Origin of the sequence: Acidovorax sp. LjRoot117 (genome assembly GCF_964252695.1) — a bacterium.
Lineage (GTDB): Bacteria > Pseudomonadota > Gammaproteobacteria > Burkholderiales > Burkholderiaceae_C > Acidovorax.
Window position 1 is genome coordinate 1 of the sequence record NZ_CAXUPO020000014.1, and the last position, 54,744, is coordinate 54,744.

General features: G+C 69.0%; 49 protein-coding genes and 1 riboswitch (1 of these 50 only partly in view). Of the genes, 17 read left to right on the forward strand and 32 right to left on the reverse strand.

Annotated elements, in window-relative coordinates:
* Positions 1-267: integrase core domain-containing protein (locus ACSQ3D_RS24110; protein WP_436128549.1), on the forward strand; the 267-nt coding region annotated here is incomplete at its 5' end.
* A gap of 137 nt (positions 268-404) precedes the next feature.
* Here the strand turns inward: ACSQ3D_RS24110 and ACSQ3D_RS24115 are convergent.
* The gene (locus ACSQ3D_RS24115) at positions 405-1,583 is read right to left on the reverse strand and encodes a rhodanese-like domain-containing protein (RefSeq protein WP_082486049.1); all 1,179 of its coding nucleotides are present in this window, start codon (positions 1,581-1,583) and stop codon (positions 405-407) included.
* A gap of 239 nt (positions 1,584-1,822) precedes the next feature.
* On the opposite strand from ACSQ3D_RS24115, the gene ACSQ3D_RS24120 reads away from it, so the two are divergent.
* Together ACSQ3D_RS24120 and ACSQ3D_RS24125 are read left to right on the forward strand one after the other, a co-directional pair.
* Positions 1,823-3,028, forward strand: a complete 1,206-nt coding sequence (locus ACSQ3D_RS24120; protein WP_436128550.1) for a sulfite oxidase — start codon at positions 1,823-1,825, stop codon at positions 3,026-3,028.
* Positions 3,025-3,360 carry a c-type cytochrome gene (locus tag ACSQ3D_RS24125; protein ID WP_326938742.1) on the forward strand — a complete coding sequence of 112 codons (336 nt, stop codon included), beginning with the start codon at positions 3,025-3,027 and terminating at the stop codon, positions 3,358-3,360. Before ACSQ3D_RS24120 ends, ACSQ3D_RS24125 begins: the two co-directional genes overlap by 4 nt.
* Before the next feature lie 112 nt (positions 3,361-3,472).
* On the opposite strand, the gene ACSQ3D_RS24130 is transcribed toward ACSQ3D_RS24125, so the two are convergent.
* From ACSQ3D_RS24130 to ACSQ3D_RS24185, 12 genes are all read right to left on the reverse strand, one after another.
* Positions 3,473-4,789: a D-amino acid dehydrogenase gene (locus ACSQ3D_RS24130; protein WP_396504942.1), complete on the reverse strand. Its 1,317-nt coding sequence runs from the start codon at positions 4,787-4,789 to the stop codon at positions 3,473-3,475.
* Positions 4,790-4,882: 93 nt separating this feature from the next.
* A riboswitch (glycine riboswitch) is annotated at positions 4,883-5,003 on the reverse strand.
* 189 nt (positions 5,004-5,192) lie between these two features.
* A complete protein-coding gene (locus tag ACSQ3D_RS24135) occupies positions 5,193-6,395 on the reverse strand; it encodes a CMD domain-containing protein (RefSeq protein ID WP_436128551.1) in 1,203 nt (400 codons plus the stop codon).
* Positions 6,396-6,443: 48 nt separating this feature from the next.
* A complete protein-coding gene (locus tag ACSQ3D_RS24140; RefSeq protein ID WP_436128552.1) occupies positions 6,444-7,979 on the reverse strand; it encodes an NAD(P)-binding domain-containing protein in 1,536 nt (511 codons plus the stop codon).
* A gap of 52 nt (positions 7,980-8,031) precedes the next feature.
* Entirely contained in the window at positions 8,032-9,039 is a 1,008-nt protein-coding gene (locus ACSQ3D_RS24145; RefSeq protein ID WP_056420614.1) for a Bug family tripartite tricarboxylate transporter substrate binding protein, read from the reverse strand.
* Positions 9,040-9,254: 215 nt separating this feature from the next.
* Positions 9,255-9,704: a YXWGXW repeat-containing protein gene (locus ACSQ3D_RS24150; protein WP_056420258.1), complete on the reverse strand. Its 450-nt coding sequence runs from the start codon at positions 9,702-9,704 to the stop codon at positions 9,255-9,257.
* Between the two features lie 137 nt (positions 9,705-9,841).
* Positions 9,842-10,276 (reverse strand): YXWGXW repeat-containing protein, encoded by a 435-nt coding sequence (locus ACSQ3D_RS24155; RefSeq protein ID WP_056420254.1) that lies wholly within the window; start codon positions 10,274-10,276, stop codon positions 9,842-9,844.
* Positions 10,277-10,484: 208 nt separating this feature from the next.
* A complete protein-coding gene (locus ACSQ3D_RS24160) occupies positions 10,485-10,868 on the reverse strand; it encodes a hypothetical protein (RefSeq protein WP_056420251.1) in 384 nt (127 codons plus the stop codon).
* A complete protein-coding gene (locus ACSQ3D_RS24165; RefSeq protein ID WP_436128610.1) occupies positions 10,865-11,311 on the reverse strand; it encodes a DUF6463 family protein in 447 nt (148 codons plus the stop codon). The genes ACSQ3D_RS24160 and ACSQ3D_RS24165 overlap by 4 nt, the downstream gene beginning before the upstream one ends.
* A complete protein-coding gene (locus tag ACSQ3D_RS24170; RefSeq protein WP_436128553.1) occupies positions 11,292-12,656 on the reverse strand; it encodes an ABC1 kinase family protein in 1,365 nt (454 codons plus the stop codon). The genes ACSQ3D_RS24165 and ACSQ3D_RS24170 overlap by 20 nt, the downstream gene beginning before the upstream one ends.
* Before the next feature lies 1 nt (position 12,657).
* Positions 12,658-13,230, reverse strand: coding sequence for a DUF2867 domain-containing protein (locus tag ACSQ3D_RS24175; RefSeq protein ID WP_436128554.1), 573 nt, complete (start codon positions 13,228-13,230; stop codon positions 12,658-12,660).
* Positions 13,227-14,147 (reverse strand): TetR/AcrR family transcriptional regulator, encoded by a 921-nt coding sequence (locus tag ACSQ3D_RS24180; protein ID WP_436128555.1) that lies wholly within the window; start codon positions 14,145-14,147, stop codon positions 13,227-13,229. The genes ACSQ3D_RS24175 and ACSQ3D_RS24180 overlap by 4 nt, the downstream gene beginning before the upstream one ends.
* A 582-nt stretch (positions 14,148-14,729) precedes the next feature.
* Entirely contained in the window at positions 14,730-15,470 is a 741-nt protein-coding gene (locus ACSQ3D_RS24185) for a helix-turn-helix domain-containing protein (protein WP_056420242.1), read from the reverse strand.
* Between the two features lie 143 nt (positions 15,471-15,613).
* Here ACSQ3D_RS24185 and ACSQ3D_RS24190 point away from each other — a divergent pair, with 143 nt between their 5' ends.
* Positions 15,614-16,564: a hypothetical protein gene (locus ACSQ3D_RS24190; protein ID WP_436128556.1), complete on the forward strand. Its 951-nt coding sequence runs from the start codon at positions 15,614-15,616 to the stop codon at positions 16,562-16,564.
* Positions 16,561-18,546, forward strand: coding sequence for an MFS transporter (locus ACSQ3D_RS24195; protein WP_436128557.1), 1,986 nt, complete (start codon positions 16,561-16,563; stop codon positions 18,544-18,546). Before ACSQ3D_RS24190 ends, ACSQ3D_RS24195 begins: the two co-directional genes overlap by 4 nt.
* A gap of 63 nt (positions 18,547-18,609) precedes the next feature.
* Here the strand turns inward: ACSQ3D_RS24195 and ACSQ3D_RS24200 are convergent, their stop codons facing one another.
* A complete protein-coding gene (locus ACSQ3D_RS24200; RefSeq protein WP_436128558.1) occupies positions 18,610-19,611 on the reverse strand; it encodes a Bug family tripartite tricarboxylate transporter substrate binding protein in 1,002 nt (333 codons plus the stop codon).
* 291 nt (positions 19,612-19,902) lie between these two features.
* Entirely contained in the window at positions 19,903-20,919 is a 1,017-nt protein-coding gene (locus tag ACSQ3D_RS24205; RefSeq protein WP_056172646.1) for a 1-aminocyclopropane-1-carboxylate deaminase, read from the reverse strand.
* Positions 20,920-21,079: 160 nt separating this feature from the next.
* Here ACSQ3D_RS24205 and ACSQ3D_RS24210 point away from each other — a divergent pair, with 160 nt between their 5' ends.
* The gene (locus ACSQ3D_RS24210) at positions 21,080-21,598 is read left to right on the forward strand and encodes an Lrp/AsnC family transcriptional regulator (RefSeq protein WP_056420232.1); all 519 of its coding nucleotides are present in this window, start codon (positions 21,080-21,082) and stop codon (positions 21,596-21,598) included.
* A gap of 143 nt (positions 21,599-21,741) precedes the next feature.
* Here ACSQ3D_RS24210 and ACSQ3D_RS24215 read toward each other — a convergent pair whose 3' ends face one another.
* Positions 21,742-22,647 carry an EamA family transporter gene (locus ACSQ3D_RS24215; RefSeq protein ID WP_056420608.1) on the reverse strand — a complete coding sequence of 302 codons (906 nt, stop codon included), beginning with the start codon at positions 22,645-22,647 and terminating at the stop codon, positions 21,742-21,744.
* A 143-nt stretch (positions 22,648-22,790) separates the two neighbouring features.
* A complete protein-coding gene (locus ACSQ3D_RS24220; protein ID WP_436128559.1) occupies positions 22,791-23,990 on the reverse strand; it encodes a saccharopine dehydrogenase family protein in 1,200 nt (399 codons plus the stop codon).
* Between the two features lie 229 nt (positions 23,991-24,219).
* Here ACSQ3D_RS24220 and ACSQ3D_RS24225 point away from each other — a divergent pair, with 229 nt between their 5' ends.
* The 5 genes from ACSQ3D_RS24225 to ACSQ3D_RS24245 all read left to right on the forward strand — a co-directional run bounded on the left by ACSQ3D_RS24225 (position 24,220) and on the right by ACSQ3D_RS24245 (position 28,739).
* Positions 24,220-24,714 (forward strand): YiaA/YiaB family inner membrane protein, encoded by a 495-nt coding sequence (locus ACSQ3D_RS24225; RefSeq protein ID WP_056420228.1) that lies wholly within the window; start codon positions 24,220-24,222, stop codon positions 24,712-24,714.
* A gap of 104 nt (positions 24,715-24,818) precedes the next feature.
* Positions 24,819-25,274, forward strand: a complete 456-nt coding sequence (locus ACSQ3D_RS24230; RefSeq protein WP_396504955.1) for a hypothetical protein — start codon at positions 24,819-24,821, stop codon at positions 25,272-25,274.
* Between the two features lie 79 nt (positions 25,275-25,353).
* On the forward strand, positions 25,354-26,151 hold the full coding sequence (locus ACSQ3D_RS24235) for a DUF2145 domain-containing protein (protein WP_436128611.1): 798 nt from the start codon (positions 25,354-25,356) through the stop codon (positions 26,149-26,151).
* Positions 26,152-26,243: 92 nt separating this feature from the next.
* Positions 26,244-27,299: a serine endopeptidase gene (locus ACSQ3D_RS24240; protein WP_436128560.1), complete on the forward strand. Its 1,056-nt coding sequence runs from the start codon at positions 26,244-26,246 to the stop codon at positions 27,297-27,299.
* 12 nt (positions 27,300-27,311) lie between these two features.
* On the forward strand, positions 27,312-28,739 hold the full coding sequence (locus ACSQ3D_RS24245; protein WP_436128561.1) for an FAD-binding oxidoreductase: 1,428 nt from the start codon (positions 27,312-27,314) through the stop codon (positions 28,737-28,739).
* A gap of 185 nt (positions 28,740-28,924) precedes the next feature.
* Here the strand turns inward: ACSQ3D_RS24245 and ACSQ3D_RS24250 are convergent, their stop codons facing one another.
* A complete protein-coding gene (locus tag ACSQ3D_RS24250; RefSeq protein ID WP_436128562.1) occupies positions 28,925-30,331 on the reverse strand; it encodes a diguanylate cyclase domain-containing protein in 1,407 nt (468 codons plus the stop codon).
* A 255-nt stretch (positions 30,332-30,586) separates the two neighbouring features.
* The gene (locus ACSQ3D_RS24255; protein ID WP_436128563.1) at positions 30,587-31,051 is read right to left on the reverse strand and encodes a hypothetical protein; all 465 of its coding nucleotides are present in this window, start codon (positions 31,049-31,051) and stop codon (positions 30,587-30,589) included.
* 354 nt (positions 31,052-31,405) lie between these two features.
* Between ACSQ3D_RS24255 and ACSQ3D_RS24260 the strand changes: the two genes are divergently transcribed.
* The gene (locus ACSQ3D_RS24260) at positions 31,406-31,858 is read left to right on the forward strand and encodes a hypothetical protein (protein ID WP_056420213.1); all 453 of its coding nucleotides are present in this window, start codon (positions 31,406-31,408) and stop codon (positions 31,856-31,858) included.
* 12 nt (positions 31,859-31,870) lie between these two features.
* On the opposite strand, the gene ACSQ3D_RS24265 is transcribed toward ACSQ3D_RS24260, so the two are convergent.
* Positions 31,871-32,731, reverse strand: coding sequence for a YiiX/YebB-like N1pC/P60 family cysteine hydrolase (locus tag ACSQ3D_RS24265; RefSeq protein WP_082486045.1), 861 nt, complete (start codon positions 32,729-32,731; stop codon positions 31,871-31,873).
* Positions 32,732-32,756: 25 nt separating this feature from the next.
* Positions 32,757-33,929 carry a tRNA guanosine(34) transglycosylase Tgt gene (tgt, locus tag ACSQ3D_RS24270; protein WP_436128564.1) on the reverse strand — a complete coding sequence of 391 codons (1,173 nt, stop codon included), beginning with the start codon at positions 33,927-33,929 and terminating at the stop codon, positions 32,757-32,759.
* A 197-nt stretch (positions 33,930-34,126) separates the two neighbouring features.
* Here tgt and ACSQ3D_RS24275 point away from each other — a divergent pair, with 197 nt between their 5' ends.
* On the forward strand, positions 34,127-34,606 hold the full coding sequence (locus ACSQ3D_RS24275) for a universal stress protein (protein ID WP_056420208.1): 480 nt from the start codon (positions 34,127-34,129) through the stop codon (positions 34,604-34,606).
* A gap of 133 nt (positions 34,607-34,739) precedes the next feature.
* On the opposite strand, the gene ACSQ3D_RS24280 is transcribed toward ACSQ3D_RS24275, so the two are convergent.
* From ACSQ3D_RS24280 to ACSQ3D_RS24290, 3 genes are all read right to left on the reverse strand, one after another.
* On the reverse strand, positions 34,740-35,126 hold the full coding sequence (locus tag ACSQ3D_RS24280) for a hypothetical protein (RefSeq protein WP_056420206.1): 387 nt from the start codon (positions 35,124-35,126) through the stop codon (positions 34,740-34,742).
* A 397-nt stretch (positions 35,127-35,523) separates the two neighbouring features.
* Positions 35,524-36,783 (reverse strand): phospholipase A, encoded by a 1,260-nt coding sequence (locus ACSQ3D_RS24285; protein ID WP_436128565.1) that lies wholly within the window; start codon positions 36,781-36,783, stop codon positions 35,524-35,526.
* A gap of 482 nt (positions 36,784-37,265) precedes the next feature.
* A complete protein-coding gene (locus ACSQ3D_RS24290) occupies positions 37,266-39,341 on the reverse strand; it encodes an ATP-dependent helicase (RefSeq protein ID WP_056420203.1) in 2,076 nt (691 codons plus the stop codon).
* A gap of 377 nt (positions 39,342-39,718) precedes the next feature.
* Between ACSQ3D_RS24290 and ACSQ3D_RS24295 the strand changes: the two genes are divergently transcribed.
* A complete protein-coding gene (locus tag ACSQ3D_RS24295; protein ID WP_436128612.1) occupies positions 39,719-40,912 on the forward strand; it encodes an ABC transporter substrate-binding protein in 1,194 nt (397 codons plus the stop codon).
* Positions 40,913-41,097: 185 nt separating this feature from the next.
* The gene (locus tag ACSQ3D_RS24300) at positions 41,098-42,051 is read left to right on the forward strand and encodes an AEC family transporter (RefSeq protein WP_436128566.1); all 954 of its coding nucleotides are present in this window, start codon (positions 41,098-41,100) and stop codon (positions 42,049-42,051) included.
* Between the two features lie 178 nt (positions 42,052-42,229).
* On the opposite strand, the gene ACSQ3D_RS24305 is transcribed toward ACSQ3D_RS24300, so the two are convergent.
* The 7 genes from ACSQ3D_RS24305 to ACSQ3D_RS24335 all read right to left on the reverse strand — a co-directional run bounded on the left by ACSQ3D_RS24305 (position 42,230) and on the right by ACSQ3D_RS24335 (position 51,066).
* Complete coding sequence (locus ACSQ3D_RS24305) at positions 42,230-42,511, reverse strand: cupin domain-containing protein (RefSeq protein ID WP_436128567.1); 282 nt, start codon at positions 42,509-42,511, stop codon at positions 42,230-42,232.
* 91 nt (positions 42,512-42,602) lie between these two features.
* Entirely contained in the window at positions 42,603-43,493 is an 891-nt protein-coding gene (locus ACSQ3D_RS24310) for a nucleotidyl transferase AbiEii/AbiGii toxin family protein (protein ID WP_436128568.1), read from the reverse strand.
* Positions 43,474-44,514, reverse strand: a complete 1,041-nt coding sequence (locus ACSQ3D_RS24315; RefSeq protein ID WP_436128569.1) for a type IV toxin-antitoxin system AbiEi family antitoxin — start codon at positions 44,512-44,514, stop codon at positions 43,474-43,476. The genes ACSQ3D_RS24310 and ACSQ3D_RS24315 overlap by 20 nt, the downstream gene beginning before the upstream one ends.
* A 107-nt stretch (positions 44,515-44,621) precedes the next feature.
* The gene (priA, locus tag ACSQ3D_RS24320) at positions 44,622-46,775 is read right to left on the reverse strand and encodes a replication restart helicase PriA (RefSeq protein ID WP_436128570.1); all 2,154 of its coding nucleotides are present in this window, start codon (positions 46,773-46,775) and stop codon (positions 44,622-44,624) included.
* Positions 46,776-47,494: 719 nt separating this feature from the next.
* A complete protein-coding gene (gene hemE, locus ACSQ3D_RS24325) occupies positions 47,495-48,607 on the reverse strand; it encodes a uroporphyrinogen decarboxylase (protein WP_436128571.1) in 1,113 nt (370 codons plus the stop codon).
* 153 nt (positions 48,608-48,760) lie between these two features.
* Positions 48,761-50,341, reverse strand: coding sequence for an MFS transporter (locus tag ACSQ3D_RS24330; protein ID WP_436128572.1), 1,581 nt, complete (start codon positions 50,339-50,341; stop codon positions 48,761-48,763).
* Positions 50,342-50,508: 167 nt separating this feature from the next.
* A complete protein-coding gene (locus ACSQ3D_RS24335; protein ID WP_436128573.1) occupies positions 50,509-51,066 on the reverse strand; it encodes a MarR family winged helix-turn-helix transcriptional regulator in 558 nt (185 codons plus the stop codon).
* 117 nt (positions 51,067-51,183) lie between these two features.
* Here ACSQ3D_RS24335 and ACSQ3D_RS24340 point away from each other — a divergent pair, with 117 nt between their 5' ends.
* Positions 51,184-52,137 carry a tripartite tricarboxylate transporter substrate-binding protein gene (locus ACSQ3D_RS24340; protein WP_396504969.1) on the forward strand — a complete coding sequence of 318 codons (954 nt, stop codon included), beginning with the start codon at positions 51,184-51,186 and terminating at the stop codon, positions 52,135-52,137.
* Positions 52,138-52,458: 321 nt separating this feature from the next.
* On the forward strand, positions 52,459-53,787 hold the full coding sequence (locus ACSQ3D_RS24345; protein WP_436128574.1) for a sulfatase family protein: 1,329 nt from the start codon (positions 52,459-52,461) through the stop codon (positions 53,785-53,787).
* A gap of 283 nt (positions 53,788-54,070) precedes the next feature.
* Here ACSQ3D_RS24345 and ACSQ3D_RS24350 read toward each other — a convergent pair whose 3' ends face one another.
* Positions 54,071-54,744, reverse strand: the 3' portion of a protein-coding gene (locus ACSQ3D_RS24350) for a LysR family transcriptional regulator (protein WP_056172723.1). It continues 232 nt past the right edge of the window; only the last 674 of its 906 coding nucleotides appear in the window; its start codon lies off the right edge, out of view — the gene reads right to left on this strand; it ends in the stop codon at positions 54,071-54,073.

Sequence of the window (54,744 nt, forward strand, 5' to 3'; positions counted from 1 at the left end):
GCTGGCATCGAGCCTTCGGTGGGCAGCAAGGGCGACAGCTGCGACAACGCCCTGGCCGAGACCATCAACGGCCTGTACAAGGCCGAACTGATTCACCGCCGGGCTCCATGGAAAACCAAGGAAGCAGTCGAGTTCGCCACGCTCGAATGGATATCGTGGTTCAACCACCATCGCCTGCTCGAACCCATCGGGTACATCCCGCCTGCTGAGGCTGAGGCAAACTACTACCGGCAACTCGCCAGTCAGGCCACGGTGGAAGTGGGCTGACTTAAACCAAACAGCCTCCGCGAAACCCGGGGCGATTCAATTGCGGTGGTGGGGGAGGGCCGGCAGTACGCAGTGCATGCGGACCACCTGAACACCCCGCGGAGGCTGACGCAGGAGGACACAGGGTGGCCTGGGCGCTAGCCGCCCTCGGTGGGCAGCCCGTTTTCATCCCACTCGGGCAGGCCGCCGCGCAGCCAGTACACCGAGGTGAAGCCCTTGCCCGCCGCCACCTTGGCGGCCTTGTACGACTTCCAGCACTCGGCGCCGTTGCAGGCAAAGATCACCGGTTTGCCCTTGTCCAGCTGCGGGACCTTGTCCAGTGCGGCAAAGTCGTCCTGCGCGGCGTTGAAGGCCACATCCTTGAGGCTTTTTTCCACATAGGCTGCAAACACTGCGCCGCGGATGCGCTTGGCCTTGTATTCCTTTTCGGTGCGGGTGTCGACCAGCGTGGCACCGCGCGCCAGCAGGTCGCGCGCCTCCTTGGCGCTCACGCGGTTCACGCCCGGCAGGCTGCTGGGGGTGAACAGGCCCAGCTCGGCCAGGCGCTTGTACTCGGTGCCCTCGGGCCGCACCGCCACGGCCGGCAGGCCTGCGGTGGTGGACGAGGTGCCGAACCACTGCGCCAGCTTGTTGCGCGTCTCGGCGGGCAGGTCCTTCTTCACGACCACCGAGAAGCCGCCGGGCACCGGCTGCGAGGTGGCGAGCACGCGGGCCGTCTTGGGGTGGGCGGCCGACCATTCGGCCCATTCGTCCTCGCGCACCACGGTCGCGTCGGCGGAGCCCAGGGTCAGCGCGGTCAGGCCCGCCTGGGGGAATTTTTCGTACTGCACGCTGCGCAGGTCCTGGAACGACAGCCCGGCCTCGTTGAGCATGCCGCGCGCCATGTAGGTGTAGACCGAGTCCTGCTGCGGCAGGTACAGGCGGCGGCCCTTCATGGCCGCCACGGCGTCGACCTGCTGCACGCCCACCAGCAGGTACTTGTCGGATTTTTGCGTGGCACCCACCAGCTCGTAGCCGCGCTGCAGGGCCGACGCGGCCACCTGGGGCGGCCCGATGAAGATGTCGAAGCCCGCACTGCGCGTGGCGCGCATCACATCGGACAGGTCTTCGCTGGTGGTCACCGTGACGGCCTGGCCGGCGGCCTTGGCCAGCCCGGACTCGGCCGCGCTGCGCAGGATGGTGTTCGCCGCCTTCTTGGCGGTGGGCTCCACGGCCACCAGTGCCGTGAGCTGCGCCTGGGCGCCGAATGCAGCGGTGGCCAGCAGCCAGGCCGCACAGAGCTTGCTGGTCCCGATCGATCTTCGCCCGTGGTTCATGGCGCCCTCTCCTTTCCTTGGAAAGGCCAATATGCCTCAGGCCATCTCGGGATGCACGAATGTTTCCATATGCTTATTACTATTACATCTTTTGACAATGTATCGGATGGATGGGGTGGGGTTTCGGCGCACAGAATGCGGCTTCCATCCGCAAAGGCCCGCAGCAGGAGGCGTGCGCTCCCCGCCATGTGTGTTGCTGTTTGTGTTGTTCGACTTACAACTTCCCGGAGACCGAACCCATGAAAGATTCCATGACCCTTCCGCGCCGGCACCTGCTGGCCGGGAGTGCCGCCGCCCTGAGTGCACTGGGCCTTGCCGGCTGGAGCGGGCGTGCCGCAGCCCAGGCTGCGGCCCCCAAGCCCTTGCCGGCTTACGCGGGGTGGAAGTCTTCCGACGCGTTGATCGTGCACAGCAGCAGCACGCTGGAGACCAAGCGCTCCGCGTTCGGCACCAGCGTGATCACGCCGTCGAACCAGCTGTACGTGCGCAACAACCTGCCCGCGCCCGACGCGGCCATCCTGAACGACCGCGACGCCTGGACCGTGGCCTTTGAAGGGGTGAAGAACCCGCGCAGCCTCACGCTGGCCGAGCTCAAGACCCTGGGCGTGGAGACCGTGGCCACCGTGCTGCAGTGCTCGGGCAACGGGCGCGGCTTCTTCCCCAGCAAGCCCAGCGGCACGCCCTGGGCCGTGGGCGCTGCAGGCTGCGTGGTGTGGAGCGGCGTGCCGCTGCGCAACGTGGTGGCCGCCCTGGGCGGGCTGGCCGATGGCGCGGTGTACCTCACCGGCACGGGCGGCGAGAAGCTGCCCGAGGGCGTGGACCCGCTGTCGGTGGTGGTGGAGCGATCGGTGCCCGTCAAGGCGACCGACGACGCGCTGCTGGCCTGGGAGATGAACGGAGAGCCCATCTCGCTGGCCCACGGCGGCCCGCTGCGGCTGGTGGTGCCGGGCTACCAGGGCGTGAACAACATCAAGTACGTGCAGCGCGTGGCGTTCACCAGCGCCCAGTCGCAAGCGCGCATCATGTCGCACGGCTACCGCATGTCGCCCCCCGGCACCAAGGCCGCGCCCGACCAGCCCTCGGTGTGGGAGATGGGCGTGAAGTCCTGGATCAACGGCCCGCTGCCCGAGAAGGGCACGCTCAAGGCCGGGCTGGTGCAGGTGCACGGCGTGGCCTTCGGCGGCACGCAGGCCGTCAAGGGCGTGGAAGTGTCGGTGGACGGCGGCAAGACCTGGCAGGCCGCGCGCCTCATCGGCCCCGACCTGGGCAAGTTCGCCTGGCGCCAGTTCGTGCTGCCCGTGCAACTGGGCGCGGGCACCCATGTGCTGGCCAGCCGCGCCACCGACGCGGCGGGCACGGTGCAGGCCGAGCAGCGCGACGAGAACGTGGGCGGCTACAACAACGCCAGCTGGCGCGACCACGCCGTGACCATCACGGCAGCATGATGGGGCGCCTGTTTGCGACGCTGGCTGTAGCCTTGCCCTTAGGGCTGGGGGCGGGCGCCGGCTGGGCCGCCGATGCCGCCGAGCTGGCGCGCGGCAAGGAGCTCTTCACCAAGATCCAGCCCGCCTGCGCCGTGTGCCACACGCTGCAGGCCGCGGGTGCCGAAGGCCAGGTGGGCCCGGTGCTCGACGAGCTCAAGCCCGATGCGCCGCGCGTGCTTCGGGCGCTGAAGGCGGGCATCGGTGTCATGCCTTCGTATGCCGAGCGCATGAGCGAGAAGGACATGAAGGCGGTGGCGAGCTTCGTGGCGCACGCCACCGGGGCTGCCAAGTAGACGAGGCGCGACGGCATTCGGTTGCCGCCCTCGGTGCTTTTCACCGCCGTGCAAGGCAACCGCGCGACCTCACGGGGCCGCGCGGCGTGGTCATGCTGTGCCCTAGCCGTGCTCAGGCCGTGGTGCGCGTCGGCAGCAGCGCCGCAGGGCGAGGGCTGCGCTCCAGTCCCTGAAAGTCGAAGTCCACCTGCGGCACCCGCCCGCTCACGATGTCGGCCAGCGCCTGGCCCGAGCCGCAGGCGTGCGTCCAGCCCAGCGTGCCGTGGCCGGTGTTGAGGAACAGGTTGGCGAGCTTCGTCTTGCCGATCAGCGGCACGTTGCTCGGCGTGGCGGGGCGCAGGCCGGTCCAGAACTGCGCCTGGCTGGCGTCGCCCGCACCGGGAAAAAGCTGCTCCACGCGCCGCACGATGGCGTCGCAGCGAACTTGGTTCAGGTGGCGGTCGTAGCCGTTCAACTCCGCCGTGCCTGCGATGCGCAGCCGGTCGCCCTGCGCGCTGGTGTAGCGCGAGAACACGAGCTTGAACTCGTCGTCCGTCAGGCTCACCTGGTGGGCCCGGGCCGCGTCCTTCACCGGCATGGTCACCGAATAGCCCTTGGCCGGGTAGATCGGCAGGCGAATGCCCAGCGGCTGCGCGAGCAGCGGGCTGAACGAGCCCATGGCCAGCACGAAGGCATCGCCCTGCACGCGCTCGAAGCGGCCCTCGGGCGTGGTCACCTCCACATGGTCGATGCGCCCCCCGGCCTCGCGCAGCGCGGTGATGTGGTGGCCCAGCCGGAACTGCACGCCCGCCGCCTCGCAGAGGGCGGCCAGCGCGCGCGTGAACTGGTTCGCGTCGCCCGATTCATCCTCGGCGGTGAAGGTGGCGCCCGCGAGCTGTGGGCGGATGTGGGCCAAGGCCGGCTCGATGCGCACGGCCTCGTCGGCGCTGATGACCTGGCGCTCGCAGCCCAGGGCGCGCATCTGCTCCGCGGGGGCCAGGGCGCCGTCGAACTCCTTGGCGTTGGTGTAGAAGTGCAGGATGCCCTGGGTGCGCTGGTCGTACTGGATGCCGGTGGCCGCGCGCAGCTGCTGCAGCACGCTGCGGCTGTAGGTGCCCAGGCTCACGATCTGCTCGATGTTGTGGCGCGTGCGCGCCGGCGTGCAGTTGCGCAGAAAGGCCAGGCCCCAGAGCCACTGGCGCATGTCGGCGCGCAGGCGGAACAGCAGCGGCGCGTCTTCCTGGCCCAGCCACTGCAGCACCTTGAGCGGTGCGCTCGGGTTGGCCCAGGGCTCGGCGTGGCTCACCGAGATCTGCCCGCCGTTGGCAAAGCTGGTCTCGGCGCCGGGCGCGCCCTGGCGGTCGATGACGGTCACGTCGTGGCCGAGTTGCGAGAGGAAGTAAGCCGAAGTCACGCCGAGCAAGCCGGCGCCAAGAACGATCACGCGCATGGTTCAGAACCTTTTGAAGGTCTACCGCCTGCCAGGCGTGCGCTACCAGCTATGAATTCAATAGCAATGCAGCTGGCGCACGTCTGCCAGGCTGCCGCTCCCCCTGTCCTTGGTACCTGAGAGATTCACCGCCGCGCCCACATGGCGTGCGGTTTGCTCCTTCGGTGCGCCACCACGCCGATAAGGGGTGGGGCGGCTCTCCAGACGGCTTTGATGAATGGGCAGTACGGGACCTGAGCGTGTATGGGAGTTTGCGCCTTCGGTGCAGCAGCGGGTGGTGCCCGCCGTGCTCTCCTGCTGGGCGGATTCTAGGCGCGGCCTCGCACCCGTGGCCGCGCCGCAGGCGCTAATGCACCGCAACGTTTGCTGATGCAACAGGCCGCTGAAGCCGGCCCGAAGCGGTTCAGGCGCCCTGCGGGAAGACGGCCTCGCCCAGGTTGAGCATGAGGCGGTTGGCCCAGGCGAACAGGGCGCTGGCGTGAAGCGCATCCAGAATCTCCAGGTCCGACAGGCCCGCCGCGCGCAGCGGCTGCAGGTGCTGCGCACCGAAGGTGCCGGGGCTGCGGGTGAGTGCCAGCGCGGCCTGCACGATGGCGCGCTCGCGGGCGTTGGTGCCCGCCTGGTCGGGGTCGGCAAAGATCTGCGCCATCACGTCGTTGCGCCGCGCCAGTTGCTCGAAGCGCTGGGCATGCACCGAGGCGCAGTACACGCAGCCATTGGCGCGCGACACCGCCGTGCTGGCCACCTCGCGCTCAGCGCGGGAGAGGCCGCCGGGCGCGTACATGATGGCGTTGAAGGCCTGCGAGCGCTCCGACAGCACACGGGCTTGGTGCACCAGCAGCAGGTAAAAATCCGAGCTGCGCGCCTTGGGGTGGCTCAGGTCCAGCACCGCCTGCTGCTCGGGCGTGGCGATGGCGGGGTCCACCACCTCCAGCCACGAAGCCCAGCCCAGCGTCTCGCTGGTGTAGCCGTTCAAACGCAGCGGCTCGCCGGGTGCGGGCAGGTTGGCAGGGTGCACGAAGGGCGCGGCCTCGGCGGTGTCCGGTGCGGGCGGCGCATCGCCTTCGCCACCCAGCGCGTCCAGCGCCGCCAAGCCCGCCACCAAGCGCAGCTGGTACGTCACGAAACCGATGAGCTGCGCCAGCAGCACCGTGTCCGGCACCGACAGGCCGGCGGCGGGCAGTGCCAGCAGGGCGGCGCGGTCGCTGCGGTCCGGGTGGGTGGCGAGCGTGCGGGTGAACTGGGCCACGGCCTGCAGGCGCGCGTCGGCGGGGGTGCTGCCGGGGTGTTGCAGCAATTCCTGCAGTGGCTGCGAGAGCACGGTGTGGGCGGTGCTTTTCAGTACCTGGTCGCGGTAGTGCGCTGCCAGCAGGGGCATGCCGCTGGCCTCGGCGATATCGCTGGCCACCCACAGGCGCTCGGTATGGCTCAGCGTGCCGGACAGGTCGGCGCTGAACAGGGCGTCGTAGCAGCCCTGCGTGGCCACGGCCACCTTGTCGCGCGCATGGCGCGTGGCGAACGCGGGCCGCTCGGGGGAGAGGGCAAGCAGGGTGTCGATGGTGTCTTGGCTGGACGTGGTTGGATTGGTGTCAGAGGTGGTGGTCATGGGGTGTGCAATCCAGAAGAGGAGGCCGCGCGCAGGCGGCCGGGCGCGTCAGGCGCGGTCGGGTTGGGGCAGGGGCTGGGCGTTCGGCGTGACGTGGGGCTGGGCCTGCAACTGCTCGACGCGCTGCGCCGTATCAGCCACCGTCCATTCGTCGCCCACCAGTTCGGGCTCGGCATAGGCCTGCAGGTTGGCAAAGTGCTGCTCGATGTCTTCGCGGTAGAACAGGCTGGCCAGCCCCTGCGCCAGCCGCCGCGCGCCGTCGCTGATGGCCGGGATGTCGCCCGACACGGTGCCGTGCGACAGCGCCGCGGGGTAGCAAAAGCAGTGGATGCGTTCCAGGCCCGGGCAACTGCCGGGAGTCTTTGGCTGAAACTCGAACACCGGGCCCAGGTCGGGCGAATCGGCCAGCTCCTGGTCTTCATCGCCCGGTGCGGGCTGGTAGCGGGCGCTCCAGGCGCGCACGTGCGGCGCGATGTGCGCGAACTCGGGCTTTTGCAGCCAGTCGATGGCAAAGCCGGTGGAGACGATCAGGAAGTCGAGCACGAAGGTGCCGCGGGGCGTGGCCACGCGCAGGGTGTTGCCCTGCTGCTCCACCCGCTCCACCGGGCAGCCCAGGTGGAAGTGCGCATTGGGGTGGCGCGACACGCGCAGCGTGCTGCCGTGCGGCGGCGGCACCTGCTGCACGTTGATGTAGTGGCGCAGGCGCCACTTCCAGGCATCGGGCAGGTCGTGGTGGCCGTGCGTGAGGCCCGGCACGCCCGAGCCCTTGGACTTGTTGATGCGGGGCAGGTCGTTGCGGCGCACCAGCAGGTCGACGCTGGCGGCGCCGCTCTCGAGCGCCGTGGCCGCGCTGTCCATGGCGGATGAACCCGCGCCCACCACGCCCACGCGCAGGCCGCGCAGCGTGGCGTAATCGAGCACGTCCGACGAATGCGCCCAGCGGCTGCGGTCCACGCCCTGCATGAAGGCCGGGATCTGCGGGCCGCCCAGGCCGTCGCGGCCGGTGGCCAGCACCACGCGGCGCGCCAGCCAGGTGGCGGCGCCCTCGGGGCTTTGCACATTCACCTCGACCAGCGCATCGGCCCGCGGGCGCAGGGCGGTGACGGCGTGCTCGTTGCGCACGTCGGCCCCGGTCACGCGGCGGTACCAGCGCAGGTAGTCCATCCACTGCAGGCGCGGGATCTTGTCGAGTGCAGCCCACGCAGCACGCCCCCATTGCGCTTCGAACCAGGCACGAAAGGTCAGGCTGGGCAGGCCCAGCGCAGGGCCCGTCAGCTCCTTGGGCGAGCGCAGGGTTTCCATGCGCGCGGTGGTGGCCCAGGGGCCTTCATGGTCGCGCGGCGCGCGGTCGAGCAGCACGGCGCGGATGCCCAGTTGCGCCAGCGCGGCAGAGGCCGCCAGGCCCGCCTGGCCCGCGCCGATGATGAGCACATCGACCACGGCCTGGCCCGCGTGGCTGCGCGGCGGCACCCAGCTGCGCGCCGGCCAGCCCAGTGTGGACAGGTCGTCCTTCAGGCGCTGCTCCAGCGCAGCCAGGCCGGTGCTGGCTGGGGAGGGGTGGTTGGTTTCTTCGTTCAGTGGCATGGGGTCGGAGGTTTCCCCCGCGGCAATGGTGCCGCGGTGCGAAGCCAGCAGTTCAGTCGATGCTGATTTTCGCGTCCTTCACCACCTGCGCCCATTTGTTGCGGTCGGCGTGCACCGTCTGGCGGAACTGCTCGGGTGTTTCGATGCGCACCGTGTTGCCGTTGGCCTCGAAGCGGGCGCGCACGTCGGGCAGCTCCAGCACTTCGCGCACGGCGGTGTTGAGCTTCTTCACGATGGCCGCGTCCGTGCCCTTGGGCGCGAAGATGCCGAACCAGATCGAGCTGTCGAAACCCTTGGTGCCCGGCAGCCCGCTCGATGCGATGGTCGGCACCTCCTTCACGGCGTTCACCGGCTTGGCGGTGGTCACGCCCAGCAGGCGCACCTTGTCGGCCTTGTAGTGTGGCAACACCGTCTGCACCTGGTTCATGATGCAGCAGGTCTCGCCCCGCACCACCGACGCGATGGCCTCGGGCCCGCCCTTGTAGGGCACATGCACCATGTTCAGGCCCAGGCGGGCGTTGAACTCGGCAAACGCCATGTGCGTGCCTGCGCCGTTGCCGGTGGACGCGAAGTTGTACTTGCCCGGGTTGGCCTTGACCAGGTCCACAAATTCTTTGAGCGTCTTCACGTCGATGACCGTGGGATTGATGGTCAGCACGTTCGACACGTCGATCAACGGCGCCACGGGCACGAAGTCCTCTTCCACGTCGAACGGCAGCTTCTTGTACAGCGCGGCGTTGCTGCCGTGCGTGGCCGCAGTGCCAAAGGCGAAGGTGTAGCCGTCGGGCTTGGCGCGGGCCACGTATTCGCTGGCGATGTTGCCGGCCGCGCCGGACTTGTAGTCGATGATGACGGGCTGGCCCAGGCGCTGGGCCAGGGGCTCCTGCACGGAACGGGCGATCACGTCCACGCCCGAGCCGGCCGGGAAGCCGAGGATCAGCGTGATGGGTTGCTGGGGCCAGGTGGCGGGGCCGGCGGCGTGCACTGCCGTGGCGGCGAGCCACGAAGCGCAGGCGAGCGCGACGGCTGGAATCCAGCGGAGAGAGGGCAGGGCGCGCATGGAGAAATCCTTCAATGGGTGTGCAGCAGGGATGCGCTATTGTGGGAAATCCAACATGTGCGACGTCGTATATGCATATGGCCGCCCCGTGCAGGGCCGCGTTGCCGTGCCGTTGAAAACGCAACAGCGCGGCGTGCCAGGCACGCCGCGCTGCGGGGGCTGCGATCAGCCGGTCGGTGGATCAGCGGATCAGCGGATCAACGATCCGTCGTCCATCAATTGCGGCGCGGGTTGTCGGGCTGCTGGTCGCGGCGGTTGGAGACGCCGTCTCCATCACGGTCGCGATCATGGCGGTTGGAGACGCCGTCGCCGTCCCGGTCCCAGCCACCGCGCTGGAATTCCCAGCGGCCATCGCGTTCAGCCCAGTGCGGCTGGCGGTATTGGTGGCCGGCGCGGGCCTGGACCCAGTGGCCCCGCACCCATTGGTAGCGGTTGCCGCGCCACTCCCAGTGGCCTTCTTCCCAGACCTGGCCACGGCGAGGGCGTGGCACGGCTTCGCGGCGTGGGGGCGGTGGCGCAGGGATGACCTGGTAGGTCTGCGTGGGCGTGTACCCGCGGTCTGTCTGCACGATGACGGTGCCCGGCTGCGCAGCCTGTGCAAAGGCAAGGGGCATCAGCGCTGCGAAGGCCAGCGATGCGGCGGTCAAGGTGTGGCGATGGTTCATTGTCTACTCCTGGTGGCTGGCGTGCCCGCTGCTGCACAGTGGCAGCTTGAAAACGGGGCACGCAGCATTCGGCATGAAGCCGGAGGCCGGGCCGGGGTGGCGCATGGTGCCTGCCCCGGGCCGGTTCGTGGTGCAGATCAGTTGCGGTACGGGTTGTCCGGGCGGCGGTCGTGGCGGTTCGGGACGCCGTCACCGTCGCGGTCCCAGCCGCCGCGGCGCATTTCCCAACGGCCGTCGCGCTCCACCCAGCGGGGTTCACGGTAGGCGTAGCCGGGGCGGGCCTTCACCCAGTAACCCTGCATCCACACGTGGCGGTTGCCACGCCATTCCCAGTGGCCGGGCACCCATGCCATGCCGCGGCGGGGGTGCGGTACGGCTTCGTGGCGGGGTGGTGGTGGGGGGCCGTACTGAACCAGGACGGGCGCGCCTTGGACCACGACGGGCGCACCTGAGTGGTACTGGTGCTGCCCCGATTGAATGACAACGGTGGCACTGTTTTGTGCTTGCGCCACCGTTGCGGCGCCCAGCGACAGCAGGGCGATGGAAACAGCGGCGAGTGCATGACGGGCCATGACGATCTCCTCAAAATGATTCTTTGCAGAACCGAGGACTCGATGGTGATCATCCTGCGTCAAGCCGGTGTAGGGGATTTGCGAAGTCTTGTGAAGTTGTGTTTCCTGCCCGGCTGTACGCCCCCGCAAATGTGAACTCCGTCACGGTTCACCCTTGGTGCAGTGCAGCAAACGGCCCCCTGCACCTGTCTTCACCTGTCTTCACCCCTCAGCGCCACCACACGAGCGCAGACACCGCCATCAACGGCACCCATGCCGGATGCCTGCCGCGCGTGGCGTAGAACACCAGCAATCCGCTGGCCAGCGTGGCCACGCCCGCCACATCGGCCACCCATGCGGCCAGTGCGGCATCGGTCCACGGCATGCTGCCCAGGCGCCAGAGCAGCGCGCTCAGGGCCAGGCCCAGCACGGTGGTCAGGTGCCAGGTGGCCCACAGGATCCGGACCTGCGGCTCGCGCAGCACCGGCCGGCCCGCGGTGGGCACCACGCCCTGCGTGCGCAGCCCGCGGAACACCAGGATCTCGCCCAGCACAGCGTGGGCCAGTGCCACCACGGCCAGCACCGCGGCGGCAAGCAGGAAGAGGGGGTTCATGGCGCAGCCTTTCCTGAATCTCGGCGGTCCGGCGTGAAAGCGGTGGGCCGCGCTGCGCACAGCGCCAACGCGGGCGGCAGCACCAGCCAGAAGCCCGACGGCGGCATCAGCACGATGCCCAGCACCGCCAGCGCCAGCAAGCCCACGCCCAGCGGGCGCTGCGTGGCGGCGGCGGCTGCGCCGCCATGGCGTTCCAGTTGCAGCACGACCCAGGCCAGCAGTGCGAACAGAAGGCCGAACAGCACGAACCACACTACGGCGCCGATCTGCGGGTCGTGGCGGACGCTGGCCAGCACGCCGCGCCGCACGATTTCGCGCAGGGGCTCGGTGAACACCACGAGCGCATAGCCCATGTGCAGGGCCGCCACGGCCAGCAGCCATGGGCCCTTCCAGCGGTCGCGCAGCGGGTTTGGCAGGGGGCGGTCAGCGGCGAGGTGTGTAATGGGCGTGGCGGGTGGTGAGGGCGTGGCGGTGAACCCAGGGGTTGGTGGTGCGCACCTGCGCGCCCATGCGCGTGAGCAGGTGCATCAGCCCCATCCACAGGCGCTCGAACGACGGCATCTCGGGCGGCACGCCCGCCATGTGGCGGCCGAGCACGCGTTGCTGTTCGGCGTTGGGCAGGGGCGGCGGCTGCTTGTGGCGGAAGTCGAAGACCTCGGCAGTGAAGGGCTCCAGCTGCCAGTCCTGCATCCCTGCGAGCAGCGGCATGGTGGTGCTGAACTCCTGTGCACTCAGGCCACTGCCGACCAGCCCCAGCGCCTGGTAGGCCTGCAGCACCTGCAGGTCCCGCGCGGCGCTGGCAGGCTGCAGCAGCGCCGACCAGGCCTGCAGCACGCCGGCGCGAAATGCGGGTGACAGCGCGCGTGTGCAGCCGAAGTCCAGCACGCCCAGGTGGCAGTCGCCATCGCCCACCGGCAGGAAGAGAAAGTTGCCAGGGTGCGGGTCGGCGTGCACGCGGCCCAGCGCAAAGATGCAGTGCAGGTACCAGTCCCACAGCCGCTGCCCGGCCTGGTTGCGCTGCGCCTGCGTGGGGCCGGTGGCCAGCCAGGCATCGAGGTGCAGGCCGGGCAGATGCTGCTGCGTGAGCACCTGGGCGCGCGTGTGCGACGCGATGGGCCGCGCCATCGCCACGCCGGGCCACGCGGCGTGCTCGGCGAACCAGGCCAGCTCTTCGGCCTCCTGGAGGTAGTCGACCTCGCGCAGCAGCGTGGCCTCGATCTCGTCCATCACGCTGTCCACGATGGGCGCAGCGGGCAGGGGCATGTCGGTGTGCGCCAGTGCCCTGAGCGCGGTGCGCATCAGCTGCATGTCGCTGGCAATGGTGGCGGCGATGCCCGGGTACTGCACCTTCACCGCCACCGCCCCGTGGCCCGCCAGCTGGGCGTGGTGCACCTGGCCCAGGCTGGCCGCGGCAAACGCCGTGGGCTCGAATTGGTCGAACAGCGCCTCGGGCTCCTGCCCGAACGCCTGGCGGAACACGCGGCCCACCAGCGCGCGGTTCAGCGGCAGCGCCTGGTGCTGGCCGCGCGCCAGCTCGCGGCGCACGCCGTCGGGCAGCAGGCCCGGGTGCATGCTCAGCATCTGCGACACCTTGAGGGCGGTGCCGCGCAGCTGGCCCAGCGCGCCGAAGAGGATGCGGCCCAGCGCTGCCTCGTGGTCGGCCTGGGACTGCTCGGACGGCGTGCGCACGCTGTGCCCGATGCGCGCCAGGCCGATGCGCGCCGCCGCCACGCTGGTGATGGCGCCGCGCGCCAGGCGGCTGGTGCGGGGCGGGGTGTTGCGGGCCATGTCAGTGCCCGGTGCGTGTGGGTACGGCCGCCACGCGACGCAGCATGCTCCGCACGATGGCGCAGTGGAACGGCGTGATGACCGCCATGTAGGCATGGCCCAGCGTGTTGTGGATGTGCACCACGGTGCTGAGCACCAGCATGGGCTGCCCGGCCACGAGCCGCTTGCACAGCGACACCTGCACATCGAGGTGCTTGTCGTCCTGGCCCATCACCACCTCGCGCTCGCCCAGGTGGCGCAGGATGAAGATGCCCACGCGGTCGCCCTGGCGGTAGCTGGCGGCGTTGTGGGGATCGGCGTGCGGGTCGCTGCGCTGGTTGTGCACATCGTGCAGCTGGCCCACGTCTTTGAGGCCGACCAGCCGCACCAGCCGGTTGCGCAGCGCCATGAGCGCGCGCGTCCAGTGGGGCGTGCGCGCCACCACATCGAGCCAGGCCTGCAGTGCGCTGGCGTCGGGGTGCGGGTCGGCGGTCTGGTACGCGTCGGCGTATTGGGCACCGGGCAGGGCTGCGTGGATCACGGTGCCCTCGGGCAGGGGCACCGCGTGCACGGTGCGCAGGATGGCGGCGCTCATGGCGCGGCCTTGCGGGTGCGGCGGACTGGGGCGGCGGCGGTTGCTGGGGCAGCATCTGCCGGGGTGGCTGCCGCGGGTGACGGGCCACCGGCCTTTGTGCGCGCCTTGCGGGGCTTCTGCCCGGCAGCCGCCCCGGGTGGGGGCGGCGCTGCAGGGGCCGTGGCAGGTGCGCGGCGCACGGGCACAGCGCCCATGTCGTCCAGCGTCTGCTGCGCGGCGCGCAGCACGCCCACCAGCCCGCTGCCGCGCTGCATGAAGCGCGCCATCTGGCTGCGCAGCACGAAGCCGCCCAGCTGCAGCGCGCGGCTGACCAGGCCCGTGCGCAGCGTGAGCACCAGCACGCCCAGCGACAGGTCCACCAGCTGCGTGGTGTCGGCAAAGCCGTCGGACTCGTCGGCCAGCCAGTAGGCCACCACACCGCCCAGGTAGTCGGTGTACAACCCGCCCGCCAGGCCCTTGAAGTCGCAGGGCTCGATCTCGCCGCTGGCCTCCGCGGCCTCGAGGAAGCTCGCCACCGCATCGCGCAGCGCGGCACGGGCCGGCAGGGGCTCGGCCATCAGCGCCAGCGGCGAGCGCCGGGCCACCTTGTGCATCTCGGCCACGAACTCGCGGTCGGCCAGCAGCCGCTCCAGCACCGCGTCCGTCAGGCGCTGCAGCTTTTCCTGCAGGCTGTAGCTCGCGAACCCGGGCGCTTGCAGCGTGTCGGCCAGCGACGCATGCACCACCTCGTCCAGGTACCCCAGCACGATGCGGTCCTTGGTGGGGAAGTACTTGTAGATCGTGGCGTCGCCAATGCCGGCAGCGCGGGCGATGTCCTTCATCGTCGTGCCGTCGAACCCCTGGCGGGTCATCAGGTCCACCGCGCTGGCCACGATCTGGCGGCGGGTGGCGTCTTGCTGCTGGCGGGTGGTTTTCATTTGCTATCTTTAAATTTGTCAAATTGACGATTTAAAGAATAGTGGATTCACATTAAAGAGTCAACAGCGCCGTAAATGGGCATCCAGTGCTGTCAGAACCAGCGTTTTGAGCATCGTTTTGCCCTCTACCGCCGACTGGTAAAGCGCAAGAAGCTATTAAAAATATAGCAAACGTAGTGTCTGACCCGTGCTCCCCGCCGTGCGACGCTCACTACCTCCAGAAACCGGTGCGCCCCCACGCCAATGCACCCGTGGAACCGGCTCTGCCGGGCCACCGGGTGCGTCCCCCTGCGGGGGAAGCGGCGCAGCCGCTCAGGGGGACTACCAATCCTTCCCGTGGAACCGGCTTCGCCGGGCCACCGGGTGCGTCCCCCTGCGGGGGAAGCGGCGCAGCCGCTCAGGGGGACTACCAATCCTTCCCGTGGAACCGGCTCTGGCGGGCCACCGGGTGCGTCCCCCCTCGGGGGAAGCGGCGCAGCCGCTCAGGGGGACTACCAATCCTTCCCGTGGAACCGGCTTCGCCGGGCCACCGGGTGCGTCCCCCTTTGGGGAAAGACGCGCAGCGGCTCAGGGGGCAACCCTTCACGGGGGCAGCCGCCTCATGCTCGTGAACGCCTCGAACTCCCAGCTGCGCATCGCCAGCAGCAGCGTGTAGCCCTCCAGCTCGCGCGGCGGCAGCTTCTGGTCGGCCAGGTGCTGCTGCGCAAAGTCCTGCGCCACGCGCTGCATGCGCTCCATGAACGCGGGCGCCAGGCCCCGGCTGATGGTGCCGTGCACCAGCAGCACGCCTTCGCCCGAGCCGTCGAAGCCGCCCGCGAAGTAGTCGAGCAGCGCGTGCTCGCGAAAGTAGTTCATCACCGGGCCGTGGGGCCGCCAGCGGAAGGTCTTGGCGAGCTTGAGGCGGTAGCGGTTCAGCGGCCGCAGCTCGATGATGCCGATGCGGTCGAGCTGCGCCAAGTACTTGATGCCATCGGCTTCCGACAGGCGGTAGGTGGTGGTCACCTGCTCCAGCGTCCACTGGCTCAGCACGCAGATCGCCATCAGCAGAAGCTTCTTGTCGGCCACCACGGCGCGCTCCTGCTCCTGCGTCAGTTCCTTGAGCAGGGGCTGGCTCTCGGCCACGCGGCGCGCCAGGTCGGCAAAGTCCAGCGCCAGCGCGCGGCAGATGGCGTCGATGCGCGACAGGGGCATGTCGCCCTTGGCCAGCATGCGCTTGACGCTGGATTCGGCCATGCCCAGGGCCACGGCCAGGTCGGCGTAGGTCATCTGGGCGCTTTTGAGTTCTTTCTTCAGCGCGGTGACGAGATCGGCGGTAGTGCTCATGGGTCAGTGTCCTCCTGGGTATCGATTATCAATACCCAGAGTGGTCGGGGTGGCGCCTTGCGCGACTTTTGGGTGGGTGGCGGGGCAGGGCTCCCGACACTGCGCTCCATCTCGTTCACCCAACCCCTGAAAGACGGTCCCGCATGTCCCCCTCCTACCTGTCATCCCCCGCGCGCAGGCCCGGCCTGTCGCGCACCGAAGCGGCCCTGCTAGGGCTTGCCATGCTGCTGGCGGCGCTGGCGCTGTTCGGCCCGGTGCTGCCCGCCAGCGTGCACCAGCACGACTTTGCCGACCAGCGCCTGCTGTGGGGCATCCCTTGCGCGCTCGATGTGCTGAGCAACCTGCCGTTCGCCGCCGCGGGCGTGTGGGGCCTGTGGTGGCTGCGCGGTGTGGAGCGGCGCGCCATCGACGGTGCCTCCCGCGCTGGGGCGCACCTGTTCTTCGCCGGCCTGGTGTTCACCGCCATCGGCTCCACGCTGTACCACCTGTGGCCCAACGATGCGGGCCTGCTGTGGGACCGGCTGGGCATGGTGCTGCCGTTCGCGGGGCTGCTGGGCCTGGCCGCTGCGGGCCGGGTGAGCGGCCGCGCTGGCTGGGCCGCGATGGGCGCCGTGCTGCTGGCGGGGCCCGCTGCCGTGCTGTGGTGGGCGCACACCGCCAACCTGCTGCCCTGGGCCGTGGTGCAGTTGGGCGGCATGCTGGTCGTGCTGGTGCTGGCCGTGCTGCCCCGGCGTGCGGGCACGCCGCCGGTGCACCTGGGGGCCGTGATCGCGATGTACGGGCTGGCCAAGCTCTTTGAAGCGGCAGACCACGCGGTGTTCGATGCCACGGCGCAGTGGGTGTCGGGCCACAGCCTCAAGCACGTGCTGGCGGCAGGCGCCGCGTGGCCGGTGCTGATGGCGGTGGAGGCTTTGCGCCACAAAGCAACGCCCGACACCATGTTCATCATCCGCACCGGGCAGAATGGCGCCCACACCGTGGGTGTCGCGCGCATTGTGCGCGCCGGTCCCTACCAGAACACGGCCACTGCCCCTGTCGCCGCGACAGGCGCAGCGGCCACCGCCGATCCATCGGCTACGAGGAGAAACGCATGACCCCCGCCGAGACCACCGCATCGAGCGTGCCCCCCGCGCAGGCCGCAGGCCACCCCGCCCACGGGCATAACGGGCAACATGGGCCACATGGTCATGAGGACCCGAACCAGTTCGCGCTGCTGCGCCAGCGGCGCTTCGCCCCGTTCTTCTGGACGCAGTTCTCCGGCGCGGCCAACGACAACCTCTTCAAGTTCGCCTTCACCGTGATGGTGACCTACCAGCTCAGCGTGGGCTGGCTGCCGCCGGCGATGGCGGGGCTGGTGATCGGCGCGTTGTTCATCCTGCCGTTCCTGCTGTTCTCGGCCACGTCGGGCCAGCTGACCGACAAGTACGACAAGACGAAGATGATCCGCTTCGTGAAGAACCTGGAGATCGCCATCATGCTCGTGGCGGCCGCCGGGTTCGTCGCGGGCAACGTGCCCATCCTGCTGCTGTGCACCTTCCTGATGGGCGTGCACTCCACGCTGTTCGGGCCGGTCAAGTTCGCCTACATGCCCCAGGTGCTGAGCGAGCGCGAGCTCACCGGCGGCAACGGCATGGTCGAGATGGGCACCTTCGTGGCCATCTTGCTGGGCAACGTGGCGGGCGGCCTGCTGGTGGCGCTGCCCGGCATCGGCCACACGACGGTGGCCATCGCCTGTGTGGCGCTGGCGCTGGTGGGGCGGGTGGTGGCGCAGTTCATCCCGTCGGTGCCGGCCACCGACCCGGGCCTCACCATCAACTGGAACCCTTTCACCGAAACCTGGCGCAACCTGCAGCTGGCGCGGCAGAACGTCGTGGTGTTCCGCTCGCTCTTGGGCATCAGCTGGATGTGGTTCTTCGGTGCGGTGTTTCTGAGCCAGTTTCCGAGCCTGGCCAAGGAGGTGCTGCACGGCAACGAGCAGGTGGCATCGCTGCTCTTGGTGGTGTTCTCCATCGGCATCGGCATCGGCTCGCTGCTGTGCGAGGTGCTCTCGCGCCGCCATGTCGAGATCGGCCTGGTGCCGCTCGGGGCCATCGGCATGAGCGTGTTCTCCATCGACCTGTACTTCGCGTCGCGCAGCCTGCCTGCATCCGAGATCATGGGTCTGGCCACCTTCCTGTCGCAAAGCCAGCACTGGCGCGTGATGATCGACCTGGCCCTGCTGAGCCTGTTCGCCGGCCTGTACAGCGTGCCCATGTACGCGCTGATCCAGATGCGCAGCCAGCCCACGCACCGCGCGCGCATCATCGCGGCCAACAACATCCTGAATGCGCTGTTCATGATCGGCAGCTCGCTGATCGCCGGGGCCCTGCTGGGCGCGGGCTTCACGGTGCCGCAGATCTTTTTGTTCACCGGCCTGGCCAACGCGGTGGTGGCGTTCTACATCTTCATGCTGGTGCCCGAGTACCTGCTGCGCTTCGTGGCCTGGGTGTCCTCGCGCTTCGTGTACCGCTTCAAGGTGCACGGCGACCAGCACCTGCCCACCACCGGCGCGGCCATCCTGGCGTGCAACCACGTGAGCTTCATCGACGCGGTGCTGCTCATGGCCGCCAGCCCGCGCCCCATCTACTTCGTGATGGACCACCGCATCTTCCGCGTGCCGGTACTGGGCTGGCTGTTCCGCCTAGCCAAGGCGATCCCGATCGCGCCGTACAAGGAAGACCCCGCGACCTACGACGCGGCCTTCGAGCGCGCGGCCCAGGTGCTGCGTGAGGGCGATCTGCTGGCCATCTTCCCGGAGGGCGGCATCACCAAGGACGGCCAGCTGCAGGAGTTCAAGGGCGGCATCATGAAGATCATAGAGCGTGCGCGCGAAGAGGGCGTCGAGGCGCCCGTGATTCCCATGGCGCTGACCAACCTGTGGGGCTCGTATTTCAGCCGCATCGAAAAAGGCGGCGCCATGGTGCGGCCGTTCCGCCGCGGGTTCTACAGCCGCGTGGGCTTGAATGTGGGTGCGCCCATCGCTGCGCGCGACGTACAGCCGGCCACGCTGCGCGAGCAGGTGGCGCGCCTGCTCTGAGCCTGGTTTGCCGTCAACGGACCGCACCCGCGCCCACGGTGGGCATGCGGGCCGCGGTCACGCTCACTCCGCCTTGATGTTCGCGCGCTGCGCAATCGCGCGCATGCGCGGCAACTCGTCCTCGATCTGGGCCTGCACCGCGTCGCCGCTGGCGTAGGCCTGCTCCAGCCCGCTGGCGATGAGCTTGCTGCGGATCTCTGCATCGGCCATGGTCTCGGCCAGCGCCTTGCCCAGCTTGGCCTTGGCATCGGCGGGCAGGCCGCGCGGCGCCACCACCGCCAGCCACGAGTCCGCGGCAAAGCCCGCAAAGCCGCTTTCGGCCACCGTGGGCACATCGGGCAGCTGCGTGGCCCGCGTGGCGCCGGTGACCACGATGGGCTTGATCTTGCCGCCCTTGAGCTGCGGTAGCGCGGCGGCCACCGTGTCGATGGTGAACGGGATCTGCCCGCCGATCAAATCGCTCATGGCGGGCGCGCTGCCGCGGTAGGGCACGTGCATCAGCTTGACGCCGGTGGCCGACCACATCAGCTCGGCCGCGAAGTGGCCGGTGGTGCCGCTGCCGAACGAGCCGTACGAGAACTTGTCGGGCGCTCGGTTCACCGCGGCGATCAGCTGCTTCAGGTTGCTCACCGGCACATCGCGGTGGGCCAGCAAAATCAGCGGTACGCGCGCCACCATGCCGATGGGCTCAAAGCTCTTGACCGGGTCGTAGGGCAGCTTATTGTTGAGCGCGGGGTTGACGGTGAAGGTGGAGCCCGAGCTGATCAGCAGCGTGTAGCCGTCCGCCGGGGCGTTGGCCACGAAGGACGCACCCACAATGGTGCCCGCGCCCGCCTTGTTTTCGATCACCACCGCCTGGCCCAGGCGCTCGCCCAGCTTCTTGCTGATGAGCCGGCCCACGATGTCCACCGCGCCGCCCGGCGGGAAGGGCACGATCAGCTGGACCGGTTTGGCGGGGTAGCCGTCTGCTCGGGCCAGGGGCGACAGACCCAGGCCTGCGGCGGCTGCGATCGCAGCGATGGACAGGGCGACGCCAGTGCGTCGCGTCAGAGGCAAGCGGTTCATTCGGCGATCCTTCGGATGAGGGCTGGTTGTGTTCAGCCGTTGCTACCTGCGGACAGGGTCCAGGATGCGCCAGTCTTCGTTTCGCTCTGGCGGCCCGCCAGGGCCTGTCGATACCACGGAAGTTCGATCAGCCGCCATGGACCCGGGAAGGCCCGGTGCCATGGCGGTGGGACCCGGCGGCGTGAGCGGGTCCGAGGGAATGCAAAGGAGTGAAAACGAGAGATGGGTCAGATCAACGACAGCCCGGCCAGCCGGCACAGGCGTTGCTGCTCCGTCTCCTCGCGCGGGGCATCAGCCGTTGCGAAAAAGAAAGCTGTAGGCGTTGAGCGCCGGCACCCCTCCCAGGTGCGCGTACAGAACGCGAGAGCCTTCGGGGAATTCGCCCTTGCGCACCATGTCGATCATGCCGTGCATGGACTTGCCTTCGTACACCGGGTCGGTGAGCATGCCTTCCTGGCGGGCGCACAGGCGAATGGCTTCGAGCGTGCCCTCGTTGGGTAAGCCGTACTCGGGTCCGCCGTAGCGCGTGTCCAGCACCACGTCCTCGGCCGTGATCTCCTGGCCCAGCTCCACCAGCTTGGCCGTGTTCTGCGCGATGCGCAGCACCTGGGCATGGGTCTTTTCGGGCTTGGCCGATGCGTCGATGCCGATCACCTTGCGCGCGCGGCCGTCGGCCGCAAAGCCCACCACCATGCCGGCCTGCGTGCTGCCCGTGACCGAGCACACGACGATGTAGTCGAACTGGAAGCCCAGTTCTTTTTCCTGCTGGCGCACTTCTTCGGCAAAGCCCACGAAGCCCAGGCCGCCGTACGGGTGCTCGGAGCAGCCGGCCGGGATGGGGAAGGGCTTGCCGCCGGCCTTCTTCACGTCTTCCATGGCCTGCTCCCAACTGGGGCGGATGCCGATGTCGAAGCCCGCGGCATCCAGGCGCACGTCGGCGCCCATGATGCGGCTCATCTCGATGTTGCCCACGCGGTCGTACACCGCGTCGGAGTAGTTGACCCAGTTCTCCTGCACCAGCACGCACTTCATGCCCAGGTGCGCGGCCACGGCGGCCACCTGGCGCGTCTGGTTGGACTGGATGCCGCCGATGGAGACCAGCGTGTCGTAGCCGCCCGCAATCGCCTCGGGGATGAGGTATTCGAGCTTGCGCGTCTTGTTGCCGCCGAAGGCCAGGCCCGAGTTGCAGTCCTCGCGCTTGGCATACAGGTGCACCTTGCCGCCCAGGTGGGCCGACAGGCGCGGCAGCGCGGTGATGGGCGAGGGCCCGAAGGTGAGCGGATGGCGGGCGAATTTCTGCAGGTTCATGGCGGTTTCCTCAAGCGGTGATGGGGCGCAGACCGGGGCGTCTGCCGTGCATCCATCGTAGGAAAACACGCACCTAACGGGGTTGTGAACTCTGCGTGAAATTTGGTGTTTTGATGCTGCTCAATGAATAATGGGTGATAGAAATTTTGGTGATGAGCAAATGAGCGCAACAAAAGTTCGTGCAAAGAATGTGGATGCCACGGAGGAAACGCTGGAGGCCCTGGACCGCACCGACAAGGCCATCCTGCGGCTGCTGCAGCGCGACGCATCGCTGTCGAACGTGGCGCTGGCCGCCAAGGTGCACCTGAGCCCGCCCGCCTGCTTGCGCCGCGTGGAGCGGCTCAAGCGCCTGGGGCTCATCGACAAGGTGGTGGCGCTGCTCAGCCCGCGTGCGGTGGGCGCGGGCATGCTGGTGATGATCGGCGTGGTGCTGGACCGCTCCACGCCCGACTCGTTCGCGGCGTTCGAGAAGGCCGCGGCCAAGGTGTCCGGCTGCATGGAATGCCATGTGGTCACCGGCGAGTTCGACTACTTCATGCTGGTGCGCACGCGCGACAACGACAGCTTCAACCGCCTGCACGCCGAGCAGTTGCTCTACCTGCCGGGCGTGCGCCAGGTGCGCTCGTTCATGGTGCTGCGCAATGTGCTGTCGACGACGGAGTTACCGCTGGCGGTGTGATTCGCCAACTCGCGCTGCCAGAGTGCTCCCCCCAAAAAGCAATACCGTTCGGGCTGAGCCTGTCGAAACCTAGCGCGGCGCTTCGACAGGCTCAGCGTGAACGGGTAGTGGTGTTCTGGGATTTTTGCGGCAATCGGAAGGCCTCAGCGCGCTGACTCCCGCGCACGCCCCGTCAGCCGGTCCCACACCGCCCCACCGAACACATTCACCGCCAGCCCGGCCATCAGCAGCCCCGCGCCCGCAAAGTGCACGGGTTGCAGCGCCTCGCCAAACACCAGCCAGCCCGTGGTCAGCCCCACCACCGGCACCAGCAGCGTGAAGGGTGCCACGCGGTTCACGGGGTAGCGCGACATGAGGTACGTCCACAGCCCGAAGCCCAGCAGCGTGGAGATCCACGCGATGTACGCCACTGCGGCCATCGACTTCCAAGACAGGTGCTGCACGGCCGCCAGCACCGCGCCGGGCCCGTCGATCCACAGCGACAGCGCCACGAAGGGCAGGGGCGCCACCAGGCTGGACCACACGATGAAGGCGAACTGGTTCATCGGCCCATGCCGGCCCACGGCGCGCGTCACGATATTGCCGCAGCCCCACATCGCCGCCGCCGCCACGGTGAGCGCAAACCCCGCCAGTGGCATGGACGCGCCGTGCGCGCTGCCGATCAGCACCAGCCCCACGGCCGCCAGCGCCAGGCCCGCCACTTGGTTGCCGTGCCACGGCTCGCGCAGCCACCATGCGGCCAGCAGCAGGGTGAAGAACGACTGCGCCTGCAGCACCAGCGACGCCAGGCCCGAGGGCATGCCGATGTGGATGGCGGTGAACAGCAGCGCGAACTGGGCCACGGCCATCGTCATGCCGTACAGCAGGTACAGGCGCAGCGGCACCTTGGGCGGCCGCACGAACAGCAACGCCGGGAAGGCCGCCAGCAGGTAGCGCAGCGCGCCCAGCAGCATGGGCGGAATGTCGGCCACGCCCACCTTGATGACGGCGAAGTTGAGGCCCCAGACCACGATGACGAGCAGTGCGAGGCAGAGGTCGCGGGGGCGCAGGGTGGAGGTGTTCATGGTGGCGAAGCAGCGGCAGCAGGACTGGCCGGAATTGTCGGCCAGCCGCAGGGCGCGCGCCGGGCATGGCGGGCCGGGCTTCGGTCAGAAACGGACAGCCGGTGCCACCGCGCCGGCGGCGCAATCCATCAGCCGGCTTCGACTGCGAAGCTCAGCCCCGCGTTCGCCTGCAGCCGCTTCATCAGCGCATCGCCCATGGCCGGGGCCGTGGTCCAGATGCCGCCGGGGGTGCCTGTGGCGTCCTGCAGCAGGCACACGGCGGCCTCGGCGATCATCTTGGAGGTGGAGCCGTAGCCTGGGTCGCGGTCGCCCTTCACGCCCACGCGCAGGGTGTGGCCTGCCGCGTCGGTGCCGAGGAACAGCACGTCGTAGAAGCCCGCATCGCGCTCTTCGCGCGAGGGGCCTTCGCCGGGCTTGGGGCCCTTGTCGGAGCCGAGCGACTTGTCGCCCGCCACGGCATTGGCGATGGCTTCGCCCTTTTCGCCGGTGCCGGTGATCAGCATCTCGTCGTAGACAAAATCGGCGCCATAGGCGTGCTGCAGCAGGAAGTTGGAGCGGTGCACGTTGCGCGTGTTGATCGCGGCCATCACGAAGGGGGCGACCCACACCCCCTCACCGCCCGGGCCTGCCAGGGCCTCGTCCACCATGGGCTTGTGGCCGGTGGGCTGGCGCGGGCCTTCGAAGCCGGGCGTGAGCGAGAACGGGTTCTTGAGCAGGTCCAGCACGGCGGGGTTGCCGGCGGCGGCGGCCATGGTGGCCTTCAGGCTGGCGGCGGTGCCGCCCGAGAAGGTGCCCTTCATCTTGCGCACCCGGCCGCGCACGCGCGGTGCGGGGTGGCCGAAGCGCTGGCCGAATTCCTTTTGCAGCAGGAACACGCCCAGGTCGAACGGGATGGAGTCGAACCCGCACGAGAACACGATGCGCGCGCCGCTGGCTTGGGCGGCGGCTTCGTGCGCGTCGATCATCTGGCGCATCCAGGCGGGCTCGCCACACAGGTCCACATAGTCCACGCCGGCCGCGGCGCAGGCGGCCACGAGTTCGTTGCCGTACAGCTGGTAGGGGCCCACGGTGGTCAGCACCAGGCGGGTCTGGGCCATCAGGGCCTGCAGGCTGGCGGGGTCGGTGCTGTCGGTCACGATGAGCGGGGTGTCCGCAGGGGCGCCGACTTCGTCGCGCACGGCGGCCAGCTTGTCGGCGCTGCGCCCGCCCATGGCCCAGCGCAGGCCGCTGCCGGCGGGGTAGCGCTGCAGCAGGTATTCGACGACGAGGCGGCCGGTGAAGCCGGTGGCGCCGTGGACGACGATGTCAAAGGGTTTGGCGGTGGTCATGGGGCGGTCTCCGTGCGGGCGTTGCAGCAGTCAAAGGCTGCGATTGTCAAAGACAAGCCGGTGCAGTGATGTCGCCCAGGTGCCCCGGTCCATGCGATGAAAGTATCGCCATTCGATACCAATGAGCCGGGCAGCCGCCACTGGCGCAACCCGTTGGCGGCGGCGGCGGGCCGGCGCGGCACTATCCGCTGCGTGTTCAACCACGGCCCTTTCAGGCCACCCCACTTGTATGTCGTCTTCTTCCACCCTCATCCAGCGTGACACCCGTGCATGGCAGCTCCAGGTGTGGGTCTCGTTCGGCATCGCCGTGTTCCTGTGCGCCGTGGGGCTGGCCTGGCTGCCGGGCGAGCAGCTGGAGCAGGCGTTCATGGTGATGGGCTATGTGTTCTGCCTCTCGGCCGCGTTCGTGCTGGCCAAGTTCGTGCGGGACAACGAGAGCGCCGCGCGGCGCGGCGCGGGCGACACACCGATGTGGAAGCTGGTGGTCTGGGGCGGCTTCGTGGTGGCCATGGGCCTCACCGGATGGGGCCTGTTCGGCATGGAGATCAACGTGACCTACAAGGCCTTTCTGGGCGTGAGCTGGCTGTACCTGATCACCACCGCGTTCACGCTGGCCAAGATGCTGCGCGACCGCCACGAGGCGGACCTGCTCGAAGCGCGCCTGCAAGGCCGCCGCGAAGCGGCCGCAGCACATCCTGCTACGTCTGGTAACAACGCCAGCTGAGTTTCCGGCGTCCGCCATGAAGCCATGGCGGATGCTCGGAGGTTGCCCTGAAAAATCCGGTGCTGCCGCGCTACTGCGCAGCACCTTCCGCAAGGAGTGAAACCATGAAGACATTGCCCAAGATCCTGACCCTTGCCCTGGCCGCCGGCCTGCTGTGCACGCTGGCTGCCCTGCCCGCACGGGCCCAGAGCGAGGCCTCGGCCGCGCTGTCGCTGCTGCCCATCGCGTCGGTGGTGGGCACGGCCTCGGTGGCGTCTGCCGCCGCTGGCGCGGTCGTGACGGTGCCCGCGGCCCTGTCGGTCGCCGGTGCGGTGCTGACGGTGAAGACGGTGGAGGCATCGGCCACCGGCACGGTGTACCTGCTGGAGCGCGCATCGGACGGCGCCCGGGTCAGCGTCGAGGTGGCGGGCCGCGGCGTGGGCGCATCGGCGCACGCCGTGGGCACCGTGGTGACCTGCAGCGTGATCGGCACGGGCGTGGTGCTGTCGGTGGCGGGCGAGGCGATCGCCTTCGTGCCCAACGCCATCGGCCGTGCGCTGCTGCACAACGAGCGTCTGTAAGGGCTCCGCCATGAATATGCAGCTGATGACCGTGACGACCCCTGCGCAGGCCCGCGTGCGCTCTTCTTTCAACCCCACCATGCTCGGCCTGGCCCTGGTGGCGGGCGCGGCCTTGCTGGCTGCGCCTGCGGCCCACGCAGGCCGCTCCTGCGAGGCCGCCAAGCCCGTGCCGGCCAAGGTGATCGAGCGCGGCATGCAGCTGGCCCAGCAGACCTCGGCCGCGCTGGATGCGGAGCATGCGAAGTCCGGCGCGCAGGTGGTGGTGCTCGGCCGCGCGGGGCAGGACCTCTCCAAGTACGGCCTGCGCTATTCGCACCTGGGCTGGGCCTACAAGACGCCCGAGGGCCCCTGGCGCGTGGCCCACAAGCTCAACGAATGCGGCACGGCCGTGGGTTATCTGTACCGCCAGGGGCTGGGCGAGTTCTTCCTGGACGACCTGTGGCGCTACGAGGCCGTCTACGCCGTGCCCACGCCCGAGGTGCAGCAGCGCCTGCTGGCCGTGCTGCAGGACACCGCCCGCACCAAGACGCTGCAGCACCCGCCCTACAGCATGGTCAGCTACGCGTGGGGCCGCAAGTACCAGCAGTCCAACCAGTGGGCGCTGGAGACCCTGGCCGTGGCCATGGAGCCCGCCACGGTGCGCAGCCGCGAGCAGGCGCAGGCCTGGCTGCAGTTCAAGGGCTATGAGCCCACCACGCTCAAGCTCGGGCCGCTCACCCGCATGGGCGGGCGCGTGGGCTCGGCCAACATCGCGTTCGACGACCACCCCAGCGACAAGCGCTTCTCGGACCGCATCGAGACCGTCACTGTCGATTCGGTGCTGGCGTGGCTGCAGCGTGCGCAGCTGGCGTCGGCCCCGGTGACCATCAAGAATTGAATGAAAAGTGCTGCTACCGCTTGATGGTCAAGCGCTGGCAGCTATCAAAAAAGAAGCATTGCGCTTCAGGCACCCGTGAGGAGCAAACGACCATGAGCAAATCCCTGCGACTGTCGGAGAAGTGGTTTCGCCGCGGCCTGTGGCTGGTGGCGGTGGTGTTTGCCAGCTTCCTGATCGGGCTGGGCGGCACCATCGTGGGCGACCTGCCCAAGGTCGAGACGCCGCTGCAGGTGGACGACTTCCTCGACCGCGCCGCCGCCGAGAAGCTGCGCGCGCAGGTCAAGGAGGCGCGCCAGGCCGAGCAGGATGCGCAGACCGCGCTGGAGCAGGCGCAGCTGCAGCGCAGCAAGGCCCGCAGCGAGACCCAGGCCGCGCGCGAGACCTTCAACAACTGGCTCGCCACCCGCTCCGCCACCCAGCGCGCCGACCAGGACCCCGAGGTCATCGCCCGCACCCAGGCGCTCGATGGGCTCAAGCTCGCCGAGCGCGCCACGCAGCAGGCCGTGGAGCGGCAACAGCAGGCCGCGCTGGATGCGCGCCAGGGGGCCGCAGCCACGCAGGAGCGCCTGAACGCGATGGAGGCCGACGGCTACGTGAAGCTCGAGGCCGAGCGCCGCAAGGTCGACTTGCGCGTGTTCCTGTACCGCCTGGCGCTCACACTGCCGCTGCTGGTTGTTGCCGGCTGGCTGTTCGTGAAGAAGCGCAAGGGCACCTACTGGCCGTTCGTGTGGGGCTTCATTTTCTTCGCGCTGTTCGCGTTCTTCGTGGAGCTGGTGCCCTACCTGCCGAGCTACGGCGGCTATGTGCGCTACGTGGTGGGCATCGGCGTCACGGCGCTGGTGGGGCGCTACGCCATCCTGGCGCTCAACCGCTACCTGGAGCGCCAGAAGCTGGCCGAGGCCCTGCCCGACCAGGAGCGCCGCAAGGAGCTGAGCTACGACGTCGCCCTGGCCCGCCTGGCCAAGAGCGTGTGCCCCGGCTGCGAGCGGCCGGTGGACCTGAAGAACGAGACGATCGATTTCTGCCCGCACTGCGGCATCGGCCTGTTTGACCATTGTGGCACCTGCACCACGCGCAAGAGTGCGTTCGCGAGGTTCTGCCACGCTTGCGGGACAGGGGCGGGGGTCAAGCTGGCGCGGGATGACTGAGCGGGCCCCCGCGTGACCGCCGTGCAGGGGCTGCGCCGCCGACAACTGCTGGGCGCACTGGCCGCTGCAGGCCTTGGCAGTGCTGCGTGGCCAGTGGCGCCCCACAGCGCGCCCGGTGTGCTGGTGGAGAACGCGAGCCGCCTGTACGCCGTGCGCGTGTCGCGGGTGGTGGTACCCACAGGCTTGCAGGACGTGGTGCGGGCAGTGAGGCAATGGCCCGGCGCAGTGGCCGTGGGGGGCGCGCGCTACAGCATGGGCGGGCAGGTGGGTGTGGAGGGCGGGCTGCATGTCGACATGCGGCGCATGAATGCGCTGGTGTGGCTCGACACCAGCGCCCGCAAGCTGCGTGTGCAGGCCGGCATGCGCTGGCGCGATGTACAGGACCACCTGGACCCCCACGACCTGGCGGTGCGCACCATGCAGAGCTACGCGAACTTCACGGTGGGCGGGTCGGTGTCGGTGAACGTGCATGGCCGCTATGTGGGGCATGGGCCCATCGGCGCGTCCGTGCGGGCCCTGCAGATCGTGCTGGCCAGCGGCGAGGTGCGCGAGGCCAGCCGCCTGCAGCACCCCGACCTGTTCCGCGCTGCCCTGGGCGGATACGGTGGGCTGGGCGTGATCACCGAAGTGGAGCTGGACCTGGATGCCAATACCCCCATGGAGCGCACCGTGGCCCACGTGGCCCTGGAGGACTACCGAGGCTTCTTTGCCGCCAAGGTGGCCGCGAACCCGCAGGCCGTGATGCACAACGCAGACCTGCTGCCCCCGGCGTTCGACCGCGCCACCGCCGTGACCTGGGCCCGCACCGACAAGTCCGTGACCGTGCCCGACCGGCTGGTGCCGCGCGGGCTGCCCTATACGCTGGACAAAAGCGTGATCTGGGCCGTGACGGAGCTGCCGGGCGGCCACCAGCTGCAGCACAAGGTGGTGCGCCCGGCGCTGCTGCGTGGGCAGCCGGTGGTGTGGCGCAACCATGAGGCGAGCCTGGATGCCGCCTCGCTCGAGCCCGCGAGCCGCGCGCAGTCCACCTACGTGCTGCAGGAGTACTTCGTGCCCGTGGCCCAGTTCGCCACCTTCACGCGGGGCCTGGCCCGCATCCTGGCGCAGCACGGGGCGCAGGTGCTCAACATCTCGGTGCGCCACGCGCCGCCCGACCCCGATGCCGTCATGGCCTGGGCGCGCGAGGAAGTGTTTTCATGGGTGCTGTACTACAAGCAGGGCACCAGCCCCGAGGCCTGTGAAGCAGTGGCCGTGTGGACGCGTGCGCTGATCGACTGGGCGCTGCAGCACGGCGGCACCTACTACCTGCCCTACCAGCGCCATGCCACACAGGCACAGTTCGCGGCAGCGTACCCGCAGGCCGACCGGTTTCGCGCCATCAAGGCGTTGTGGGACCCGGAAGGGCGGATGACCAACATGCTGTGGAGGCAGTATCTGTAGCCTGAGGCCGCGCGGTTGCCGTTGCCTTTGTCCGAAGTGTCTGGAGTGTCTGGAGTGTCTGGAGTGTCTGGAGTGTCTGGAGTGTCTGGAGTGTCTGGAGTGTCTGGAGTGTCTGGAGTGTCGTCAGCGTGGCGGCCGCCCAGCCTGCATGCCCCGCACAGCAACCGGGCGCAGGCGCTCTGGACCTAGCCGACCGCCACCCGGTTGCGCCCCTCGGCCTTGGCCCGGTACAGTGCCGTGTCTGCCGCCAGCAGCAGCACCTCCAGGTCGGCGTCCCCGCCCATGGTGGAGCTATGCACCAGCCCGATGCTGACCGTGGCGTACGGCTGCGTTCCGGGGCCTGTGCCGAAGTGCTGCTGCTGCACCGCAGAGCGCATGCGCTCGGCTATGGCCTGCGCCTCGCCGGGCGATACGCCGGGCAGCACCACCGCGAACTCCTCGCCGCCCATGCGGCCCAGCAGGTCCTGGGGGCGCAGTGTGTCCGCCAGGGTCCTGGCGATGCCGATGAGCAACTGGTCCCCGGCGCCGTGCCCGTGCTGGTCGTTCACCTGCTTGAAGTGGTCGACGTCGAGCATCATCACGGCTGCACCGGCGCACCCGCGCTGGTGGCGTGCCAGCAGGCGCTCGCCCTGCTTGAGCAGCGCGCGGCGCGCCAGCACGCCCGTGAGGTCGTCGTGGCGCACGGCGTGGTCCAGCCGGCGCAAGGCCTGGGCGCGGGCCGCGCTGGCGCAGGCCACGGCCAGTGGCCCCAGGGCCAGCAGCGTGACGCCCACGCGCAGCGAGAACACATCGCTGGCGTGCGCCGGCGTGAAGTTGAGCACCCCGGTCGCGACACCCGCCATGGTCCACAGGCACACCACCAGCGACAGCAGGCTGGCGGTGAAGGTGCTGTAGCTCAGGGCGCACCACAGCAGCCCGGGCACCACGAAGGCCAGCATGCCGGGCCCGCCGATCACGGTGCGGACGCCCTCTGCCAGCAGCAGCGAGCTCACCGGCGCCACGCGCCAGAACAGCGAGCCGCCGGATGCACCCTGGGTGGGTGGGGGCGGGTCGTCGGCGCGCGGGGCTGCCAGCACCACGGGGAGGATGAGCATGTAGTTCATGAGCTCGGTGCTGAACCACAGCGACAGCAGGTCGTACCACGGAGCGTTGAAGTACACCGGCGCGGCGCCGCAGCCCGCCAGGGCGCCCACGGTGCTGGCCGCCAGGGCCGCCAGCAGCAGGTACAGGGCCGACACGGTGCGCCGCAGGCGCAGGGTGTTCTCGTCCAGCCGGCGCAGCACCAGCCAGCCGGCGGTGGCACTGAGCAGGTTGGCCGCGTTGAGCCACAGCGCCATGCCCCACTGGCTTCCCGTGATCAGGTCGGCCGCGACATAGCCCAGCCCGGCGGCGATCCACGCGGGTGGCCGCGCCAGGGTGGGGTAGCGCACCAGCAGGCCCAGCAGCAGGGCATTGGCGGGCCAGAAGGCCGACAGGAAGCCGATGGGCCGCGCGAAGATGCCCACCAGGCAGGCCGCAAACACCAGCATGCCCAGGCCGGACCAGACAAGCGGCGGTGCCAGGGGCCGGTAGGGGGCAAGGGTGCGGAGCATGCGTGGAGTGGGAGGGGCCGGCAAGGACGACAGCGTCCCCTCGATTGTCTCTGTCGGCGGCCTCGCAGGCCATTTCGCTGCACCTATCAGAAACTTCTGTTGACATTCTCCAACAAAATGTAACGAAGGCGGTGGGAGCCCGCAGGCCGTCGCTGCGCTGTGCTAAGCGCACTGCCCAGCGGCGCTGGCAGCGGGCCTTGGGTGTTGGAGGCCGTGCCGTGCCTGGAACGTCCCGGCCCGGGGGCGCGCGCGGCGCTACCGCCTGAGCCAGCGCTGCACCCAGTGGCGCCGCACCACCCGCGCCACGCGCCAGGCCCAGGATGCGCGGGCGCGCTCCAGCACACGGTGCTTGAAGCTGATCCAGTGCGTGTACGCCCAGGCAAACCACCGCAGCTGCATGAGCGCAGGCTGGGTGAGCGTGAACAGGCGCGCGACCACGGCCGTGCCCACCACCTTGGCCAGCGCGATCACCAGCATGCCGAGCACCACATGCCCGCGCCCCATGGCCCAGAGCGCGAGCAGCTTGACGGGCAGCAGCAGCGCCGTGGGCAGTGCGAACAGCGCCACCGCCGCCCAGGGCGGCAGGGAGCGCACCCAGCCTTCGATCCAGCGCAGCCCCGGCCAGCGGCCGATGCGCGCCAGCAGTTGCTGCAGCGGCACCCAGCCCCATTCCTCGAACAGGATGATCAGCGCCAGCAGGCCGCTGGCAAGGCCCGCCATCGCGCGGCCGGGCCAGCGCAGCAGTTGGTGCAGCAGGTTGTGAATGATGTGGCCTCCAGCCTGGGCGCTTCGACCCTGGCAGCGATGGTGGGTGATGGATCGTGAATGGGCGCATCAGCGGCCAGTGGCCGCCTTGACGCCCCCGGACCCGCGGACGGTCTCTGGACAGGCAGCATACCGCTCTGTGTGCGGTGCGGATGGCGCGGTGGGCGTGGGCCGCTGCCGGCGCTGAAGTATCCGTCGGCGATACCCGAGGGCCCGTGCCACGCCACCGCCCCTGGAATGTCGCTCGCCCGCCGTGCGGTGCGCGAATCATCGGCGCCACAAGCATGTGCTTGGGTCTCAAGGAGCCTTATGGGCTTGCTGTCTTTGCCTTCGATCCGCCGCCGCGCCCTGACCGGCCTGGTCCTGTCCGCGTCCGTGGCGGCCCTCAGTGGTTGCTATGTGGCGCCCATGCAGCCCGCGCCGGTCCCTGTGGTGGTGCAGGCACCGGCACCACCGGCGCCTCTCACGCTGGCCGTGCGTCTGTATCCCGCCAACGATCAGGCGACCGCACTCGGTGTGGTGCACGCGGTGGTGACCAACGATCTGCATGGCCGGGGGACCTTCCAGGCCACGATCCAGGGGGAGTCGTTCATGGGTGAAGCCACGCGCAAGGCCGGCTCCTCCCGCGAGGGGCTTGCCAGCGGCGCGGGCAGCCGGGGCAGTTACCTCAGTTGCCAGTATGCGATGAACTCGTCCACGCTGGGCATGGGCTCGTGCCGCCTGTCCAGCGGCGCGCTGTTCACCATGCACGTGGGCGGCTGACGCCGCACGCGCTCAAGGGGCGGGCTGCCCGGCGGCTGCGACGTCGGTGTCGCGCTCGCCCCCTTTGAGATGCCCCACGTACTGCAGCGCCTGCTTGATCTGCACCGACGGCACATCGCCTTCGCGCATGTGCAGCAGATCGGCAGGGCTCACCATCAGCGCAGAGGCATCGGTCAGCGGCAGCCGGGCCGCGCGGTAGGCCTCCAGCACGAGCTGCGAGCAGAAGAAGCGGTCGTTGCGGGCCGCTCCCAGCTGGATGGCCGCCATGCCGCGCAGGCACGCGTCGCGCACCACGCCCGGCACCAGCGGCAGTTCGCAGTAGGCGCGTTGCAGCGTGAAAGGCGCCTGCAGCACGATGCCGGCGGTGTTGTACTTCTTGCCGTCCTGTGCCTGGGCAAAAGACCGGAGAGCATCGGCGTGCGCATCGGTCATGCCGGGGTGGCGGAAGGCGACGATGGTGGCTTCGTCGGCGATGAAATCGGCCGTGCTGCGGATGCGGATGCCCGAGCCCACGGCTTCGATGACCTGGTCGTCGCCCAGGTACAGCGCCGCATGGCTCACCGGCGACAGCGTGGCCATGCGGATGCCCAGCGAACTGATGCCGTGGGTGGCCGACAGGATGATGTCGCCCGCCCGCAAATCGCTGCCCCCGATGGCCTGTCCGCCATTGGCGGGCGTGAGGAGCAGGCGGTTTTGCACCTGAAGCGTCGGCAGGCCGTTGTCGGGATCACGGTCGATGCGCGTGGCGCAGCCGCCCAGGACCAGGACGACCGCGAGCGCAGCACCCAGCCGACAGCCTGCGAAGGCGCTGCGGCCGGGGTGCGGGCGCGCCGTGGCGCCGTTTGTGCTGTCGCGTGTGGGGAGTGTCGTCATGGGTGGAGGCGGTCGGTGGTGGGGCTCAGACGCCCCGCGCCCGCTCGGTCTTGAACAGCGCACGGAACTGCGCGAAGGCGCCGGCGTCCAGCGACTCGCGCACTTCGCGCATGAGGTTCAGGTAGTAGTGCAGGTTGTGCACGGTGGTGAGCATGGGGCCGAGCATTTCGCCGCAGCGGTCCAGGTGGTGCAGGTAGGCGCGGCTGAAACCCTCGCGGCCGCCCTGATCCCACGACACGCCCGAGCTGCCCGCGCAGGCGTAGCAGGTGCAGCTGGTGTCCAGCGGCTGGTGGTCCGCCTTGTGGCGCGCGTTGCGGATCTTGAGGTCGCCATAGCGGGTGAAGATGGTGCCGTTGCGTGCATTGCGCGTGGGCATCACGCAGTCGAACATGTCCACGCCGTCGGCCACGCCTTGCACCAGGTCTTCGGGCGTGCCCACGCCCATCAGGTAGCGGGGCTTGTTGGCGGGCAGCCGGTGCGGCGTGTGCGCCATGATGTCCAGCATCTCGTCCTTGGGCTCGCCCACGCTCACGCCGCCCACCGCGTAGCCGGGGAAGTCCATCTCGACCAGGCGCTCGAGCGATTCCTGGCGCAGGTGCTTGAACATGCCGCCCTGCACGATGCCGAAGAGCGCGTTGGGGTTGTTCAGGCGGTGGAACTCGTCGTGGCTGCGCCGGGCCCAGCGCAGGCTCATCTCCATGCTCTTGCGGGCTTCGGCCTCGGTGGTGAGGTGGCCCTTGGTCTCGTAGGGCGTGCACTCGTCGAGCTGCATCACGATGTCGGAGTTGAGCGTGGTCTGGATCTGCATGCTCACCTCGGGCGACATGAAGAGCTTGTCGCCGTTGACCGGGCTGGCGAACGTCACGCCTTCTTCGGTGATCTTGCGCATCGCGCCCAGGCTCCACACCTGAAAGCCGCCCGAATCGGTGAGGATGGGCTTGTCCCATTTCTCGAAGCCGTGCAGCCCGCCGAAGCTCTGCATCACATCGAGGCCGGGGCGCATCCACAGGTGGAAGGTGTTGCCCAGGATGATCTGCGCGCCCATGTCGTGCAGGCTGCGCGGCATCACGCCCTTGACGGTGCCATAGGTGCCCACGGGCATGAAGATGGGGGTCTGCACCACGCCATGGTTGAGCGTGAGCGTGCCGCGGCGTGCGTGGCTGGAGGGGTCGGTCTTGAGAAGGTCAAACTGCAGCATGATGGGCCGTATTGTCCCAGACGGCCCGGGGCGCTCTGCCGCAGCGGCGCGGCCCTCGCGAGCTACGGAGGTTTCAGCGGTCTTTCATGGGGGCGGGCAGACGCCCCATCGGCACGCAGGGACAAGGGCTGGCGCTGGCGCGGTGCGTGGCTACACTGATCCGTGACACGCGGACAACCCGCTCAAAGGAGACCTTCATGCTCAAGATCCTGATCGCCGTGGATGGCTCGGAACTCTCTCTGGACGGTGTGCACCATGCCCTCTCGCTGGTGCGTCAGGGCCTGCAGGCCAGCGTGGTGCTGGCCCATGTGCAGGAGCCCGCCACGCTGTATGAACTGGTGACCACGCGCGACCCCGACCTCATCGCCGCCGCCAGCCTGGAGGCGGGCGAGCACCTGATGGCCCCGGCGCGCGCGCTGCTCGACGCGGCGGGGGTGCAGTACGAGACCGATGTGGGCGTGGGCGATGTCGCCCATACGCTGGTGGACATGATCGAACGCTCGGGCTGCGACATGGTGGTCATCGGCGCCAAAGGGCAGGGCGCCATCACCACCGCGCTGCTGGGATCGGTGTCGCAGGAGGTGGCCCATGCGAGCCCCGTGCCCGTGACCATCGTGAAGCACACCGACGTGCTGGAGGCGGTGGACGGCGATCTGGTGGAAGACGCCGAGGCTTGAGGCCTCGCAGTTCCCGCGCCGGCGGGAGCCGCACTGCCTGCATGCACCCTGCGCGCCGCAGGTCGGCAGAAACGACAAGGGCCGCGTGCAGCGGCCCTGGGCGGGGTGGTGGGGCAGAGAGCCGGCGCAGGTCTCAGGCAGCCTTGCGGAACGGCTCCGAAGGCCGCTGCAGCTTGCCGTGCGGCAGCGTGGCCAGGCGGGTGAACATGCGGCGGCAGTAGCCGCTGATCCACAGACACTTGTTGAGCTCGTCCACCGGCAGCGGGCCCGACACCACGACGATGTCGTTGGCGGCCTCCTGGGCACCGGCGGCACGCAGGCGGCGGCGGGTGTTGTTGGCCCAGGACTGGATGCGCGTGGGGCTGCCGTGCTGGTGCACCTCGCCGGTGTGCACATCGAATGCAATGGCGACGGTGTCGGTCTTGAGCTTGAACCTGCGCTCACCCGTGACGGCACTGGGCGCGTCGCGCATGTCGTACAGGTAGTAGCTGCCTGCCTTGAGCTGGTATTGCATGTCCATGGGTGTTCCTCTCTGTCGGCATTTTCGAGGGTGCACACGCAGGGCAGTGGTCCGTAAAACGGCAGAAAAGCCGCCCTTATCGCAGGCTGCGGCGGCCACCATGCCAGCGTCGGTGCGCGTGCGATTGTGGCGGCGCGCCGGCAGCATGGCGCAAAACTTGAGAGCGTTCTGGTAACGAGTTGTGATGGATATCTACGCCGACATGCGGGCCAGCGGTATTGCGACAGTGGCACCGGAGCCGCTCACTCGCACAACGAGCGCGGCGTACAAAACTGACGCTGCCCATGCGCGGGAAGCCAAGGTCCGCCCCGCAGCGAGGGCGTCGTCCCCCTTCCCGAATGGCGCAGCCATTCGAGAGAAGGGGTGAAGGCGCGTCAGCGCCTCAGGGGGATGCCCTCTAGAAGTCCACCAGGCTCACACCGACGCTGAACACGGTGCGCTTGCGGTTGTAGTCGATCATGCTGTCGCCGTAGCCGCTGAACAGTGCGGTGTGCAGGCGCAGGTTGCTCTTGCCGCCCAGGGTCGAGCCCACGGCCTGCAGCCATTCCAGGCGCACGGAGCCGCGGTCGGTGCTGGACAGCGAATGGCGCACCGTGGCGGACAGGGTGTTGTCCTTGTTGATGTTCCAGAACGCCGACAGCTCGCCACGGCCGATGTAGTCGGCGATGCCCGGGTTGTCGTCGCTGCCCGAGCTTTCAGGGATGCGCTTCCAGATGCGGGCGTTCACGCTCACGCTGTTGGACAGCTCCAGGCCCGTCATCATGTACACGCGGTTCCAGCTGCGCGACAGGGGCTTGCTCTGGCCGTTGGACTGGTGCACCAGCCCCACGCCGCTGTAGCGCCACTTCCAGCCGAATGGCAGCTCGGCCGTGGTGGGGTAGACGTACATGACTTCGGGTTCGTGGTCGGTGGCGCGGAAGGGGCGCGAGATCTCGGGCGTGAACAGTTGCCAGTACGACTGCTGGGTGTAGCCGAACCACACCGAGTCCTTGAGCGTGGGATGGCCCTGCGTGAGCAGACCCTGCGCGACCTTGGTGCGCACCGACAGCTGGATGCGGTTCTCGGCGCGGCGGTAGGGCGTCGATTCGGTGGCCGAATGGTCCGCCGCGTCCGATGTGGGCTGGCGGTTGACGTTGCTGCCCGCCACCACCGACAGCGTGATCGGCCGGTAGCCGCGGAAGCGGAAGGTGCCGCAGTCGGTGCCCGACTCCAGTTCCCAGAAGCGAGACAGGTCGCTGTATTGCGCGTCGCGGCAGCCGTCGGTGCGGGCCACGTCGATGATGCGGGTGGCAGGCAGGGTGGTGTCCACGGGTGGTGGCACGGCGGAGGCGTCGGCGGAGCCGCCGGCCGAGGCCCCCGGCGCCTTCCAGGTCTGCTCGGCGGCCAATTGGTCGAAGCAGGCGAGGCGGGCCTGGTTGTCGGTGGACAGCGCAGCGCAGCGGCGCCAGCCGGCGTCGGCACCCGCCGCAGCACCGGCAGTTGCCGCGGGTGCGGCCTGCGCGAAGGCTGCGCCAGCCGGAGCCAGCGTGGCCAGCACCAGCGCCGCAGTGTGGTGCAGTGCCCAGCGCCCCGATGCAGGGGCGTCGGCCTGTGCAGCACGCCAGGTGCTGCGCAGCGGGCTGCTGGAGCCCAGGTGTGGGTGTGGGCGATGTTCCATGTTCCGCATATGTCCTTGCCGCAACCTCCGCCCGCCACCCGGCCTGTCCGGGGGCACTGACGTGGGTGCCGTTGATCGATCCATCCAGTGTGAGAACAGGTTCTCAGGTTGCCGCTGCCGGCAGGCCCGCTTGCGGCCACCGTGCTGCTGTCGCGCTGCACGGTACCACGCACGCCTTGTGCCAGCTTTCTTGTGCCAGCTTTTGCCGCAGCAGCCTTTTGCGCCCTGCCGCTCTGGTCTGCGGCAGATGCATTCCTGGCTGCCGCAGGCTCAAAAAACGCGCGCCAACGGGCTGGCTGGGTGCGCGGTTCTGGCTCGTGGCTGCTGGTCAGGCCGCGCTGGATTGTGGTGTGCCTGGGCTGCTGGCGCTTGTAGGATAAGCGCTGATAGCTATCAAAAGCAAAGCGCCCGTGCCGCCGAGTGCCGCGGTGTGGGCCTGCCGCAACAGGCGGTGGTGAGGGCTCGCTTCGGTGCCCGGCCTCTCACTGCGCGGGCGGGGTGCTGTCGGCCAGGGCTTTCTTGGCGGCGAACTCGGCGCGCAGTGCCTTGAGCTTTTCGCGCGGGTCTTCGCGCACCGTGGCCTTGTCCAGTCCCATTTCGGCGATGAACCGGCTGGGCTGGGCCGACACCATCTCGCGGCCCTTCTTGCGCTTCTTGGTCCAGCTCACGGCCAGGGTGCGCTGGGCGCGGGTGATGCCCACGTACATCAGACGGCGCTCTTCCTGCAGGCGCTGCAGCGTGTCGTCGCTCACCTTTTGCTGGCGGCCTTCGTCGTCGTCGAGCTTGAAGGGCAGCATGCCCTCGGTCACGCCCACCAGCACCACGTGCGGCCACTCCAGCCCCTTGCTGGCGTGCAGGGTCGACAGCGTGACCATGTCCTGGTCCTTCTCGCGCTCGCTGATGGTGGACAGCAGCGCGATGGTCTGCGACACCTCCAGCAGGCTCTTGGTTTCCTTGGCCACCACGGCGCCGGCGGTGTCGTCGATCTGGCCGCCCGCACGTTGGGCCATCCAGTCGCAGAACTCCATCACGTTGCTCCAGCGCGCGGCCGCCACCTTCTCGCTGTCTTCGTTGTCGTACAGGTGCTGCTCGTAGCCGATTTCTTTCAGCCAGTCGTTCAGGAACGTGCGCGATTCCTCGGCCCCGTGCACGCGCCGTGCGCTGTACTCCAGGTAGTTGATGTAGCGGCCGAACTCGTGCAGGCCGTCCATGGCGCGCTTGGGCACGGCCGCCGGCAGCATGCCGTTGAACAGCGCGCCGAACATGCTTTGCTTGTGCTGCGTGGCAAATGCGCCCAGGGCCGCCAGCGTGGTGTGGCCGATGCCGCGCTTGGGGGTGGTGATGGCGCGCAAAAACGCTGGATCGTCATCGTTGTTGATCCACAGGCGGAACCACGCGCAGAGGTCCTTGATTTCCGCCCGGTCGAAGAAGCTCGTGCCGCCCGAGACCTTGTACGGAATGTTGGCCTTGCGCAGCGCCTTTTCGAACGGCTTGGCCTGGTGGTTGGCGCGGTACAGCAGCGCGAAGTTCTTCCAGTCCGGCGGCGGGTTGCTGGCCGCACGCAGGCTCTGGATGCGCGCCACGGCGCGGTCGGCCTCGTGCTCTTCGTTGTCGGCGTCCACCACGCGCACGGGCTCGCCCTCGCCCAGTTCGCTGAACAGCGTCTTGGGAAACAGCTTGGGGTTGGGCCCGATCACATTGTTGGCCGCGCGCAGGATGGCGCTGGTGGAGCGGTAGTTCTGCTCCAGCTTGATGACCTTGAGGTGGGGGAAGTCCACCGGCAGCTTTTTCAGGTTGTCGAGCGTGGCGCCGCGCCAGCCGTAGATGGACTGGTCGTCGTCGCCCACGGCCGTGAAGTGCCCGTTTGCGCCCACCAGCAGCTTCAAGAGCTCGTACTGCGTGGCATTGGTGTCCTGGTACTCGTCCACCAGCACGTGGCCGAGCGACGCCTGCCACTTGGCGCGCACTTCGGGGAAGTCGCGCAACAGGCGCAGCGGCATGCCGATCAGGTCGTCGAAGTCCACGCTCTGGTAGGCCGCCAGGCGCTCCTCGTAGCGCGCCATGAGCGTGGCGATGATGCGTTCGTTGTCGTCCGCCGCCTGGGCCAGCGCCTCTGCGGAGGTCAGGCCCATGTTCTTCCATTTGCTGATGACCCACTGCCATTGGCGGGCCGTGGCCATGTCGGTGGTGCCGCCCGAGGCTTCCTTCAGGATGCCCGTCACGTCGTCGGCATCCAGGATGCTGAACTGGGGCTTGAGGCCCAGCACCGAGCCGTCCTCGCGGACCATGCGCACGCCCAGGGCGTGGAAGGTGCAGATCAGCACGTCCTTGGCGCGCCGGCCGATCAGGTGCTGTGCGCGCTCGCGCATTTCGGACGCCGCCTTGTTCGTGAAGGTGATGGCCGCGATGCGCTTGGGCTCCATGCCCTTTTCGATCATGTGGGCGATCTTCTGGGTGATCACCCGCGTCTTGCCGGAGCCCGCACCGGCCAGCACCAGGCACGCGCCATCGGTGTAGTGGACAGCCTGAAGCTGGGCGAGATTGAGACCGAACGACATGGGGAGGGAGGGGGGCGAAGAAAAACCAGGAGAAGGGGGCACGGGGGCCGCCGCGGGGCTGGGCCTCGCAATGCGCAGGCCAGGGGCGCAATGATACCGGCCGTCCCGGGAGGGCGGGGCCGTCGCCGCGGCTGACACGGCCCTGACGGGCAGCCGCGCCCGGGCACGCCAGGCCTGCTGGCTGCGGGAAACCCCGCTAGGGCGCGCCTGCACACAATTTGATACTGGCGCGGCAGCTCCATCCACCGATCAGATCACGAGCCCACACCATGACCCCCTCTGCATCGACCCCTGCGCGCCTGCTTGTGCCCCTGCCTGTTGCCCCGCGCACCAGCGCTCGCACGCGCACCCGTGCCTCGCGTGCCCTGTACCTGCTGATGACCGCCTGCGCCCTGCTGGCGGGGGCCTTCCTGGCGCAGCCCGCCCGGGCCCAGGCGCAGGGCGGCAACAGCGCTGCGGTGCGCATCGGGGTGGTGGGGCCTTTCACCGGGCCGTCGGCGGACTTTGGCGTGCCCATGCTCAACGGCATCAAGCTCGCGGTGGACGAGATCAACGCGGTGGGCGGCTACCTGGGCCGGCCGCTGGAGCTGGTGGTCAAGGACGACGCCGCCAACCCCGACCAGGGCCGCAAGGTGTCACAGGAGCTGCTGGCCGAGAAGGTCGTCGCCACCATCGGCTTTTGCAACACCGGCGTGGCGATGAAGGCCATCGACCTGTTCCAGGACGCCAAGAGCCCGCTGATCGTGCCGTGCTCCACCGGCACGGCGGTGACGACCAAGTACCCGGCTGCCGACAGCTACATCTTCCGCGTGCAGGCCCGCGACGCGCTGCAGGCGCCGTTCATGGTGGACGACATCGTCAAGCGCGGCTGGGACAAGGTGGCCATCTTTGCCGACAAGACGGGCTACGGCGAGGGTGGCTACAACGACGTGGTGGCGGCCCTGGCCGCCAGGAACCTCAAGCCCGTGCACGTGGCGCGGTTCGACCTGGGCGTGAAGGACCTCACGGCGGACCTCACCGCCGCCCGCGCAGCGGGTGCCAACGTGGTCTACAGCTACACGGTAGGGCCGGAGAACGCGACCATTGCCAACGGCAAGAAGGCCATGGGCTGGAAGGTGCCCCAGGTGGGCGCCTGGCCGCTGTCCTTCCCGTTCTTCCTCGAAGGGGCCAAGGACGCCGCCGAGGGCGCGCTCATGGTGCAGACCTTCATCGCCGAGCCCAGCAATGAGCGCCGCGCCTCGTTCCTGTCGAGCTACACCCGCAAGTACCAGGGCAAGGTGGCGGTGCCGATGGCAGCGGCCAACGCGTACGACGCCACGTATTTGCTGATGTACTCCTTCCTCGGCATCCGCGACGGCAACCTGTCGGGCCAGGCGGTCAAGGATTCGCTGGAGGGCAAGATGAAGACTTACTACGGCGTCGTCGCCACCTACGACAAGCCCTTCAGCCTGCAGGACAAGGATGCCATCACGCGCAACATGCTGGTGATCGGAATGGTCAAGAACGGCGCCATCACCTTCGCCTACCCCGAGGACGCCAAGCGCAACCTGATCATCCAGCGCAAGCAGTAAGAGCGGCTCACAAAGCTCATCTGGCGTCGTTGCCGCGTCTTGTCGTAGTACTTACTCGTACTGCCTGCGACGCGGCGCCTGGACAGAACCGCTTCGCCGCGCGTGATGGCACCCGCCTGACTTTGCGCTGACCACCGCGCGGGCGCCCTGCACGGCTGCGCGGCCCAGCACGGACAATATCCCCCGTGCTCTCCGTCCTTCTCATCACCTTCCCCTTCTTCGCATTGGTGCTGTGCGGCTACCTGGCCGCGCGGCGCGGCGTGCTGCCGCAGCCGGCCATCCCGGGGCTCAACGCCTTCGTGCTGTACTTCGCGCTGCCCTGCATGCTGTACCGCTTTGGCGCCAGCACGCCCATCGGCCAGCTGCTCGACCCCGCCGTGGCGGGCGTGTACCTGCTGTGCGCGCTGGTCATGGTGGGCGCTGCGGTGGCGCTCACGCGCAAGGCGCACATCGGCTGGAACGACGCGGCCTTCGGCGCGCTAGTCGCAGCATTTCCCAATACCGGCTTCATGGGCGTGCCGCTCCTGGTGGCGCTGCTGGGCGCGCAGAGCGCGGGCCCGGCCATCGTGACCATCGTGGTGGACATGGTGGTCACCAGCTCGCTGTGCATTGCGCTGTCGCGCCTGGATGGCGCGGGCACCCACGGTGTGGGCGTGGCGCTGCGCAGCGCCTTCCGGGGCATGGCGACCAACCCCATGCCGTGGTCAATTGCGCTGGGCGCGCTGGCCTCGGCCTTGCACTTTCAGTTGCCCGGCCCGGTGGACAAGACCATCGCCATGCTGGCCGACGCTGCCTCGCCCGTGGCGCTGTTCACCATCGGCGCGGTGCTGGCCCGATCGCAGATGAACCAGCACGAGCAGGTGCCCCCGCGCGACTACGTGCCCCTGGCGCTGGCCAAGCTGCTGATCCACCCGCTGCTGGTGTGGGCCGTGGGCACGGCGGCCATGGCGCTGGGCGTGCCGCTCACGCCGTTCGCGCTCACGGTGCTGGTGCTGCTGGCCGCGCTGCCCAGCGCCAGCAATGTCTCGCTGCTGGCCGAGAAGTTCGGCGCCAACAACGGGCGCGTGGCGCGGATCATCCTGGTGTCGACGGCGCTCGCGTTTCTCAGCTTTTCGGCTGCGGTGGCGCTACTGACCTGAATGCTATTGTTTGTATAGCTGCTTGCGCAGGCGGGGTGAGCGGGAGGGGCAATTTTTTGCATGCCAGACAGTCCCGGTGCTCGCCGTGGACTATCCAGCCTGGGGCATCGCTTTCGGGCTCAAGCGGCCTCAGAGGGGCGCACAGAAGCCGTTAAGCCAGCCAGGCGGTGCCGCGTGTTCAGGGCGCTGCCGGCTTGCGCCCCACCAGGTAGCTCACCCCGTCGGGGCCGTAGAACTCCGAATGCGGTTCGTGGGCCTGTAGATGGAACACATCGCCCACGCCGTACAGCCGCTCCGACCCTGCGGTCACGATGCGGATCTCGCCCGACAGGATGAGCGCCTTGGCCTCGAACGGGTGCGTGTGGTCGTCCAGCCTGCCATCAGGCTCGCGTGTGATGGTGACTGGGCGCTCGAAGCCTTCATCGGCCAGGGCGCGGGTGAACGTATCGGTGTGGTCCATCGATGTCTCTTGTCTGTGTGGTGAGGCTCCAGTGTAGGCAGTCGAGGGGCCGTCGCACAACGCTGGCGGTGCGTGTCTGCCGGAGCGTTGGTCAATCCGGCGCCGGGCCCTGGCTCTGCAGAAATCCCAGCAGGAACGCATCGACATGCTGCAGCGGGTGCGGCCCGCGCTCGGGGATGGTGCCGGCCAGTTGCAGGGCTCTTTGCAACTGGTCGTCCAGCTTTTGGCGCCAGCGTCCTCGTCGGTCCAGGATGTCGGCCACGGCTTGCGCGGTGGTCGCTTGCGTGGTGGCCGCAGCGGCGTCCTGGCCCAACAGCATGGCGCCTGCCAGGTCGGGGTCGTAGTCACTGGCCAGCAGCAGGGCGGTGCCGGTCTCGTACAGGCGGTCCATGTTGCCCGCCTCTGCATAGCGGCGCGTGATCAGCAGAAAGTCTGTGGCGTCCTTGGCGGTGTCCAAATGCCGGTCGCGCCATGCGATCAGCTTGAGCACCGCCAGCGACGGCAGCGATGCCACGCGCACCACCAAGGCTCCGTCCAGCTCCACTTCGACGGCGGCCCGGTGCGCTTCGGCAAAGCCCGCGACGTTCATCACCACCGCATGCTCCGGCGGCCAGGCGATGGTGGCCTGCGGGCTTGCCACGGCGCCGAAGGGCAGCAGGTCGAGCGGAACGCCGTGGGGCATGTCTGCCGGGCGGTACATCAGCCGGTGGGCCACGCCAGGCTGTGGGTGGAAGCTGCTTTGTGCCAGCAACTGGTCCTTGATGGCGCTGAAGGCGGCCCAGTCGGTCAGGTGCAGGCCCAGGTCCACGTCGCGCGTGGCGCGGCCCGTGTTTTGGCCGTGCACATGCCACAGCATCAGGTCGCGGGCCAGCGCGCCGCCGACGAAGAAGTCGATGCCCAGGCTGTGCGCTGCAGTGCTGGCCTGCTGCAGGATTTCGCGCAGCAGCGGGTCGATAGGGCGCTCAGGCGCTATCTTGAGCATCGCGGCTGGTGTCCAGATACTGCGCGCGGATGCGCTGGGCGGTGTCGATGTTGCGCGGGTCGGCACTGGCCATCAGGTCTGCGTAGACGAGCAGTGGCGGCGCCGTGGCGCTCGCAGCGTCGGCCTCTTCGGCCAGGGGCCAGAAGGTGTCGAGCACTTCGATGGCGCCGGTGGGGTCGGGGCGCAACCGGTGTTTCAGGATCAGCGCTTCGGGCTTGGCGGTGTAGATAGTCGATTGCTCGGGCTCGAGATACCCGGTCAGGTGGTAGGCCGCGACTTCGCCGCCCCACACGGCCTGTTGCGTGCGCAAGTCCACGCCTTTCCACCAGTCTGCGGCTGGCGCTGCGAAGCGCCGGGCGTGCAACCGGGGACGCAGTTTGACCGGAAAGTGCGTGGCCCACTCTTCCTGCAACGCGCCGGGCGCCAGCAGGCGGCGCGGCTCGGTCGGCGCCAGGTGCCCGCGTGCCTGCAGGTCGGCCAGCACGTCGCCCACGGTGCCCAGCGCCACCCCGGCGGCGGTCGCGATGTCGCGGTAGGTTCCGGTGGCGAGGGCCGGCCGGGTCAGCAGCGCAAAGACGATGCGCAGCCCTGCTGGTGTGAGGGACTTGAACCGCCCCACAGGCCGCGCGCTCTCGGGGCGGGGCTTGCCGGTCACGTACACGAAGCACCCCGGTACGTCGAGGTAGGCGTTGCCTGCCGCATCGATGAAGTTCAGTCCCAGGCTGCGGCATTGCCGGGCGGCCTCGGTGGTGACGAACGGTGCGACCAGCACCGTCGGCTCGCGCCGCTGGCGGGCCCTGGCCTGGAGCGTGCCCAGTGTGTGGAAACGGTCGACGGCCTTGATCTCGGCCGCAAAGCGGACGGGCTGAGCCTGGGGCGTGATCACGTCCAGCCAGGCATCGGGCGATGCGTCGCCGGGGGCTTCTTCCCTGACCTGGTGGATGGCAGCCCGCTCCATGCGCACCCCTGTTTCTGCTTGGAGTGCGGCGATGGCGTCGCACAGGGTCGTCTGGGTGTTCATATTTTTAAAGTGTTCACGCAGTGTGAACATCGAGAATAACTGAACGCATTGTTTCGTTCAATATTTTTTCTGTTCGTGAAACGTGAACAAAACATAAAAATGAACAATCAGATCACCAGCGGATCCACATCCACCAGCCATCGCACCAACCCCTTATGTTCCGGTGCGCTGCGCGTGACCTGAAGCACGGGCTGCCACGCGGCCAGAAACCGCTGCAGGGCGGCGCGGCTGCTGCTTTCCATCAGCATCTGGGCGCGCTCCACGTTAGCCACGCGCTGGATGGTCAGCGGCACGGGCGGGAACAGCGTCACAGCCTCCAGCCCTGGCAGGGCGGCTGCGTGGGCTGCAGCCGTGGCGGCGGTCAGAAAGCCCTGCGCGACCTCCTGCGTGCGGGCATCGGCGCGCACCAGGGCCTGGAAGGCGAACGGTGGCATGGCAGCTTCTTCGCGCTCCTGGAGCTGCTGGGCGGCAAAGGCCGGGTAGTCGTGGGTGCGCAGCGCCTCGTACACCGGGTGCTGCGGGTGAAAGCTCTGCACCCACATCTCGCACTGCGTGCCCTGGGCGGCCATGTAGGCTGCGTCGCGCCCCGCGCGGCCGGCGGCCTGCATGAGCAGTGCGAACAGGCGCTCCGGCGCCCGGAAGTCGCTCGAAAACAGCGCCCCGTCGGGCTGCACCGCGGCCACCAGCGTGATGCGCCGAAAGTCATGCCCCTTGGCGATCATCTGCGTGCCCACCAGCACATCCACCTCGCCCGAATGCACCTGGGCCAATTGCGCTTCGAGCGAGCCTTTTGCCTTGGTGGTGTCGGCGTCGATGCGGGCGATGCGGGCGGGGGTGCGGTCGGGCCGCAGCACCTCGGACAGCAGGTCGCCGAGCTGTTCTTCGAGCTGCTCGGTGCCCCGGCCCATGGAATGGATGTCCGGGCTGCCGCAGGTGGGGCAGGCGCGGGGCACGCGCACCGTGTAGCCGCAGTGGTGGCAGCGCAGGGTGCGGTCGGCCTTGTGGAAGACCTGGTGCGCGCTGCAGTGCGGGCAGTCGCTCTTCCAGCCGCAGTCGGCGCAGTGCAGCACGGGCGCGTAGCCCCGGCGGTTGAGCAGCACCATGCTCTGCTCCCCGCGCGCCACGCGCTCGGTGATGGCGGCCAGCAGCGGCGCGCTGAAGATCGCGCGGCGCGGCTGCTGGTTCATGTCCACGCGGCGCACCCGGGCCGGGGCGCCCGCGCCCCCATCTGTCCCTGCGCCGGCGCCGATCCGGCTGGGCATGGCCAGGCGCACGTAGCGCCCGCCTTCGGGGTCTTCCGCCGTGGGCGGGCGGCTGGCGTGCCAGGTCTCCAGCGACGGCGTGGCCGAGCCCAGCAGCACCTTGGCGCCTTGCTCGCGCCCGCGCCAGATGGCCAGGTCGCGCGCCGAGTAGCGGGCGCCTTCCTGCTGCTTATAGCTGGGGTCGTGCTCCTCGTCCACGACGATGATCTTCAGGCCCGGCAAGCTGGCGAACACCGCCATGCGCGTGCCCAGCACGATGCGGGCAACACCGCTGTGCGCGGCCAGCCAGCTCTTGAGGCGCTGCGGGTTGGTCATGCCGCTGTGCAGCGACACCACCGCCTGGCTGCCGAAGCGCGGCGCAAAGCGGGAGGTAAAGCGCTCTTCGAGCTGCGGGGTGAGGTTGATCTCGGGCACCATCACCAGCGCCTGGGCCGTGGGGTCGGCCTCCAGCGCCTCCTGCACGCAGCGCAGGTAGACCTCGGTCTTGCCGCTGCCGGTGCTGCCGAACAGCAGGAAGGGGCCGGATTCGGATGAAATTCGGGCCCTGGCGCTTTCCTGCTCTGAGGTGAGTGCTATGGTTTCAATAGCGTTGGCGGCGTCGCCGCCTGCCGTGCCCTTGGCCGGGCGCCGCAGCCGCCGCGCCAGTTGATCGGGCTGCAGGTCGCGCAGTTGCGGCGGCAGGGCTGCGAGGGCCACCTCGCCCAGGGCGCGCTGGTAGTAGCGCGCCGCAAAGGCGACCAGCCGGCGCCAGGGCAGGCCCAGGGGTTCCACACCCTCCAGCACCCCCGCAATCGAGCGCATCGCCGCGCCTTCGGGCAGCTCTCCGGTCGCATCCTGCGCGTCCCACACCACGCCCAGCACCTCCCTCTTGCCCAGGGGCACCCGCACCAGCGTGCCAGGCGGCAAGGGCCGCTCGCTGGCATAGCTGAGCAGGTCCCCCACGCCGCTGTGGGCCGGCGTGTGCAGCGCGACATGGACGATGGTGGAAGGGGTGGTCACGGGTGTTGGACAGTTACACGTGCTTGTGCAGGCGATGTAGAGGTTTGACGGCTAAGTGCTTGATTTGCTGTGGGTGCGGAGTAATCCCGACTTTCTGTGGATAACTTTGTTGACATCCTGCCTGGACGCCCCGCCAAGCCGCATGAATACTGGCCCTGAACACATTGCCCACAAAATTGGCAGCTCGAAAAAATCGTTATGAATCAATCATCTGAAGAATTTTGACCGCATTTTCTGTGCTATGGCCCGGCTACTGCGCAATGCTGCGCCGCGTCAAGATTTATGTGCATAAGTCGAACATCGATCCGGCGTCAAGCCCCGGAACAGCCCCATTTTTGTGCTAGCGACGGTGGCGCATGCTCGACGTTTTGTGCGGTTTGGCCTGCAAGTGCTTGATTTGACTGGGGATTTGTAAGAAATCCAGAATTTCTGTGGATAACTTTGTTGATATCCCCTGTGTTTGCCTCGCAAGCCCTTGAAACGCCGTGCTTTCGGTGGATTGCCTGCAAAAAATGCAACGCAGTGCATTCCTTTGAAATCAATGACTTACGTGGCGGTTGAGAATCTTTTCGCTTTTTCTCGCACGCCGGGCCGTTGTGTGCAGGGGGTGCGTGCGCTGCTCCAGTTTTGTGCATAAGTAGCGCTTGGCTCCGCTTGATGCCCGGCTTGGGGGCAGGGGCGGCGCCCCGCAGGCCGCCGCCGAAGCACCGCCGGGCAGGCTAGCCCTGCCGCTGCGCGCGCGAGTGGCTGTGCACGGCCTCGACCAGGGCTGACACATGCTCGGGCGGCGTGAACTGGCTGATGCCGTGGCCCAGGTTGAAGATGTGCGTGGGGCCGGTGGTGGTGCGGTCGGTGTGGGGCTTGCCGAAGCTGTCCAGCACGTGGCGCACCTGGGTGGCGATTTGCGCGGGGGGCGCAAACAGCACGTTCGGGTCGATGTTGCCCTGCAGCGCCTTGCCGGGGCCGCCCACCTGGCCGCCCACGATGGCGCGGGCATGGCCCAGGTTGGCCGTCCAGTCCAGGCCCAGCACTTCGCAGTCCAGGTCCTTCATGTCCGGCAACCAGATGCCGCCGCCCTTGGTGAAGACGATGCGCGGCACGTCGGTGCCGTCCACGCCGGTGCGCTTGAGCTGTGCCAGCACCCGTTTCGTGTACGCCAGGCTGAACTCCTGGAAGGCGCCGTCGGCCAGTACGCCGCCCCAGCTGTCGAACACCATCACGGCCTGGGCGCCCGCGTCGATCTGGGCATTGAGGTAGGCAGCCACGCTGTCGGCGTTGATGGCCAGGATGCGGTGCATCAGGTCGGGCCGCGCGTACATCAGGCTCTTGACCATTCGATAGTCGTCGCTGCCCTTGCCCTCGACCATGTAGCAGGCCAGCGTCCAGGGGCTGCCCGAGAAGCCGATCAGCGGCACGCGGCCATTCAGGGCCTTGCGGATGCTGGTGACTGCGTCGAACACATAGCGCAGCTTGTCCATGTCGGGCACGGCCAGTTGTTCCACAGCGGCCTCGTCGCGCACCACCTTGGCAAAGCGCGGGCCTTCGCCCTCGGCGAACGACAGGCCCAGGCCCATGGCGTCGGGCACGGTGAGGATGTCGCTGAACAGGATGGCCGCATCGAGCGGAAAACGCTCCAAGGGCTGCAGCGTGACCTCGGTGGCGTAGTCCACATTGGTGGCCAGCCCCATGAAGCTGCCCGCCTTGGCACGCGTGGCCTTGTACTCCGGCAGATAGCGCCCCGCCTGGCGCATGAGCCACAAGGGCGTGTAGTCGGTGGCCTGGCGGCGGCAGGCACGCAGGAAGGTGTCGTTGGAGAGGGGGGCAAAGCTCATCCTGCAATTGTCGCAGGGTGGACGGCAAGGCCCGGCACAGTGTGCTGCGGCTGACACTGGCGCGCCCCAGGCCAGCGCCACCGTGGATCCGGCTTTGCCGGTCCACGGGTGGCGTCCCCCTCGGGGGAAGACGCGAAGCGGCTCAGGGGGAAGCTATCTTTCAGCGATGTAGTGCGACATGCGTACTACTTCGCCGGGCGCCAGGAAGGCGCGCACCTCGGTTTCCAGCGCCTGGTCGGCCATGGTGGCGCGGGCGCGCTGGTGCAGGTAGTCGGCCCAGGACTCGACGATGAACCGCTCCACATAGCGCGATGGCTCGCCCAGGTCCTTGTACACGCGCCAGAAGGTGGCACCGTCGCGGCGGCGCGGGGCCTTCATGCGGCTGATGGTGTCCAGGAACTCGGCGTCCGTGCCGGGCGCGATGCGGTAGCCCACCTCCACGGCGACCGGGCCGGCCTCGGGCAGGGGCTCGGCCTCGATGAAGAGTTCGTCCCAGGGCGTGGCCTGCGTCACCTCGTGCAGCGCGCCCATGCGCAGCGGCATGGGCCGTGCCAGCAGCAGCCCGGCCCCCATGAGCGCGGCGGCCGTGTACAGCGTGGGGGCCAGGCCCACGATGTCCGACGCCGCCCCCCAGAAGGCCGAGCCCATCGCAAACGCACCCAGCGCGGCCACCATGTGCATGGCCACCGCGCGCGAGCGCACCCACTGCGGCGCGCTGGCCTGGGTGGCAGTGTTGAAGGTGGACATGGCCGACATCCACGCCGCACCCGCGAACAGCATGGCGATGTACACCACCCACGCGATCTTGGTCATGGCGGCGACCAGCATGGCCGCGGCAAAGACCACGCCGCCTGCGCCCACGATGATCTCCATGCCAAAGCGCGCGCGCAGCCGCCCCAGCACCAGGCCCACGGCCACGGCGCCGGTGCCCAGGCACCCCATCAGCAGGCCGAAGCCCGGCGCCCCCGTGCCCAGGCGCTGGGCGATGACGGGCAGCAGCGCCCACAGGGCCGAGCCCGCGGCGCTGAATGCCATCACGCGCACCAGCTGGGCCAGGATGATGCGCGAGTGCCAGGCAAAGCGCAGGCCGCTCAGCGTGCCGCCCCACAGGCGTTCGGCGGGCAGCTTGGAGGGCGGGTGGGCCTTGGGCGGCCAGCGGCGGATCGACTCCCACATCACCAGCGTGGTGGTCACGGTGACGGCGAACACCCACCCCGCGCCCAGCTGGGCAAACACCAGCCCCGCCAGCGTGGGCCCGATGGCGCGCGCGGCGTTGTAGGCAATGCTCACGGCGGTGATGGCCTGCGGCCATTCGTCGCGCGGCACCGGGTCGATGACCGACGAGTTCCACGCGGGCGTCAGCACCGCCGTGCAGCAGCCGCAGATGAACACCAGGAACAGCACCGACGCCGGCCCGCCCCAGCCACCCAGCACCAGCAGCGTGAGCAGCGCGCTGGCCCCCACCTGCGCCAGCAGCGCGCCCGAGATCAGGCGCCGCCGGTCCGTCGTGTCGGCCAGCACGCCCGCCGGCAGCGCCAGCAGGAACATCGGCATGAACACCGCCGTCTGCACCAGCGCCGCCAGGAACGACGAGCCTGTGAGCTCCACCATCAGCCAGGCCGCGGCCATGGTCTGCATGCCGCTGCCGATGAAGAACACGCCACCGCAGACCCACAGGCCCCGGAATGCTGGTTGGCGCAAGGGGCTCCACAAAGAGGTTGATGGCTGCGACATGAATGGAAGGTGGGGCGGTGGGTGTGGGCAGGCCGGGGTCGGCCGCGGGTTCGTCGTGGTGCGGTCGTCTGTCGTCGTGGGGTGCGCTCAGCAGCTTGTGGCCGCGAGCCCCGCTCTGGAGGATATCGCCGGTTCCCTGTTTTGGGGCGGTGCCGCGCGCATCTCCTTCAATCTGTGTGCCGCCCGCCGCGCAGCCGGTAGGTGCGCGGCACGTCGGTGCGGGTGGCGACCAGCGCCTCGGCGCGCTGCTGCATGTCGGCCAGGGCCTGGTCCAGGCTCTGCACCGCGTGCGCGTCCAGCCCGGCCAGCAGCTCCTGGTTGAGCGCCTTGACCTGCGGGAACAGCCCATCGTGCACCGCCTGCCCGGAAGGCGTGAGCGACAGCACGGCCTGGCGGCGGTCGCCCGGCAGGGCCTCGCGGATGAGCAGCTTCTTGGCCAGCAGCGAGGTGATGGCGCGCGAGGTGCGGGCCCGGTCCAGCCCCAGGCGCAGGGCCAGCTCCGCCGGCGGCAGGCCCGGGTGCTGCGCCAGCACCATCAGCAGGCCCCATTCGCGCCGGGTGATGCCGTAACCGCCTTCGCACAGCCGCACCACCAGGCTGCCAGCCACCGCCAGAAGGCGGTTCAGGCGGTACATCAGCAGGTCGTGGGCCACCAGCGGGTCGGCCAGCCGGCTGGCCGCTGGCGTGGCCGGGGAGGGCGCGGGCATCAGGGTATCTCCGGGCATGAATTGATTAGATCAATCGATTGTGGGCCCAATACAGTGGGCCGCGCGGCGATGCTCTTTCGCGCGCTGCCTGCCTGCCCTTTGCCACTGCCCCTGCCCCTGCCTGGAGACCCGACCATGCGAAAACCCCTCGCCCTCGTGCTGACCGCCGCGCTCGCCCTGTGCGCCACCCTGGCCCAGGCGCAGGACACGCCCTTGCGCATCGTGGTCGGCTACGCCCCCGGCGGCGCGACCGACCGCGTGGCCCGCATCGTGGCCGACAAGCTGGGCTCCAAGCTCGGCACGCCCGTCATCGTGGAGAACAAGACCGGCGCGGGCGGCCGCCTGTCGGCCCAGGCCGTGAAGGCCGCGCCCGCCAACCAGCCCATGCTGCTGCTGGCCAACCCCGCCGTCATGCTGGTGGCGCCCCTGGTGTTCCCCGACGCGGGCTACGACCCCGAGCGCGACTTCCGCCCCGTGAGCCATGTCAACAGCTACGAGTTCGGCGTGGCCGTGGCCAGCGCCGTGCCGGTCAAGGAACTGCCGCACCTGATGGCCTGGCTGCGCGCCAACCCCGACAAGGCCAACTTCGGCGTGCCGGCCACGGGCAGCCTGCCGCACTTCTTCGGCCTGATGGTGGGCGACGCCGCCAAGGTGCGCGCCGAGGTGGTGGGCTACCGCGGCTCCGCCCCGCTGCTCAACGACCTGCTGGGCGGCCAGGTGCCCGTGGCGTTCGACACCTTCGACACCCTGCTGCCCCAGCACGAAGCCGGCAAGATCCGCATCCTGGCCGTGTCGAGCGCCAAGCGCAGCCCGCTGGACACCAAGATCCCCACCTTCAAGGAAAGCGGCATGGACCTGGCCGCCACCGGCTGGAACACCTTCTTCGCCCCGATGAGCATGCCCAAGGCCCAGGCCGAACGCCTGGCCGGGCTGATCGTGGAGGTGATGAAGGACCCGGACACCCAGCGCAAATTCGAGGCGGCCAAGATGGAGCCGGTGGTGGCGACCATGGCGCAGACCGAAGCGATGCTCAAGGCGTACCGCGCGCAGTGGGCGCCGGTGGTGCAGCGCTCGGGCTTCAAGCCTTGAGGGAACTGCGCTTCCGCCAAGCGCCAAACGTCAAACGCCGCGCACCACACACCACCAACCGTTCACGCTGAGCCTGTCGAAGCGCCGCGCAAGGCTTCGACAGGCTCAGCCCGAACGGTATTGACGATATCGCCGAGCGCTACCGACAAGCTCCCACATACACCCCGCCTCTGCCACCACCTTCGCCGCCACCTCCCAACACCATTTACCCGTTCACGCTGAGCTTGTCGAAGCGCTGCGCAAGGCTTCGACAAGCTCAGCCCGAACGGACTTGGGTGGTGGTGAGAGCCAACCGATCACCCGACCCCTCGGACCCGCCCCATGCCCCAACGCCCCAACATCATCTTCATCGTCGCCGACGACCTCGGCTATGCCGACCTGGGCTGCTACGGCGGGCGCGACGCGAGCTTCGGTGCCGTGTCGCCCGTGCTCGACGGCCTGGCCGCCCGCGGCCTGAAGCTCACGCAAGGCTACTCCAATTCACCGGTCTGCTCGCCCACGCGCTTTGCGCTGATGACCGCGCGCTACCAGTACCGCCTGCGCGGCGCGGCCGAGGAACCCATCAACAGCAAGAGCCGCGGCAGCACCACGCTGGGCCTGCCGCCCGATCACCCCACGCTGCCGTCGCTGCTGCGCGCAGCGGGCTACCGCACGGCGCTGATGGGCAAGTGGCACCTGGGCTACCCGCCCGCATTCGGGCCGCTGCGCTCGGGCTACGAAGAGTTCTTCGGCCCCATGTCGGGCGGGGTGGACTACTTCACGCACTGCAGCTCGGGCGGCCAGCACGACCTGTACCTGGGCGACGAGGAAAAGCAGCAGGACGGCTACCTCACCGACCTCATCACCGACCACGCGCTCGACTACGTAGAGCGCAGGGCGCCAGGCGCGCAGGCCGGCACGCCGTTCTTCCTGAGCCTGCACTACACGGCGCCCCACTGGCCGTGGGAGACGCGTGACGACGAGGCGCTGGCGCAGGAGGTCAAGGGCAACCTGTTCCACCTGCACGGCGGCAACATCGACACCTACCGCCGCATGATCCACCATATGGACGAAGGCATCGGCCGCATCATGTCCGCGCTGCAGCGGCACGGCATCGACCGCGACACGCTGCTCGTCTTCACCAGCGACAACGGCGGCGAGCGCTTCTCGGACAGCTGGCCCCTGGTCGGCGGCAAGATGGACCTGACCGAAGGCGGCATCCGCGTGCCCTGGATCGCCCACTGGCCCGCCGTGATCGCGCCGGGCAGCGTGAGCCCGCAGACCTGCATGACCATGGACTGGTCCGCCACCATGCTCGATGCAGCGGGCGCGACACCGCACGCCGACTACCCGCTCGACGGCCGCTCGCTGATGCCGCTGCTGCGCGACCCGTCGGTGCTGGACGACCCGGCGCTGTTCTGGCGCATGAACCACCGCGGCCAGCGCGCCATGCGCCAGGGCGACTGGAAGTACCTGCGGGTGGACGGCAACGATTACCTGTTCAACCTGACCCAGGACGAGCGCGAGCGGGCCAACCGCGCGCCGGTGGAACCGGAGCGTTTGCAGTCCATGCGCGCGGCGTGGGAGGCGTGGAATGCGTCGATGCCTGCGATTCCCGAAGACGCGACGGTGAGCCTGGGCTACTCGGTCAAGGACATGCCGGGGAGGTAAATTCCCCTGAGTCGCTGCGCGCCTCGGTGGCACTGGGATGGGGGCGCGCCAGTTTTGGCAGCCGGAGCGCCGTTCAACCAACATCCGTTCGGGCTGAGCCTGTCGAAGCCTTGCACGAACTGCGCAATCTTGAAGCCCATGCCCGCTCCCGCCGAGTTGGCCGAAGGGCGGCCCCTTCCAGGCCCTGGCTTCGACGCGCTCACCCCAACCGGATGGGGCGATGCGGGTGAAATGTTTTCTAAGCATTTCAGGCCCCTACCGCTTGATAGGCAAGCGCCACCAGCTATTGATTCAATAGCGTCCCGCTCTTCCCCGCCTCCAGCAGCCGCGTGAGCAGCGGGTGCATCACCTTGCGGGCGCTGTAGATCAGGTGGAACTGTTCCTGCACATCCGGCGTGGTGCCCACCTGCACCAGGCCGTGGGTGTGTGCCAGGTGCTCGCCCAGCGACACGGGGGCGGGCATCACGCCCATGCCGGTGGCGGCAAAGGTGCTCAGGAGGGCGCTGTCCTCGAACTCGCCGGCGATGCGCGGGCGGATGCGTTCGCGCTCCAGCCAGTGGTCGATGCGGGCGCGCATGGCGGCGTGGTCGGTGGGCAGCAGCACGGGCACCACGGCCAGGCTGTGCGGGAAGTCCGTGGCGGCCGCCTCGGCCCACAGCGGCGGGGCGTACCAGGCGATGGCGCTTGTGCCCAGCAGTTGGCTGGTGGTGCGCAGCGCGCGGTTGGGCGGGGCGGCGCGGTCGGCCAGCACCGCGTCGAGCTTGTGCAGCGCCAGCTCGCCCAGCAGCGGCTGGAACTCGCCCTCGTGGCACAGCAGGCGCAGGTGGGGTTCGTCCAGCACGGGGGTCAGCAGCCGGTGCACGGCCAGCTTGGCGATGCCGTCGGAGATGCCCAGGTTCAGCCGCAGCGTCTGGCCGGTGGCGGCCTCGCGCACGCGCACGGGCAGCAGCTCGCCCA

Coding starts and splice junctions, on each gene's coding strand:
- ACSQ3D_RS24260 (WP_056420213.1), top strand. CDS start 31,406: ATGGGCTTGCTGTCTTTGCCTTCGATCCGCCGCCGCGCCCTGACCGGC.
- ACSQ3D_RS24195 (WP_436128557.1), top strand. CDS start 16,561: ATGACCCCCGCCGAGACCACCGCATCGAGCGTGCCCCCCGCGCAGGCC.
- ACSQ3D_RS24340 (WP_396504969.1), top strand. CDS start 51,184: ATGCGAAAACCCCTCGCCCTCGTGCTGACCGCCGCGCTCGCCCTGTGC.
- ACSQ3D_RS24115 (WP_082486049.1), bottom strand. CDS start 1,583: ATGAACCACGGGCGAAGATCGATCGGGACCAGCAAGCTCTGTGCGGCC.
- ACSQ3D_RS24170 (WP_436128553.1), bottom strand. CDS start 12,656: ATGGCCCGCAACACCCCGCCCCGCACCAGCCGCCTGGCGCGCGGCGCC.
- ACSQ3D_RS24185 (WP_056420242.1), bottom strand. CDS start 15,470: ATGAGCACTACCGCCGATCTCGTCACCGCGCTGAAGAAAGAACTCAAA.
- ACSQ3D_RS24250 (WP_436128562.1), bottom strand. CDS start 30,331: ATGCTCCGCACCCTTGCCCCCTACCGGCCCCTGGCACCGCCGCTTGTC.
- ACSQ3D_RS24135 (WP_436128551.1), bottom strand. CDS start 6,395: ATGACCACCACCTCTGACACCAATCCAACCACGTCCAGCCAAGACACC.
- ACSQ3D_RS24155 (WP_056420254.1), bottom strand. CDS start 10,276: ATGGCCCGTCATGCACTCGCCGCTGTTTCCATCGCCCTGCTGTCGCTG.
- ACSQ3D_RS24180 (WP_436128555.1), bottom strand. CDS start 14,147: ATGAAAACCACCCGCCAGCAGCAAGACGCCACCCGCCGCCAGATCGTG.
- ACSQ3D_RS24225 (WP_056420228.1), top strand. CDS start 24,220: ATGTCGTCTTCTTCCACCCTCATCCAGCGTGACACCCGTGCATGGCAG.
- ACSQ3D_RS24280 (WP_056420206.1), bottom strand. CDS start 35,126: ATGGACATGCAATACCAGCTCAAGGCAGGCAGCTACTACCTGTACGAC.
- ACSQ3D_RS24335 (WP_436128573.1), bottom strand. CDS start 51,066: ATGCCCGGAGATACCCTGATGCCCGCGCCCTCCCCGGCCACGCCAGCG.
- ACSQ3D_RS24175 (WP_436128554.1), bottom strand. CDS start 13,230: ATGAGCGCCGCCATCCTGCGCACCGTGCACGCGGTGCCCCTGCCCGAG.
- tgt (WP_436128564.1), bottom strand. CDS start 33,929: ATGCTGCAGTTTGACCTTCTCAAGACCGACCCCTCCAGCCACGCACGC.
- ACSQ3D_RS24200 (WP_436128558.1), bottom strand. CDS start 19,611: ATGAACCGCTTGCCTCTGACGCGACGCACTGGCGTCGCCCTGTCCATC.
- ACSQ3D_RS24310 (WP_436128568.1), bottom strand. CDS start 43,493: ATGCTCAAGATAGCGCCTGAGCGCCCTATCGACCCGCTGCTGCGCGAA.
- ACSQ3D_RS24285 (WP_436128565.1), bottom strand. CDS start 36,783: ATGGAACATCGCCCACACCCACACCTGGGCTCCAGCAGCCCGCTGCGC.
- ACSQ3D_RS24220 (WP_436128559.1), bottom strand. CDS start 23,990: ATGACCACCGCCAAACCCTTTGACATCGTCGTCCACGGCGCCACCGGC.
- ACSQ3D_RS24315 (WP_436128569.1), bottom strand. CDS start 44,514: ATGAACACCCAGACGACCCTGTGCGACGCCATCGCCGCACTCCAAGCA.
- ACSQ3D_RS24160 (WP_056420251.1), bottom strand. CDS start 10,868: ATGAACCCCCTCTTCCTGCTTGCCGCCGCGGTGCTGGCCGTGGTGGCA.
- ACSQ3D_RS24275 (WP_056420208.1), top strand. CDS start 34,127: ATGCTCAAGATCCTGATCGCCGTGGATGGCTCGGAACTCTCTCTGGAC.
- ACSQ3D_RS24145 (WP_056420614.1), bottom strand. CDS start 9,039: ATGCGCGCCCTGCCCTCTCTCCGCTGGATTCCAGCCGTCGCGCTCGCC.
- ACSQ3D_RS24235 (WP_436128611.1), top strand. CDS start 25,354: ATGCTCGGCCTGGCCCTGGTGGCGGGCGCGGCCTTGCTGGCTGCGCCT.
- hemE (WP_436128571.1), bottom strand. CDS start 48,607: ATGAGCTTTGCCCCCCTCTCCAACGACACCTTCCTGCGTGCCTGCCGC.
- ACSQ3D_RS24120 (WP_436128550.1), top strand. CDS start 1,823: ATGAAAGATTCCATGACCCTTCCGCGCCGGCACCTGCTGGCCGGGAGT.
- ACSQ3D_RS24205 (WP_056172646.1), bottom strand. CDS start 20,919: ATGAACCTGCAGAAATTCGCCCGCCATCCGCTCACCTTCGGGCCCTCG.
- ACSQ3D_RS24330 (WP_436128572.1), bottom strand. CDS start 50,341: ATGTCGCAGCCATCAACCTCTTTGTGGAGCCCCTTGCGCCAACCAGCA.
- ACSQ3D_RS24295 (WP_436128612.1), top strand. CDS start 39,719: ATGACCGCCTGCGCCCTGCTGGCGGGGGCCTTCCTGGCGCAGCCCGCC.
- ACSQ3D_RS24305 (WP_436128567.1), bottom strand. CDS start 42,511: ATGGACCACACCGATACGTTCACCCGCGCCCTGGCCGATGAAGGCTTC.
- ACSQ3D_RS24140 (WP_436128552.1), bottom strand. CDS start 7,979: ATGCCACTGAACGAAGAAACCAACCACCCCTCCCCAGCCAGCACCGGC.
- ACSQ3D_RS24255 (WP_436128563.1), bottom strand. CDS start 31,051: ATGGCGGGCCTTGCCAGCGGCCTGCTGGCGCTGATCATCCTGTTCGAG.
- ACSQ3D_RS24190 (WP_436128556.1), top strand. CDS start 15,614: ATGTCCCCCTCCTACCTGTCATCCCCCGCGCGCAGGCCCGGCCTGTCG.
- ACSQ3D_RS24230 (WP_396504955.1), top strand. CDS start 24,819: ATGAAGACATTGCCCAAGATCCTGACCCTTGCCCTGGCCGCCGGCCTG.
- ACSQ3D_RS24240 (WP_436128560.1), top strand. CDS start 26,244: ATGAGCAAATCCCTGCGACTGTCGGAGAAGTGGTTTCGCCGCGGCCTG.
- ACSQ3D_RS24210 (WP_056420232.1), top strand. CDS start 21,080: ATGAGCGCAACAAAAGTTCGTGCAAAGAATGTGGATGCCACGGAGGAA.
- ACSQ3D_RS24130 (WP_396504942.1), bottom strand. CDS start 4,789: ATGCGCGTGATCGTTCTTGGCGCCGGCTTGCTCGGCGTGACTTCGGCT.
- ACSQ3D_RS24150 (WP_056420258.1), bottom strand. CDS start 9,704: ATGAACCATCGCCACACCTTGACCGCCGCATCGCTGGCCTTCGCAGCG.
- ACSQ3D_RS24345 (WP_436128574.1), top strand. CDS start 52,459: ATGCCCCAACGCCCCAACATCATCTTCATCGTCGCCGACGACCTCGGC.
- ACSQ3D_RS24125 (WP_326938742.1), top strand. CDS start 3,025: ATGATGGGGCGCCTGTTTGCGACGCTGGCTGTAGCCTTGCCCTTAGGG.
- ACSQ3D_RS24290 (WP_056420203.1), bottom strand. CDS start 39,341: ATGTCGTTCGGTCTCAATCTCGCCCAGCTTCAGGCTGTCCACTACACC.
- ACSQ3D_RS24265 (WP_082486045.1), bottom strand. CDS start 32,731: ATGACGACACTCCCCACACGCGACAGCACAAACGGCGCCACGGCGCGC.